Source organism: Natronoflexus pectinivorans (assembly GCF_004345615.1).
GTDB lineage: Bacteria > Bacteroidota > Bacteroidia > Bacteroidales > Marinilabiliaceae > Natronoflexus > Natronoflexus pectinivorans.
In genome coordinates, this window is sequence record NZ_SLWK01000007.1 from 173,015 (window position 1) to 230,264 (window position 57,250).

A 57,250-nucleotide genomic window follows, 5' to 3' on the forward strand; every position below is an offset into this window, starting at 1 on the left:
GACACGACTATTAACGGCAGAGGGTGCCAGATCAATAAATGGCACCAAAGCAACACCTGTTTTGCAAGCTGATTTGTTTGGTGACTGGCGTGAAGAGGTTGTTCTGCTTAGGGAAGACGGTCAGGCTTTGAGGGTTTACACAACAACAATGCCTACCACTCATAAGCTATACACCTTTATGCACGATCCCGTTTACCGTGTTGCAATATCATGGCAAAACTCATCTTATAATCAACCTCCACATCCTGGGTTTTATGTTGCTACGGATATGGACTTTCCACCACCGATGCCAAATGTTGTGATTGTTGATAATAAATAACTATTGTTAAGCTAACCATAAGAAGTCGTTTTACTCACTTGCGTTTGGCGGTTCCCACTATGGGGGTTAGGGGTGAGCGAGGGAGACAACACACTTAACTTAACACTATAATACATTAATCTCGTCTTAACCTTAGGTATCCCAAATATACAAAATAGATAAAGTGTTGTTGGTTTAATTCAAGTTTAAGAAAATGAAAAAGTACAAATCACTATTAGTTTTGATTTTTTTGGGGATGTTTCTTCTTTTACCCGGAAATATTCTGTCACAGAAACAGATGGAGCACCTCAACAGGGGATTGGTGGCCATTCGTGAGGGTGATGGATATTTTTTAAAATGGCGATTATTGGGAAACGAACCATATAATACTAAATTTAACATTTACAGAGCGGGTGAAAGAATAAATGAAGAGCCGGTAGGCGATGTTACTTCTTTTTTGGATGCAACTGCACCACTTAATTCTGTATATCGTGTACGTGCTGTTATTGACGAAAGAGAAATGGTAGGCAGCAGGTCTGCACGAATAATTAATAACAGGGAAGGCACTGCCGGATATTTTGATATCCCCTTGAATCGACCTCCTACCGGAGTAAGAGGTGGCAACTATACACCCAATGATGCCAGTGTTGCAGATTTAACGGGAGATGGAGAGTACGAGATTATTCTTAAGTGGGATCCGTCCAATTCAAAAGACAACTCACAAGATGGGCATACCGACAATGTACTTTTGGATGCATATACCATGGATGGAGCTTTTATGTGGAGGATTGATCTGGGACAAAACATCAGAGCCGGAGCTCATTATACGCAATTTCTAGTGTATGACTTTGATGGTAATGGTCGAGCCGAGATCATGGTTAAAACCGCTCCCGGAACGAAGGATGGTTTGGGCAATTATATCAGTAAAGGGCCTGCTATTAATGCACAGCACCAAATTGATTATAGTAATGACTGGGGCTGGATACTTAGCGGACCGGAATACATTACAGTTTTTGATGGTTTAACAGGAGAAGAGTTGGCAACTGACAACTATTGGCCTTTAAGGGGAAGTGTAGCAGCTTGGGGGGATAATTACGGTAATCGTGTCGATCGTTTCAATGCCGCAGTGGCTTATGTTGATGGAGAGCGACCTTCAGGAGTTTTTCAGCGCGGTTATTATTCCCGAATGACTTTTGCTGCATGGGATTGGCGAAATGGACGCCTAACCCGAAAATGGACATTTGACTCAAATACAACAGGCAATAGCGCATATTTCGGGCAGGGAAATCATTCAATTCATATCATCGATGCAAATGGTGATGGACGGCACGATATTGTTACAGGAGCTGCAACTATTGCTTCAGATGGAACAGGCATGCACACCACAGGACGTGGTCATGGCGATGCCACGCATGTTACATATATGATTAAAGATGATCCACGCCCGCTAATTTTTATGCCATATGAGAGTGGAGGGCATGGCGTGTCTTTGCGTTACGCTGATGATGGAGAGTTGGTTTTTAATCACCGACAGGCCGGCGATATTGGCCGGGGAGTAGGAGCAGAGATTGATCCACAACGTCCTGGTTTCCATTTTTGGGCCAGCGGCGGTTTGGGGCTTTATGACATCAGAGGGGTAAAAGTGGGCAATGTTCCTAATTCGATTAATCATGTCATCTGGTGGGACGGAGAGCTTAGTAGGGAACTTCTTAACTCGAATAGGATAGACCGTTGGAGCATTGCAAACAATACATCAACCCGGCTACTAACCGCCAATGGTGCAAGCTCAATAAATGGTACAAAAGCCAATCCGGTTTTACAAGCTGATTTGTTTGGCGACTGGCGAGAAGAGGTAATTTTCAGACGCGATGACAACGTTGCTTTAAGGGTTTACACCACAGCAATACCAACAACGCATAAATTATACACATTTATGCACGATCCCATTTATCGGGTAGCAATTTCATGGCAGAATTCCTCCTATAATCAACCTCCTCATCCAGGTTTTTATGTTGCAACAGATATGGACTTTCCTCCGCCAACACCGGATATTGCTCTTGTAAGTGGAGTTAATAGAGGAAGTGGACGGGTAATAAAAAACCTCATTGTACAAGATATTCCAAATGCTGAAATATGGGAGCTAATGGATGATTTGTCTGAGAATGATGCCATTTATGGCGATTTAAACTTCTACGTTAATCCTCTGCCAGAATTTCTTGCGGGTGCTGAGTGGATACGTACCGCCAATGCATCCCGAAGACTGTCAACAAGAGATGTGATTGCCAAATTTGAAGTAGAGCATGATGCGATTGTTCATGTTTTGCACACACAAAGAGTTTCCAATAAACCGAATTGGTTGTCAGAATATGATAAAGCTGGCGAAGTTGCTGTCGTAAATATTTCAGGTGCATCAACCTTAATGGATTTGTATAGTAAGGAGGTGCAAGCAGGAGAGTCTGTGTACCTTGGAATAAATTCTATCGATGGTGCTGCAAATGCATTTATGTATATGGTGGCGGTAGAGTCTGATGTAAGTTCCGATATTAGTTACATTGAATCTGAAAGAGCCTCATTGAGCATTTATCCTAATCCTTTTAATAATTCAGCTACAATTGAGTTCAAACAGGAGGTTCAGGCTCCGGTGCGGCTGGAACTGTATGATATTAATGGCCGTTTGGTTAGAGTCATGATGCGAGATTCTTATTTCAGCGGGTCTCACACCATTACGTTTGAGAGGGATGGACTTGCAGCAGGTGTTTATATACTCCAGTTAGTTTCCGGAAATCAAATGTTTCAGGAGAAGATTGTTATTGTTAATTAAGGCTTGTTGGATATTACATTGTTTAAAGGCTAAATTTAAATCAATAAATATATAAAGATGATAAGAAAAACTTTTTTTTTAGTGATGACTCTTATTCCGGTCATGCTTTTTTCCGGTGAGTATAATAAAGATAAAAATGTTGAGCTTTTCCCGGATGGAACTCCAATTCCAGAATGGTTCCGGATTATTGAACCAACAGATATCAACAAACTTGGAAAGCATTATAGAATTACTGATCATGGCGTGAAATATGATAGTACCATTCTGCAAACAAAGCAAATTCAGGCAGTTATTGATAAAGCTTATGAAGCAGGTGGTGGTGTTATTATAATTCCTCCGGGTACTTTTTTAAGTAGTTCTATATTCTTTAAGCAGGGAACTCACTTGCATCTGGAAGTAGGAGCCATGCTAAAAGGGAGTGATGATATCAGCGATTTTCCTATTATGATGACACGTATTGAAGGAGAATGGAGAAAATATTTCCCTGCATTGGTTAATGCTGATGGGCTTGATGGGTTTACCATTTCCGGCAAAGGAACCATTGATGGAAACGGAATGCGTTATTGGAAGGCTTTTTGGCTGCGTAGAGCGTTTAACCCGGATTGCACCAACCTGGATGAGATGCGCCCGCGTTTATTGTTTGTTTCAAATAGCAGAAATGTTCAAGTTTCCGGAATCACTCTGCAAAACTCTCCATTTTGGACAACCCATTTCTACAAATGTGAGTATGTTAAGTTGTTAGATTTACATATATATTCACCTTACGAGCCGGTAAAAGCTCCAAGTACCGACGCCATAGACCTGGATGTTGTGAGAAACGTACTGATTAAAAACTGCTATATGTCGGTTAATGATGATGCGGTGGCATTAAAAGGAGGTAAAGGACCCAATGCCGACCAGATGGAGGAAAACGGAGGCAATTACAACATCATCATCGAGGACTGCACATTTGGGTTTTGTCATGGTGCCTTAACTTTTGGAAGTGAATCTATCCATAATCGAAACATTATTATGCGCCGCATTCAGGTGAATCATGCTCAGCGCTTGCTGTGGTTAAAGATGCGTCCAGATACACCTCAAAATTACGAATATGTTTTGGTGGAAGATATTGAAGGCAGTCATGTTGGGAACTTTCTTTATGTGCGCCCCTGGACACAGTTTTATAACCTTCAGGGCGAACAGGAGATGAGAATGTCTTATGCCAGCAACATCACCATGCGAAACATCAACATGGATTGCGATGTTTTGTTTATGGTTGAGATAGAAGACCCTTGGGGTACAGTTGAAAGATTTGATTTTGAATTGAGCGATTTTACTTTTGAAAATCTGGATATTGAGGCTCGTAAAGATGCCCGAATAAATAGAGGTCTTGTAGATAATCTGCGATTAATAAATGTTGTTGTAAATGGGGAAATAGTTAAATAGTATGTCACTATGTTTTCTGGTTCGTTTTTACAACGAATAATTTTAGAATTCAATCATACAAAGAGGCTGCCCTGAGAGGCAGCCTTTTTTATGCTGCAAGAAGAATTCGATCCTAATGGATCTATCCGAAAACTTCACTATATTTATGGAGGCAACGGCCTATCTGCCATCATGGATTTCTCCGGTGGACAGGAAACCCTTTATTATACCTATACTGATTACCAGGGCAATTTATTGGCAGTAACAAATCAGGCCGGGCAAGTTGTTGAACGCTATGCTTACGACCCATGGGGAGCACGTCGCAACCCAGAGGACTGGTCACAGCCGGATACCCGCCCCAACCTGCTGTTCTCCCGTGGTTATACCATGCATGAGCATTTGGACGATTTTGGGCTTATCAACATGAATGGGCGCATGTATGATCCCCTCATGGCACAATTCCTAAGCCCCGACCCGCACATCCAAGCCCCCGGCAACTGGTTTAATTACAATAGGTATGCGTATTGTTATAATAACCCGCTGATTTATACGGATCCGGATGGGGAGTTTATTGTTGCAGCTGTGCTGCTTGGTGCGTTTATTAATACTGCAATTCAGGGCGCAACAGGGAATCTAAATGGTGGAGGTGATTTTTTTAAGGCGATGGCCATAGGAGGACTTTCTGGAGCTGCTGGAGGATTTGCAGGGCATGCTGTTGCGGGTGCGTTAGGCATTGCCACAAGTACCGGAGGGGCGGTTTTAAATGGAGCTTTAGTTGGGGCTTCTGGTGGTTTTACAGGGGGATTTGTTGGTGGTGCAGGAAATGCTTGGGCAATTGGTGGTGCTTCCTTTACTTCAGGTTTAGGAGCTGGATTTAGAGGAGGTGTGTCTGGGGCAATTGGTGGAGCTGTTATTGGAGGGGTTACCGGAGGTATACAACATACTCGAAGGTTTCGTTATTTTACTAGAATTGATGATGGAACTTTCCCCACAAATACTGATGGTTCAATCCATCCCAGTAGCGATAACCTAGAAAATTTTTCAGATAAGTATTTTCCAAAATATAAATTTAAGGATAAAGTTCGTGATATATATGATCATGATAAGGTTATGCTGGTCGATAAAAGAGCAAGTGCATTTACCACTAAGCAATTAATAGATGGGAAGTATAATATTTACTATGCAAATTCAGCATTTAAGTCTAAATATCAGTTGTTTTTAACAATGGGGCATGAGTATATACACGTTGCCCATTTTATATCACTTAATTCATTTAATGAAAATTTTTCTGAATATGCAGCTATTAAATGGGAATCAAATGTTACAAGTTACGACAGAAGTTTTAGTAATTTGAGGCTTGAAAAAGCATATGAAGTTCTTGGTACTAGAAATATAGGTCCCCAGCTTGAGAGGCAATTAAATCCATATATGAGGTACTCTATTTGGGGGATTCCTAGCATAATGCCCCGTTAGTTATAGTTTATTTCTAAGTAATGTTGAGAAAAATATCTTTTGATTGATTCAATAACTTTTTTTATTTTATTGATATGCGAGCATTTGTCATTATTGCATTGTTTTTATGTGTCTTGTTCCCAAGCTGTAACAATCAAGATGGAAAATACGTTGAAGTTTTTCTTATTCCTGATGGTTTGGATTCAATAAATAAAACTAGTGTAAAGTTAAGGATTGTAAATAACACATCTGAAGATGTTTATATACTTGGAATGAATCCATTTATTGATATGCGTTTTATTTCTGATAAGAATTTTGATATATCTAAAGACGTCTGGGATGATTTTTATTTTTCCCTTACAGTCCCTAAGCCTCCTGATTCAATAGCTTTTTCGCAACAAGAACAGAATTATCGTGATTTTTTAAGTTGTGCACAAATGGCAGAGATTGGAAGGGTTAAAAGTGTTGATTTAAGTGGTGATAGTTCTGAGTTTGTAAAAGATTTTATGAATGTAATTGGTGTTAAGTATGAATTGGCAATTCTTGTAAAAAGTAATGCTTTTTATGAAAGAGAATTTACTTTTAATATTAGACCTGATTCTTTAAAAGCCATTAAATTATCTTATGATTATTCATGTTTCTTTAACGAGATTGATGAGTATTTCTTGTATGAATCAAAACATGGTTCATACTACATTAATAATAAGCCCCTAAAGGAGGTTTGTGGTTATTCTCTTTTTCAAGGATCATTTGAGGCTGAGCTCCGATTCTAGAATCTGTTGTCAAGAGTTTCTTTGCTTCGGCAAGCGGCTGCTCGGTTTTGTCGTTTGGTTTAGCAAGAAAGCCGAGCGGTAACTCGTTCCTTAATAAAACGACCCTCTCTCGGCGTAGTCTTGGGTGTTAGATTATGCGTTGGCAGACTACGTCGAATACTATTCGGCAGTTTGTCGCTCGGCTCTGCCGCTTGGTTTATGAAGAAAGCCGAGCGGCAATCGGGGCAAAATCGAAGTTCGGTTTAGTAGAGAATCGTTGAAAGGCAGTACAAATGAAATTAAAATTTACAGCGTTGAATTTCGTTCTTTGGCAATGGTGAGAATTAATAGTTAAATTAGCACGAATTGCCGCTCGGTTTGCCAAGAATTGGAAATCGACGTAGTCAAATTCGCACCAACAGATGGTAGGGTGTTTTCAACATTTGGTCCCGAAATCATACCTGGAAGAATGGTCATTCCATCTAATGTTACCAATGTTAGCATAAGATATATTGTTCCTGAAGGTTTTATTAGTCCTGGCCTCCCCATAGAACCATGGCTTACAACTATTACAGGTTTTAAAAGATATTGACAAATGACAAAACAAACGATTACTTTACTATTATTATTAGGATGGGTTACATGTTATACTCAAAATCTGGTAAAAAATCCTCGCTTTGAGCTGTATTATCATTTACCAGATTTAAAATATGAATTTGGTGAACGTTACCAGGATTCTGCATTTATTTGTAAATATTGGCACAAGGTAAATGAAACAACCCCTGATTATTATCACGTTAATGCAATTAATGAAAGGTATTTAATTCCTAATAATCCCTTTGGTTTTCATCCGGTTATAACAGGCAGTGCATATGTTGGATTTGTTCCATTTGGATTAGTTGGAGGCACTGAACCGATTTCCGGAGAATTTAAAGAGCCATTAGAGAGAGGGAAGCTATATGAAGTTAGTTTTTCATATCGCTACGCAGGGGTGAATGCTTATTTTTATCTTGATAGGATTGAATGCATTATCGGGAAAGATCTTGATCAGTTTAAGTATATTCGAATGCGAGGAATGACTTCTTATGAGCGAATTATAACTCCAGGGATGAATGCGAATGTTAAGTTTGAAAAAACGCTTAACAATAATGGTGATTGGAACAGGATAACCGGGTTTTATAAAGCTGAAGGTGGTGAACGATATATTACTTTTGGATTCTTTTACCAGAACGAAAAGCTAAACAAAATAATAAGAGAGTATGTATCTCATAATTTTGTTTTGGGGCACAATTCTCATCTAGAGGATAGGTTCTTTAGAAAGCACCGAAAACATTTGACATTTATTCATCGTAACCCTGATTATGTTCCAAAAACAGAAAACAGGATGCTTGAATTGACTTTCGAAGAAGAAACAATAAAAACAAGTTCTATTTATCAAGAACGGATTTCTTATTATTTCATTGATGATGTTTCGGTTAAGGAAGTGAAATAGGATATCTGTTCTTAGTATTGGAGTAAGTGTTATGCGTATTGCTGGAATAACCCGCTGATTTATACGGATCCATCAGGGGAACTGATATGGATAATTCCAAATATCGGTTGGAGCAAATCAGGTGGTTTAAGCATTGGTGTTTCGGTCGTATTGTTCAAGCCTACAAAAGGCAAGGGTTGTTTTCAGTGCATAATATGCCATTTAATGGTGTAAGTTTTTATCAATCTCAGTTAAGTTTGTTTGGAGTGCCGCACCCAACTTACCCAAGTCGTTTTTCATGGATTTATAAAGTACCAAGAAGATGGTAAGATTTTATATGTTGACTATATTTTTCGCCTTAGCAGCTTTTGTTAATGCTCAAACTTTAGATACTGCAAAAGTTGAAATGATTGCCTTTATCGAGGAAGCACCTTTTTTTAATGGTAATTTGAAAGAGTTTATTCAAGGAGAATTAGTTTATCCGTTAAGTGCCAAAAAAGATACTATTGAAGGTACTGTTGTAATATCTTTTAAAATAGATACTTTGGGCTTAACTGTTAATCATAAAGTTGTCAAAGGCATCAGAGAAGATTTGAATAACGAGGCTCTTAGGGTTGCAAAACTAATTAAGTTTGACAGGCCTGCATTGCAAAAAGGCAGACCAATAGAAGTGGAATATACTGTTCCTGTTGTGTTTGACTTACGACATCTAAAAAAGAAATCAAAGTGTAAAAGATAATAGCAAAAAAGCCCGGCACTTTTTTTACTTTATAAGCCCAGCTTTTTTGAGCAGTTCAATAATCTGTTCTTTGGTAATGTTTTCGAGTTGGCCCTTGTCGTAGATGTACACGAGGTAAACCTCGTTATCTTCAGTTACAAGGTAAGTTATAACCCTTGCGCCACCAGACTTCCCTTTGCCTTTAGAGGTAATGGCCATACGAATTTTATGAATGCCATGGCCAAGGTTTATACCGGAATTCGGTTGTTCTTTCAGGATTTTGGTAAGTTCCTGTAAATCGGCTTTCAGGGAAGGATATTTCTTAGCAAGTTTCTTGAAGAACTTTTTAAAGTCGGGGGTTGGATATACGCTATAACTCATTTAAAAAATCTTCAGCCGATTGTTTTTCTATTTTGCCTTCCTGCATCAGTTTAACCTGATTAAGGCTATCCTGCAGTTCTTTCAATGCATTTTTATCCACTTCCGGTATTTCCACGTAATCCAGCGTTTTAATAAATTCTAAAAATGTACTGAATTTATTTTCTCGAATATTTATTGTCAATTGTTTCATAATTTAATGTTTATACGGCATAAGCCTGTTTTGCCTAAATGTCACAAATTACCGTTGGTGCGAGTGTCTTTGCGCTCCCGAAAACGGAATTTCGTAAACTCAAAAAACGGCCGCTCGGCTCTGCCGCTTGGTTTACCAAGAAAGCTGAGCGGTACCTCATTCCTTTTTAGTTTTCAAGTTTTAACCAAAAATGGTTTTAGTATTGAATATACTGATTCCACAAGATAAAGATAGCAAAAAAGGTTTGCTAAATCAATCCGTTGGAGCGAGTTTCTTTGCTTGCAAAGAATAGAATCCTGATTCCTCGGGAGACGTAGTCAAATTCGCGCCAACGAATATTTTTAGAATTCAATCATACAAGAGGCTGCCCTGAGAGGCAGCCTCTTTTTAATGTATCAAAAAGTTAAAGAGAATTCCCAGTTTGTGTATTGATGTTAATTTGATTGCGTAATATCTTTGATTTTGTAAATTGTGTTAACTGTCTGTTGTGTTGATTAAGCAGATGGATTTGCTTAATTTCGTATTTAACTAATTGATAAAAAATGGTTAAGAGGTTTGCTTTTAAGATGTTCCTTAAGCCTGGGTTCAAGGATGAATATAAAAAACGTCATGATGAGATATGGCCGGAACTGGAAGAACTCATTCGATCAACTGGCGTGTACGATTACTCTATTTTTTTGGATGAGGAGACCAACATCCTTTTTGCTGTTCAGAAACAAAAAGGAGAAGCATCGTCTCAGGACTTGGGCAGTAATCCAATAGTTCAAAAGTGGTGGGCTTATATGGCAGACATTATGGAAACAAATCCAGATAATTCGCCCATCACGATTCCTTTGGATGAGGTGTTTTATTTGGACTAATGTCAAGTCAATCATATATTGACGGGTTAATATAGCGCGTTTGGCTTTCCCCCTTGGCTTCGACGTGAGCGAGGAAGGCAATTCATATTTGACTTGACGCGAGCCTTTTATCGTGGAGTAATTCCGATTTCGATACAATGATATATAGATTTTTAATAAAAAAATATACTGTTATGAGTTTTTTTTCTGGTTTTAAAAAGCACAGCAATTCAAAAGGTTACTTATTGATATTTATGGCCTTTTGGCTTTTGTTTTCTTCTTGTGAGGAAGATTCTGCTCAAAAGGTAAAAGTTTGGCCGGAAGTAACAAACGAAATGAAACCATGGACTCGTTGGTGGTGGATGGGAAGCGCAGTGAACGAGTCAGATCTTACTTTTGTGCTTGAAGATTTTGCTGCCAGAGGTATTGGTGGTGTCGAGATTGCTCCCATTTATGGAGCAAAAGGATATGAAGACCAATACATCGACTTCCTTTCGCCGCGTTGGATGGAAATTCTTCAGTTTGTAGTGCAAAAATCCAACGAATTGGGAATGGAAGTTGATATGACCAATGGAACTGGTTGGCCATTTGGTGGCCCTCATATTACAAACGATGTTGCTGCACGCAGGTTAGTCATGCAGGAATATCAGGTAAGTTCAGGACAAACAGAACAGCCATTAATCATTCTTAACGATCAACGTCGTCGGGAATATGGTGCACCATTAATAGCAATAACAGCATATGGGCCAAATGGAGAAATCGAACTTGTGACGGAATATTTAGATGAAAATAACCGGCTTACATGGCAACCGGAATCAGGAACATGGGATGTTATTGCAGCTTTCAATGCTCACAACCGCATGTTGGTTAAAAGAGCAGCCCCTGGTGGAGAAGGTTATACGTTCGACCACCTGAATGCTCCCGCTTTAAGTCATTATTTATCGAGATTTGATGAGGTTTTTGAAGGTAAAAATCCTGGTGTACGTTGTTTTTTTAATGACAGTTATGAAGTATTTGGTGCCAGTTGGAGTTATGGATTTCTCGATGAATTCAATAGTCGGAGAGGTTATGATTTGAGACATTTTTTCAGAGAGTTAAATGGTCAGGGAGATTCTGAAATCATTGCACGAGTAAAGTCTGACTATCGTCAGACCATGTCTGAATTGTTAATCCAGAATTTCAGTTCTCAATGGACTGCGTGGGCCAACAACAAAGGCGCAAAAACCAGAAATCAATCCCATGGATCACCTGCCAACCTGATAGATGTTTATGCAACGGTTGATATACCGGAAATCGAAACTTTTGGTGGGGAGTATTTTCCTATTGATGGTTTCTTTTGGGATGAGGATTATGTCAGTCCTGCCGACCACAACCCATTGTTTTTAAAGTTAGCCGCTTCCGCGGCTAATATTACAGGTAAACGACTGGTGTCCTGCGAGACATTTACATGGGTAGGAGAGCACTTCAGAGTTCCACTATCTCAATGTAAGCCTGAAGCCGAACAGGTTTTTCTTTCAGGTGTTAACCATATTTTTTATCATGGATCAACCTACTCACCACAAGAGGCCATGTGGCCCGGGTGGTTGTTTTATGCGTCTGTTCACTTTGGCCCTACCAATAGTTTTTGGCCTCATGTAAGTGGACTTAATGAGTACATTACTCGTTGTCAGAGTATCTTACAGCAGGGTACTGCTGCTAACGATATTTTGGTATATTGGCCTCTTTTTGATACCTGGCAAAGTGAAGAAGGATTGGAGATGATGATGGCTGTTCATGGATCCAGAAGATGGTTGAATTTGCCAAAAATTCAATCATTGCTTGATCGCGGTTATGCCTTTGACTTTGTGTCTGATTCATTGTTGGGAACTCTTACGCCACAAAGTAATAAATTACTTACCATCGATGGTCAAAATGCATACAGTGCAATTGTAGTTCCCGAGTGTCATAACATGCCACTTGAAACATTGGAAAAGCTAATTCGCTTTGCTGAAAGTGGTGTTCCGGTAATATTTGAGAATCTTCCCAAAGATGTTCCCGGTTTAAGTAACCTTGAAGAGCGAAGAAACATGATGAGAGTTCTTTTAAATGAGTTCTCTGAAGAACTTCAATCAGAAGGCGTTACCCTTAAAAGAAGCTCCCGGGCTGAGTTTATTCTTTCAGATGATCCGGAGGCAGCTCTTGCCTATGCCGGTGTTGAAAGAGAGAAGTTTACTGATATGGGGCTGAAATATTTGCGTCGCCACTCCAGCGAAGGTCTTTATTACTATCTGGTAAATCATACCCCGGATAATATAGATGCCGTTATACCGGTTAACTTCACAGCCAAACATGTGGTCATGTTGGATCCTCAAACTGGGCATTACGGATTAGTTCCTGCTAGTACTTCCAATGGGAAATCCAATATTAAACTACAGGCCAGGTCAGGTGAAGCATACTTCCTTTTGTTTACAGAGAAAGATGTAAGCGAGGTGCCACAGTGGATTTATAGAAAATCCCTTACTAACGAGTTTATTGTAGATGGAGAGTGGGAAATTGAGTTCTTTGAAGGTGGTCCATCTCTTCCAAGCTCAGTAAAAATAAGTGGTTTAAAGCCATGGACTGAACTAGGAAATGCCCAGATGAACAAATTCTCAGGAACCGCACGATATACCATCAACTTTAATTATGAAGGTAAATCCCATCCTGAATATATGTTAGATCTTGGAAATGTGATGCATAGTGCAAGGGTAATCCTAAATGGAAACGATCTTGGGTTGGTTTGGAGTCCACCATACATCATTAATATAGGGGAATATCTTAAAGATGGCGACAATGTTTTGGAAATTGAAGTTGCCAATCTGATGGCTAACCGAATCAGAGACATGGACATCAATAACATCGAATGGCAACTTTTTCATGAGATTAATTTTGTAAACATCCGCTACAGACATTTTGATGCTTCCGATTGGGAGGTGATGCCTTCCGGGCTTGAAGGTCCGGTTAAAATCATCCCTCAAATAAATATCCCTGCAAATGTACCTGGTGATTTGGTTAAGGATGGAAAAGAGGAAGCAGAGTTGGTGTTTAATTTTGGATCGAAATTGGTGAATGATGAATACTTCCCTGTTCAGTCCTCCTCAGTATACAATCCGGTAATTGGCTATGGATTTGATTTTGGAACGAAACCGCTGTCGACAATGGACGACAGCTCCCGATTTTTTTTTTAGAAGGTTGCTGTTATTCCTCTGAATCATTCTATTTTTCGGTGGATTTGCCGGAGGGGAATTATCTGGTAACAATATATTCCGGACATCCTCTTATGGAGTCATCTCTTACGGTTAAAGCAGAATCACGAAGGTGGATGTTAGAGGATATTGTAACTCAACCCGGTGAAATTGCAGAAAATTCATTCGTGGTTAATGTCAGATCTCCATATATTTCAGATATGGATTCCATCATACGAAAACCGCGTGAATATGATTATCTCAATTGGGACAAAAAGTTAACATTAGAATTTACAGGGGTAAATCCTTCTGTATATGGGTTGAAAATAATACATCAGGATGATATAACAACCATATTTCTTGCAGGTAATTCAACTGTTGTTGATCAGGAATATGAGCCATATGCTTCTTGGGGACAAATGATAACGAGGTATTTCGACCAAAATGTTGTGATAGCCAATTATGCCGAATCGGGGGAGTCTTTGTCATCCTTTAAGAGTGCCGGCAGATTAAAGAAAATCCTAAGTGAAATGAGTTCTGGCGATTACCTTTTTATTGAATTCGGGCATAATGATCAAAAAGAATCAGGTGAAGGAATTGGCCCCTGGACATCATTTACTGATTTATTGAATGAGTTTATTGAAGAAACCCAAAATGTTGGAGGAAATCCGGTTTTGGTAACCCCAATGCATCGACGTGTTTTTGATGAGAGCGGCAGTGTTGTTGCTACCCACGATGAATATCCTGATGCAATGCGGGTTGTAGCCAAAACCACAAATGTACCTTTGATTGATCTTAATCTCAAGAGCAAAAGTGTTTATGAAGCCTGGGGGCCTCATGAATCAAAAAGAGCGTTTGTTCATTACCCGGCTGGAACTTTTCCCGGGCAAAATAATGATTTAAGGGACAATACCCATTTTAATAATTATGGAGCATGGATTATGGCGCTTTGCATTATAAAAGGGATGAGAGAGAGTACCCCGTTGTTGGCCGAATTTTTAGCTGCCGATGCACCTATGATTGACACGAGTGCACCTTTTCCTTTCTCGAATTGGACCATGCCACATAGTTTTAGGACAACCGCAGAAAAGCCTGATGGAAATTAATCTGTTTGCTTTACAATTACAATATAAGTTAATGAACTGGTGAGCTGATGAACTAATAACCTCTCAACCTAGAACCTCTCAACCTAAAACCTAGAACCTGGAACTTAAAACCTAGAACCTAGAACCTAAAACCTATTAATACGAATAACTTAAAGAACATTTTCAAATGAAACGATTTTTTTCACTCTTATTAGTAGCATTTATAGCATTTGGTGCAACCTCGCAGGAATGGCTGACGAAAGTAGGTGCACAGAGTTTTCCTGATGGAGAACGGATTTACAGAGTAAATGACTACAATGACGTATTTGAAGGGTACCCGCCCATTGCATCTACATCCGGAATTCAGGCAGCCATTGATGATTGTGCGGCTAGTGGAGGAGGTAAAGTAGTTTTTGATCCTGGTGTTTATCATACAGGAGCACTATTCCTTAAGGATAATGTTAACCTAGTAATTGGTGAAGGGGTAGAATTGCGTGCACTTATTGGTCTTGAATATTATCCGGAAATAAAAACACGTGTTGCAGGAATTGAAATGATGTGGCCTTCAGGAGTTATCAATATTCTTGACAAATCAAATGTGGCGATTACAGGCGGTGGATTAATTCATGCACAAGGCAAATTTCATTGGGAAAGGTATTGGAATCTAAGGCATGAATATACACCACAGGGATTACGTTGGGCTTCAGATTATGATTGTAAAAGAGTTCGTACCATTCAGGTTTCTAATTCTACCGATGTAACATTGGAGGGTTTCAGAGTTAAGCAGGCGGGTTTTTGGACAGTGCACATTCTATATTCCCGGCATGTAACTGTTAACGGGTTAACCATCAGAAACAACATTGAAGGTATGGGCCCAAGTACAGATGGTGTCAATGTGGATTCTTCTTCCTTTGTGCATATTTTTAATTGCGATGTAGATTGCAATGACGATAATTTCACAATTAAAGCTGGACGTGATGCTGACGGACTGCGCGTTAATATTCCTTCAGAATATATTTATATCCATGATAATATTGCCAGAAGAGGAGGAGGAGCTTTGGTTATTGGCAGTGAAACTTCAGGATGGATTCGGCATGTTAAAGTCGAAAACATGAAGGCCATCGGAACAAACCATGTAATGCACCTTAAATCTGCATTTACCCGCGGAGGTGGTATTGAATACATTGAACTGGATAACGTTCAGGCCGAAAACGTGCGAACATTCTGTACAGTTACTTTAAACTGGAACCCTGAATATAGCTATGCTACTTTGCCGGAAGGCATGGATGAAATGCCTGAACACTGGAAGGTGATGTTGCAGGAAGTTCCACGAGAGCAAGGCATTGCCACCATTAGAAATGTGAAATTATCCAACATCCATACCATCAATGCACAAACAGCTTTTCATGTAACTGGAGCCGAAGAGTCTCAAATAACAGGATTCAGTTTTAGCAATATTTTTGTGCAGGCTCAAAGAGCAGGTGTTTTATCGCATGTAAGAGATTGGACAATGGAGAGTGTAACCATTAAAACACCCGGTGCACAGGAGTTGGATTTGCGCAATACAAGAAGGGTTAGGATGAATAGGGTTGAATATAAATAAAGATCTGTATTTGGTTGTTTTTGATGTGTGTGAAATGAGAAACCGGAAAACGTTCCGGTTTCTTCACTTATTTATTCATCACTTCGCATTTCTGATGGAGGTTGGCCCATTTTATTTTTAAAAAGCCTGCTAAAATAGTGTATGGAATCAAACCCTGTTTCATATGCAACTTGTTTTATTGGCATGTCGGTAGCCAACAGTAGTTCCTTTGCCCGCATAAGTCTTAAGTGTAAATGATATTGCCCCGGTGACACACCCGTATGTTTCTTAAACATCTTTCGAAAGTAGGAATACCCAAGATTAAGAGATGATGCAAGTTCTTTAAAATCTAGATCCTGATGAAGGTTATCCCTCATGATGAACTTAGCATCCTCCATGGCGATTTCCAATGGTTTTCCCTTAAAGTCTCTGTTTTTTACATGTGAAACTACCGAGCCAAGTAAGCGAATGGCTATGCCTGATGATATCAGCTGAAATCCGGGCTTTTCTTTTTGTGCAAGTTCGAATATTCGGTGATAGCAATCAAGAACACTCTCTTTCAGGCCACATTTAATCACCGGACTTTTTGCATTTAAAATTGGATTAGTAAATAATCGGTCAATTATATCCCCTTCAATACCAATGTAATGCTCCACCCATCCGGTTTTTTTATTGGGCCTGTATCTATGCCACACTCCGGGTTTTATAAGCATTATGGTTCCAGCTTCGATCTTGTGTTTTTCCGATTTTGTTTCCAGTACCCCACTTCCTTCTGTAATGTAATTAATTTGGTATTCTGAAAGTGTTCTTCCGGAACTCCAATTAAAAAAGTAGCCATTAGGATGTTCTGGAGCAGGATATATAGCTCCTGGTTCAACGGTAGCTTTCCCTACTACATTAAAAGCTATTCCCCATTGTTTATCTTCTTGGTTAGAAGTGAGATATTTAAAAAAATCATCCATAAATTGGTGGTGGTTAGTTGGCGTGTAAAGTGATTTTGGAATCGTAATGTTATAATCAAAAATTGTACCGTTTTAAGGTAAGGGCGAGGGCTTATATAAAGCTATGGGCGAGGTTTTGATGGGGTATCGTATTTCTGTTTTCTTTGATTCCGATAGATGCTTTTTGAATATGATGTTATATAAACATTATGCTCTGTTACAAAAAAATCACAAACATTAATGATTAAACGTTAAAACGTTTAATCAAAATGCTTCATTGCATCATAGATTCAAATCTCAATTTCAACTAAAACTGCGTAAAAATAGCATTTTAAAGGATTTTTACTATTCTATTTAAACTTTATTTTCTCAAGGTTATTACTGTTATGCAAGTTTATGTAATGTTTTTTGTGTATAAATCGAGAGAATATTAGTTATTTAACTCACTAATTTGACCTAAGTGTCAAATTAGTTAAAACAAATGCCAGTTTGTGTATTGTTGACTGATCTATTATTAAATAATTTTGTAATAGTTTTACTTTTTTTGGAAGTTTAGCTTAAGAAGCCTGGCAAAATCGTTATTCGCCAGGCAGAACAACAACCGAGATGATTTTTTAAATAAAATATTAAACAGATGAAACGAGCCATGAGAAAGAGTTCTCACACAGGGGGATGATTATCTGGCGAGTTCCATCTGATTACTAAAAACAAATTATAAACAGATGAAACGAGCCATGAGAAAGCTTTTCTCACACAGGAGAATGACTGGATTGGCGAGTTCCATGTGACCTTAAAATACAAATTATAGACACATGAAAATTACTATTTTATCTTTTTTATTATTGGTTTCTACCGTTGGGTTTTCACAACGACATCTGGAACGCATTAATTTTGATTGGAAGTTTACCATTGGAGATTTTACTGATGGTTACAAAGTTGATTATGATGATTCAAGATGGGAAACGGTGCATTTGCCACATGATGCCAGCATAGCTGGACCTTTTGTTCGTGACAGCCTAAACTCAGATAGACAAAACGGGTTTCTTCCCAGGCAAAAGGGTTGGTATCGAAAATATCTGGAATTAAATAAGAACCTGGATGGTAAGCGCGTGTTTATTGAGTTTGAAGGGATTTATAGAGATGCACGTGTTTTTGTGAATGGTGATAAAGTAGCCCATCAATTGAATGGTTATATGGATTTTATCATTGATGTCACCGACCATGTAAGTCAAGGATCTAATCTCATCGCGGTTAGTTATGATAATACCGATATGGAGAGCTCAAGATGGTACAACGGCGAGGGGATTTATAGAGATGTTTGGTTGCTTATAACAGAGGATGTTCATGTCGACTATTACGGAACGTATATAACTACACCTTTTATTATAGAAGATTATGCAAGAGTCAATTTGCAAACTGAAGTAAAAAATCATCGAAATGATAGTTTGACAATTACTCTAAAGAGTGACATTGTCTGCCCTAACGGGGAGGTTCTTCAAACAATAATTAATACTGTGCCTTTTGGCCCGGGCGAATTGTTTGTTTTTCGTCAATATGGACAGGTGAATAATCCAAAATTATGGGATTTGAATACGCCTTATCTATATAAATTAAAATCGTCTGTTATAGTAGACGGAGAAGTTACTGATATCTATGAAACCAATTTTGGAATTAGAACTGTTGAGTTTTGTCGATATCAGGGATTATTGCTCAACGGACGCAAGGTTTTGGCTAAAGGAGTAAACATTCACCATGACTTAGGACCTTTGGGTGCTGCAGCTTTTGAAAGAGGTTTTGAACGTCGTTTGGAAGGTCTTAAAAGACTTGGCGTAAATGCCATCCGGCTGGCTCACAATCCCCACGCCAAGTTTATTCTTGATTGGTGCGACCGGAATGGAATGTTGGTTGTTGATGAGCCATTTGATAAATGGAGCGATCAGTTTTTTGGACAGGGTAATGATTTTGAAAAACACTGGAGACCTACATTAAAGGCATTTTTAAAAAGAGATCGTAACCATCCTTCCATCATTATTTGGAGCGCTGGGAATGAAGTCTCGCAACAGCGAAGTCCCAGATATGATTTTGGTGTTCCCATGATGAAAGAGATGTATGATTTTATAAGGACGCATGAACCATCACGTATGATTACGACAGGGCTTCATCCATCCAGAGCAAGAGGCGTGCATCGTACGGCAAATTATTACAGAGCAGGCCCTCCGGAGATGGTTTTTTATATGGATGTGGTAAGTACCAACTATCGGGAGGAATTTTGGCCGGTTGATAAAGCAAAGTATCCACAATTGATATTTATGCTTAGTGAAGCTCAGGTAGGAAACCTGGGAAATGAGTGGTTCAATTTTGATCATCGCAGTTCAGTAGGGTTATTCTATTGGGGCGGAACCGATTATATTGGAGAATCTTTTGGATGGCCAGCCAAAGGATGGGTAAACGGAATTATTGATTGGAATGATCACTGGAAACCCTTCAGTTATTATATACACAGTCTGTTTGCCGATGAACCCATGGTTCACATTACTTCCTTCGACAGAGGAAGTGTTGTCGAGAAATACTGGAATGAGGTAGAATTGCGATATCAGCCCATGTTCTCTCATTGGAATTGGGAAGGATTGGACTCTATTAGCGTTTATACTTTCTCCAACACGCATGAAGTTGAACTTATACTGAATGGGCGATCTTTGGGAGTCAAGCAAGTTCCGGAAGAATACTATACTAAGGACATTCGTGGTTATACTGCCGAGGAGTTTGATCCTGACAATCCCATCAACTTAGGACCTCCAATGCATGAAAACCTTGAATGGCGGATACCATATGAACCCGGTACAATTACAGCCATCAGCAGAATTGATGGTAGAGAAGTTGCACGTCATGAACTACAAACAGCAGGAGAACCATATCGCATTGTATTGGAACCCGATCGTGATGTTATTAATGCCGATGGTTTGGATTTATCCTATATCACCGTTAAAGTGGTTGATAGAAATGGCATATTGGTTCCGCATGCTGATCATAACATAACCTTTAGGGTTACAGGTGCGGGGTCAAATATTGCTGTTAGCAGTGCAGATATGGTGAGCGATGAGTCGTTTGTATCTGATCAGAGAAAAGTTTTTCAAGGTAAAGGATTACTGGTGGTCAGAGCAGATAGAAAACCAGGAACAATACGTGTGAGAGCGTCGGGTAGGGGTGTAAGAAACGCGAATTTAGAAATTGAAGTTAGATAATCATTCTCTCTATTGAAGTGGAAAGAGGTTTTGCTGCAATGCAAAACCTCTTTTTTGCTTAATGCATTATTCCTGATATCTAAATGCAGATTGAGCTTTTCTTGTATAAAGCAGACTCACGAAAATATTAGATCATAATCACACAACTAATGCATAACAGAAACCTCAAGAATAGTTTTTGTAGTGGATGTAATTTTATACCTGTTGTCGATTCTGTGGCCGATGACCCAGGCAATATCATCGTTGTTAATGAGCAACCATGTGTTCTCTTTCTCCACCAGAGACAGTTTCTGGTCAATAAAAAAATCACTGATTTTTTTAAAGTGCGTCATTCCCAGTGGCTGAAATCTATCTCCCGCATTAGGAGTTCGCACTATTAAAGGAAAATCGATTAAATCTGCATCAAGGTGCACTTTTTTGGGATTTACCGAAAATGAAAAATCATCTCTCTTTTTAAAAGTTTTGATGGAGAGTCTGATGGGCTGATCAATTTCTTCTGTTTCGCTGTTTATGTAGTATTGGTTTATATCGGTTTCCGATTTGGGAACCAAAACCAAATTGTAGCGGTCAACCACCAGCCGGTGCGTTTGCGAGAAAAACTGTTTTCCGGGAATGCCATTCATGCTGTCAGCGATGTTATGAATTACTGAGCCTGAAAATCCATAAGGTTGAAGAATTTCAAACAGCATGCTCTTTTTTTGCGAATGCTCATTGAGTTGCTTTATTGGAATTAACAGGGAGTCTCCTGTTCCTGCTATCATTTCTTCCTTCACCTTCACTGCCTCCGCCATGAAAATTTGCCAGGCTTCGGTCAGATATTCCATGTTGTTTTGCATGGTATTGAAAAAGGAAGGATTAATCTCTTTAAAAAGAGGTACTATCTGGTGTCTTATTTTGTTCCGTAAATAAGTCGTTTCGTGATTTGTGGAATCTGTTCTGAACGGAATGGATTGTTGATTGCAGTATTCAATGATTTCCTGAGATGTGGCAAACAATAATGGTCTTATGATAGAATCTCTTTGGTATGCTATTCCTGTCAGACCTTTTAAACCTGTGCCCCTGGCCAGGTTTAAAAAGAATGTTTCAATGGCATCGTCTCCATGATGGCCTGTGGCTATTAGTTTAATCTCTTTTTCTCTGCAAATCGTATTAAAAAGTTCGTATCGCAATTCCCGGGCGGCCATTTCTATAGAAATTCCATTTTCAGTAACATAAGCGGTGGTGTCAAAACGCTCTGTTATCAACTCAACATCCCATTCTTTGCAAATATTTTGCACAAAAATCTCGTCCTCATCAGACTCGCGCCCACGCAAAGAAAAATTACAATGCACAGCCAGACATTCCATCTCCGAATGCTTTAGCAGATGCAGTAATGCCATAGAGTCCGCGCCTCCGCTCAAAGCAACCAGAATGCGTGATGATCCAACGACCCCGCACTGATTTACCAAAGTGTCTCTGAATTTTTGTACGAATTTCTCAATATTCATCTTCATTTTATCTGTTGACATTCGTTGTGTTGTGAAAAGTTTGAGGTTCGATGTTTAAAGTTCAAAGTTTATAGTTCAAAGTCTAATGTTATCAACCATAAACCATAAACCCTCCAACCTGATTCCCTTGAACCTATCCCCCTAACACCATCCCCGCCTTCAACAAGCATTCATTGTATTCGTCTTCTGCATTTGCCAAAGCTGTAATGGCGCTTCCGGCCCAATAAGATGCCGTTTTTTTCTCTTTGTCGTAAAACAAAGTACGTATCAATACATTGAAATCAAAATCTTTTTCGGGTGTAATGTAACCAATTGAGCCGGAAAAAAGCCCTCGGTTTCGTGGTTCAAATTGATCTATGAGCTGCATGGCACTGATTTTTGGTGCACCCGTCATAGAGCCCATTGGGAAGGAATGGATAATGGGAGCCACCCACTCTTCCGGATTTTTTAATTCTGCCGATATGGTTGAAACCACTTGGTAAACATTTGGAAATGCGTAAGCATTGCAAAGTTCTTCAACCTTTACGGAGCCTTTAGCAGCAACGTGTGAGAGGTCGTTTCTTACCAAATCGGTGATCATGATGTTTTCGGATCGTTCTTTTGTTGAATTCTTAAGCTGTTCTAAAATTTTTGCATCCTCTTCCGGAGTTTTGCCCCGGGGGGCTGTCCCTTTCATGGGCATGCTGTATAGATTGTTGCCTTTTTTTGTCAGATATCTCTCCGGTGAAGCCGATATGGCGTATTTATCGCCATATTTCAGGAATGCTGAAAAGGGCATGGGGAAACGTTCTGTAAATTTGAAAAAGACCTGAGCCGGGTCAATTTTTATCTCTTCAGCAAAAAACTCCATGCAGTAATTTACTTCGTAAATATTACCCCGTTGTATATGCTCCTGAAGTTTTAAAACATGTTCCATATAAGATTCCTTGCTGATTGCAGGCTGCAATGCCAAACGGAAATCTTGAGTATGATTTGTGATGCTCTGACTTTTGATTTTGTCAATATGTTCCAAAGCTGTTATTTCTGAATCATACTCAGGATCGTAACCTATTTGCCATTGCTCATGATAATATCGAATCATCCATTTAGGCCTGAAGAAGAATAAATCAGGAAATTCAATTCTGGAACTTTTATTGGTTTTCAGATTCGGGAACAACTCATTTTTCAAATCGTATGATAAAAAGCCGAAGTACCAATCTGCTTTAGTCATCGTCTGTTTTAACTCATTAATCGGTTTCTGGACTTCTTCCAGTACATCCAGTGCAGCTAGTAGGCTCTCAGATTGTAAAGCATGGTAGCAACCATTTGAAATATTGCTCGCATCGTAAAGAATTGTGGCATATTTTACCTTGGCAGTTGATTGAATCAACTGCTTTAGGAATAGTTGATGGTTGTTTTCGTTGAATGTAATCCATTTTCGCATGGACGCAAATTTAATGTTTTCTGGTCAAGACTGAATAAGATGAGATCGACAGAGTTTTGTAATTATTGCAATTTTTGGGGAGGTTGTGAATTTCGATGGTTATGATGCTTATTTTTTTGAGGAAAGATTGGGGAGAAATGTGTTATTCTTATTTAATCCAGATGTGATTTTGGCTGTTTGGTATGTTAAATACTGTTTTGATGTGTTGATGTTTTTTAATGAATCGTTACTTTTAGTCAATTTTTTAACAAATCATCGTTTAACTTTTTTTATCCCTGATCCATGAAGCAGGTTTACAAGTCTATTTTATTAGTATTATTTTGTCTTTCGTTGTTTGCAACTATTCAGGCAAATATTCTTCACGTAAAGCCCGGAGCCGGCAGTTCTGCATGGCAGGGAAAGTCCAATGTGTATTCCGATTTACAAGCGGCTCTGGCCGATGCCGTTTCCGGTGACCAGATTTGGGTAGCAGGTGGAATCTATAAACCAACCACCGGAACCGATAGAACCATCTCCTTTCAGCTAAAAGATGGAGTGGAACTTTACGGTGGTTTTGCCGGAACTGAGACCGAGTTGAGTCAACGCAATTGGCGTTTAAATGAAACCATTTTGAGTGGAGATATTGGGGTGGTTGGGGTTGATAGTGATAATAGTTATAATGTACTAAGGGTAGTTGGAAGTGAGGGTAATCCTATAACAAATACTACAATAATTGATGGGGTAATAGTTGAAGGAGGGTATGCGGATTTGTCTTCTAATGAAAATATCCATTGTGGAGGATTATATTTAAATAATGCTTCACCTGTAGTTCGGAATGTTTGGTTCAGACACAATTTGGTGCGAAAAGATGGAGCTGCAATATATGTCGTAAATTCATCTTCAGTTGCATTAGGGAATATTATTTTTTCAAATAACAGATCTTTTGAGGGAAGTATTATATCTTCAAGAGATTCAGATATAAAATTACATAACTGCCTTTTCTATTCTAACAGATCTTGGAATTCGAATACATATGGATCTTCAACTAGTTTCACAGTTTCTAATTCAATTTCTTGGAACAATGACATTAGAGGGAGTAATACGCAATTTTGGTCTACTACTGTATCCTATTCTCTTGTACAAGGAGGACACTATGGCGTTGGAAATATTAATGCTGATCCGTTGCTGATTGATCCTGAAAATCGAGACTTTAGGTTGGCAATGAATTCTCCAGCTATTGGGGCAGGGAATTCAGAGATCGTTCCAGATTGGATTATGACAGACTTTGATGGTAAACCAAGGGTTGGGAATGGAACCGTAAATATGGGGCTATTCGAAAGTTTTGCCATTACTCCTGAGGTTATTGCACCTAACGATAAAGCTCAATTTGCTAGCAATATATCAGAAGTCCTGGCTTCCTGGCAATTGCAGGGAAATGATAACGAAGAATTTGTTAATTATTCAATTGAGTATATCAAAAATAGTGACATCCTTATACGAGTTGATGATATTGCCGGGTTAACTTATCTGTTTGATGGCTTAACTGCAACTGATGTTATTGAATGGCGTGTAGCGGGAGTTACCATTGAGGGATATAAAAATTGGACCCAATGGAGAGTATTTAATGTTAAAAGAGCCCATCCATTGCACGTTACTGTAGATGGAACAGGTTCCGGGACATCATGGGCTGATGCTATGAGCCTTCAGGAAGCGCTATCAATAGCCAAAAGCAGTGATCAAATATGGGTTGCAGCTGGCACATATAAGCCAACCGAAGGAACGAATCGCAGCATCTCTTTCAAATTAAAAGATGGGGTGGAGCTATATGGTGGTTTTGCAGGCACCGAAACGGCACTAATTCAACGCAACTTGCGCATGAATAAATCTATTTTGAGTGGCGATATAGGGGAGGAGGATGTTGCCACAGATAATAGCTACCATGTACTTGAGGCAATTGGAACTGAATTAAATCCCATAGGCAATTCTACTATTATTGATGGATTTATTGTTCAGGACGGTTATGCAAATATTCTTGGAAGTGCCAACGGTAATGGAGGTGGGATGTATTTAAGATTTGCGTCTCCAATTGTTCGCAATATCTGGTTTAGGGGCAATTATGCCCGGACAGGAGGCGCAGTTTACGGGAATCAATCAACAGCAGTTTTTGGTAATGTTGTTTTTACCAATAACATATCTGAATTGTTTGGTGCAGCAGCATACTCATATTATGCCTTTTTAAAGTTTTATAATTGCTTATTTTACGACAATGTTTGTAATCGTAATGCAGGTATTGTTAATGGTAGTGGCTCTGCGAGTAAAGCAGAAGTGATTAACTCCATTGCCTGGAATAAAGGATTAATGGATGCAACGACCCAGTTTAGTCATGTTTCGGTAAGCCATTCTCTGGTTTTGGGAGGATATACCGGAGTCGGAAATATTGATGCTAATCCGTTGTTGACAGATCCTGTAAATGGCGATTTTAGGCTATCTATGAATTCACCGGCATTAGGTGCAGGCAATATAGAATCTGCGCCAGATTGGCTTATAACAGATTTTGATGGTGCCCCCAGAATTACAGACGGAAGAATAAATATGGGCCCGGTTGAACGTTTTGCCTTGGTTCCTGAGCTTGTGTTTCCGGATAATAAAGCTCAATTAAATAGTGATTTAGAAGATGTATTAGTCACTTGGCAAGACCCTGGCGATGAGAGCGGAAAGTTTCTATCGTATTCAATTGAGTATGTTAAGAATGATGATGATCTTGTTCGTGTTGATGAGATCGTAAATCCTAGCTATTTATTTGAGCACGTATCTGCAACAGATATATTTCAGTGGCGGGTGGCTGGTATAACTCAAGAAGGGCATCGAAAATTGAGTGAATGGAGAACCTTTAGTATCAAAAGAGCACAACCTCTGCATGTAAAAGCAGATGGAACTGGAGATGGAACTTCCTGGCAGGACGCAATATCGCTTCAGGAAGCCTTGTCTGTGGCTATTTATGGTGATCAGATCTGGGTGGCAGCAGGGATTTATAAACCAACCCAAGGTGCCGATCGTACTTTATCATTTGTGATAAAAGAAGGTATTCAGCTTTACGGTGGCTTTGCAGGAAATGAAACAGAGTTGAATCAACGAAACTGGGTAGTGAATAAAACTATTTTGAGTGGAGATATTGGTGATTCTGATTTTTATGAGGATAATAGTTACCATGTTCTTAGGGCTGTTGGAACACAGTTGATCCCCATAACCAATAATACTATATTGGATGGCTTTATTGTGGAGAGAGGCTATGCTGATGGGGGTTCTGATTCAAACGATTATGGCGGTGGGATTTATTTGGATTTTGCTTCTCCTATAATTAAAAATGTTTGGTTCAGAGATAATTATGCTACAAATTCCGGAGGTGCAGTATATGGTATAAACTCATCTGTAGCAGAATTCGGAAATGTCATGTTTACGCATAATAAAGCTGAGCAAAATGGTGGAGCTGCAAGCTCCACGTCTTCGGCTATGAAGTTTTATAATTGTCTTTTTTATGGTAATTATGCTGGTGGTTGGGGTGGAGCTATACGTCCTCTTAATACAATTAATGAAATAGAAGTAATCAATTCGATTGCATGGAATAATGTTTCTATTCGGGGCGGTGGCCAATTCCTTTATGTATCTGTAAGACATACATTGCATCAGAGTTCTTTTAGTGGAAATGGGAATATTAGTGCAGACCCATTGTTTGTTGATCCGGAAAACGGAGATTTCAGATTGTCGAAGAACTCTCCTGCATTAAATATGGGAAACTCGACTCTTGTACCTCTTTGGTTAGAAACGGATTTTGTGAATTATCCAAGGATTTCAGATGGAGAAATCAACATGGGGCCATATCAGAGCTTTGCAAGCAAGCCGTTTCTTAATTCCCCGTATGATAACGCTTTGCTGGAAAGCGTTCAAAATAATGTAGAACTTTCATGGGAATTCCCTGATGATGCAACAGAAACAATCACCAGTTATTCTATTGAATACAGAAAGAATAATGAAATCATTTCAATTATTGAAGGGGTTGATAATTCTTTCTATAATCTTGATAATTTAGTTGGTTCGGACATAATTCAATGGCGGGTAGGAGCAATTACGAATTGTGGATATACGAACTGGAGCGAATGGCGATCTTTTAGAATACTAAGAACCCAACCTCTTTTTGTGACAACAGAGGGGAGTGGAAATGGTACGTCATGGCAAGATGCGATGAGTCTTCAGGAAGCACTGTCTATAGTTGCACCTGGTGAGAAAATTTGGGTAGCTGCCGGCATTTATAAACCAACAACAGATATTAATCGTACGATCTCCTTCGAGTTAAAGGATGGTATTGAACTATACGGAGGTTTTGCTGGAAATGAAACCTCTCTGGATGAACGTAACTGGCGTCTGAATAAAACCATTTTGAGTGGCAATATTGGTGATGTTGACGTTGATACTGATAACAGTTATCATGTACTAACCGCGATTGGAACCGAATTAAATCCTATATCAAATTCAACCATATTTGATGGATTTATTGTTGAGAGGGGGCATGCAAATTTGTCTTCTAATAATAATAACAATGGAGGTGGTCTCTACCTAAGTTATGCATCACCTACTATAAGAAATGTTTGGTTTAGAGATAACAATGCTTCATATCGTGGAGGTGCTGTGTACGGCATGGATTTATCCTCGGTCAGGTTTGGTAATGTCTTGTTTACTAATAACAGATCTATAGAAAATGGTGGCGCTGTTTATACCAGAAACTCTATTATGCAATTTATTAATTGCCTGTTCTATGGTAATCATTCTGAGAATCTCGGAGGTGCTGTATATAGTGATAGCTCAGATAACGGAGCTGAAATAATTAATTCTATTTCATGGGAAAACAGTGCAAGAGTTTTTTCTCAATTCAGATATGTCACGGTAAGTAATTCAATCGTTCAGGGAGGTTATACCGGAACAGATAATATTAATCAGGATCCCCTGTTTATTGCTGTTGATAGTTATGATTTTAGATTGTTAATGGATTCACCTGGTTTAAATGCTGGTAATTCAGAATTTGCTTCTGAATGGTTAACTCACGACTTTGCCGGTAATTTGAGAATTACTGATGGTCAAATAAATATTGGACTATTTGAAGGCTCTAATTATGTGCCTATACCTATTTCGCCTCTTGATAACACTTTATTAGATAGCGATGTCTCAGAAGTGGAATTATCCTGGCAAGTACCGGAAGAGAGTCCTGTTGAGTTTACAGAATTCATAATTGAGTATGTGAAGAATGATGAAGAAGCCATACTAACCCAAAATATGGATCAGCTAACTTATATCTTGGATGAAATAAACCCTTTTGATTATATAAAATGGCGGGTTGCTGGGATTGCTGCAAGTGGTGATCACAACTGGAGCGAATGGCGAAGCTTTAGGATTAAAAGATCGCATCCTCTCTATGTTCAAACTGATGGTGAGGGTGATGGTACTTCATGGCTAGATGCCATGAATCTTCATGAGGCACTGTTAACAGCAATTGAAGGTGATCAGATTTGGGTAGCTGCAGGTATCTACAAACCTACTAACGATGATGATCGTGCCATATCTTTCGAATTAAAAGAAGGGATAGAGCTTTATGGAGGTTTTAACGGAGACGAAACTCAATTGAGCCAACGCAACTGGCGAAAGAATAAAACCATTTTGAGTGGAAATATTGGTGAGCATGGCCTTGATATTGATAACAGCTATAATGTTTTAACAGCGATAGGCTCTTCTTCAAATCCATTTTCAAATTTTACTGTTTTTGATGGGTTTATTGTTGAAGGCGGTTATGCCAATGGGGAAGCATTAAGGAATCAACAAGGTGGCGGATTGTATTTGAGTCATGCTTCGGTCATTATCAGCAATGTCTGGTTCAGGCATAATTTTTCCGGCAGAGGAGGTGCAATATATGTAGGAAATGCACCAGCTGTTGCTTGTGGAAATGTTATTTTCTCCAATAATAGGGTTGAGAGAGATGACCATGGTTATGGGGGAGCAGTATATTCCATTAGTTCAGCAATGGAGTTTCATAATTGCCTGTTCTATTCCAATGTTGCTGATGGCATTGGAGGAGCTTTATTTAATGCAACTACCACCAGTGGAGTTAAGCTAATAAACTCTATTGTCTGGAACAACCAGGCAAGGATTGCTGGACAGATCTACAATTTGTCTGTAGCTAATACGATTGTACAGGGTGGATATGCAGGAGATGGTAATATTGATGCAAATCCTTTGATTATTAATCCTGAAGAAGGCGATTTTCGATTGCTAATGAATTCACCCGCATTAAATACAGGTAATCCAGAACTTGTTGCTGATTGGTTGATTATGGATTTTGGAGGTCATTCCCGATTTACAGATGAAGCTTTAAATATTGGACCATTTGAAGGCTTAGCTGTTGTTCCCACTATTATTTCACCTGATGATGGATTGTTATTAGATTCTGGTATAACCGAGGTTTTAGTATCATGGGAATTACCAGAAGGCATTTTAGATTATTTTGTTGATTATTCAATTGAGTATGTTGTCAATGATGCTGCTTCTATTCAGGTTAATAATATTGAAAGTCTCAATTATCTAATAGAAGGTATAAATGGAGCGGATTTGATCGAATGGCGTGTAGCGGGCGTTACGATTGATAATTATGTTAATTGGAGTGATTGGAGCAGATTCTTGGTTAAAAGGTCTCATCCTCTTTATGTTACTGTTGATGGACAGGGTGACGGTACATCATGGCAAGACCCCATGAATCTTCAGGAAGCACTTGCAACATCTATCACAGGAGATCAAATTTGGGTAGCAACAGGAGTTTATAAGCCAACTGAAGATGATGACCGTACTGTTTCATTTGTTTTAAAAGATGGGGTTAAACTTTATGGTGGATTTACAGGCGATGAAACTGAATTGGATCAACGCAACTGGCGATTGAATCCAACGATATTGAGTGGGGATATTGGAGAAGCAGGTAATGATACAGATAACAGCTACCATGTTCTTACCGCGATTGGTTCTTCTACGGATCCAATTTCAAACTCTACCGTTTTTGATGGTTTTATTGTTGAAGGAGGATATGCTGATTTGTCTTCAGGGAATAACAACCGTGGAGGAGGGTTATTTTTAGATCATGCTTTACCTGTAATTCGTAATGTCTGGTTCAGAGATAATTATGCTGCTGATAATGGTGGCGCTGTCTATGGGTTAAATTCATCTTCAGCTTTTTATGGAAATGTCTTGTTTACCAATAACCGGGCAGATAGAGGCGGGGGTGCAGTTTATTCCTGGGGCTCAGCTATGCAATTTCAGAATTGTCTCTTTTATGAAAATTATTCTGGTTTTTGGGGTGGTGCAATTGGTAGTGATTTCTCTGGTAGTGGAGTTGTTGTGATAAATTCAATTGCCTGGAACAATACTGCCAGTGGTGGCGGTTCTCAATTCAGTAATGTTTCTGTAACTCATTCATTAATCCAAAATGGTTATTCTGGCACAGGGAATATTAATAGAGATCCATTATTTAATGAACCAGGAAACTTTGATTTCAGACTAGATGAGAATTCTCCCGCAGTAAATGCAGGAAATCCGGAACTTTTGTCTGAATTTTTAACCAGGGATTTTGCCGGTAAAACAAGAGTTACGAGCGGTGAAATTAATATGGGTCTTTATGAAGGTGTTGTTTTTGTCCCGGTTCCGGTTACTCCAATTAATAATGCCTTAATAGATAGTGATATCTCTGAGGTGGAGTTATCATGGAAGGTCCCGGAAGATTCACCAGTTGAGTTTGTAGAGTTCTTAATAGAGTATATAAAGAATGATGAAGTAGGAGTCTTTACAGAAAATATTGAACAGTATACATATATACTAGATGAGTTAAATCCTTTCGATAACATACAATGGCGCGTCGCCGGAATAACTCCTGAAGGCCTTCTAAATTGGAGTGAATGGCGTACGTTTAGACTAAAGCGGGCACATCCATTGTACGTGACGCAGGATGCAACAGCCAACGGTACTTCATGGCAAAATGCCATGAATCTTCAGGAAGCACTATCTGTAGCCGTTTTTGGGGATCAGATCTGGGTCGCTTCCGGAATTTATAAACCAACAAACGACGATGACCGTACCATCTCCTTTGAACTTAAAGATGGGGTAGAACTCTACGGTGGTTTTGTTGGAATTGAAACTGAATTGAGCCAACGTAACTGGCGATTGAATGAAACCATTTTGAGCGGGGATATTGGCGAGGTTGGTGTATTTACCGATAATAGCTATCAAGTTATTTCTGCAAGACGTTCAGAAGACAACCCAATTACCAGTTTCACAATTGTTGATGGTTTTATCGTAGAAGGTGGCTATGCTGATGGAGAGTCATGGATCAATAACCGTGGAGGAGCCTTGAATTTGAACCATGCGTCACCTTTAATCAGAAATATTTGGTTCAGGTACAATTATTCAACGAGCATGGGTGGCGCAGTATATGCTGGGAATTCATCTCAAGCATTGTTTGGAAATGTAATTTTTACTGATAATAGTACTAACGGAGATGGAGGAGCAGTTTATACAATAAGTTCCCAAATGTATTTTTTCAACAGCATATTTTATCATAATAGTTCAAGAACCGGGGGGGGAGCAATAAGTAATTCAAGCTATGGTAATGGTGGTAAGGTATTTAACTCAATTCTTTGGAATAACTTTTCAAATGCTGAATTTAATCAGGCATGGAATGCTCAAATTAACCATTCCATCGTTCAGGGAGGGTATGCTGGTATAGGAAATATCGATTCAACTCCCGAGTTAATAGATGCCGTAAATAGTGATTTCCGATTATCAATGAATTCTCCGGCATTAAATGCCGGTAATATAGAACATATACCTGAATGGTTAGTATTAGACTATGCCGGAAATTCACGTATTACGGATGGACAATTAAACATTGGTCTCTATGAAGATTTTGTTTATACTCCCGTTCTTGTAGCCCCTGCTAATAATGCCTTGATCAACAGGGGGGCAACTGAGGTTGATCTTGTTTGGGAATTACCAGAAGGCTCTAATGATGAATTCATTGAATTCCTGATTGAGTATGTTAAAAGTGACGGCGAGTCTGTCGTTATTGAGAATGCATTGCAGCTGAGTTATTTATTTGATATTGGAGATATCTATGGCAATATCCAATGGCGCGTGGCGGGAAAAACAAGTGAGGGGATAAGCAACTGGAGTCAATGGAGTACTTTTACGCTTCATAGGCAACATCCTCTATATGTTACAGAGGAAGGAAATGGAGGCGGTTCCTCATGGCAAAATGCCATGAGTCTTCAAGATGCTCTTTCAACAGCCGTTTTTGGTGATCAAATTTGGGTAGCGGCAGGAGTTTACAAGCCAACCGATGGAACCGACCGAACCATCTCTTTTCAGCTAAAAGAGGGCGTTGAACTCTACGGTGGTTTTGCCGGAACTGAGACCGAGTTGAGTCAACGTAATTGGCGACTGAATAAATCCATTTTAAGCGGAGATATAGGGGAGGCGGGTGTTAATACAGATAACAGTTATCATGTTCTCACTGCAAGTGGATCATTTTTTAATTCAATAACAAATTCTACCATATTGGATGGTTTTATTGTTGAAGGTGGTTATGCAGATTTGTCTTCAAATAGTTATAATAACGGAGGGGGACTTTTATTGCGCTATGCATCACCCATTATTCGTAATGTTTGGTTCAGGCAGAATTTTGCAAGTAATCGTGGAGGAGCCATTTATGGCACGAACTCTTCTAATGCGCTTTTGGGTAACGCAATTTTATCACAAAACAAGTCAGATGATTATGGAGGTGCTGTTTTTACACTTAATTCAGAAATGCGTTTTCATAATTGCGTTTTTTATGATAACTACTCAAATGAGTGGGGTGGGGCAGTGTTTAGCATTAATTCCAATGCTGAAGTAATAAACTCAATTGCATGGGGTAATAAAGCAAGAGTTGCCCACGCCCAGTTTAGCCAAATAACTGTAAACTCCTCTTTGGTTCAGGGTGGGTACTCAGGATCTGGTAATATTAATTCAGATCCGCTATTTGCCAATCCGGACAACGGTGATTTTAGATTAATGAATATCTCTCCTGCAATAGGTGTTGGCAATTCGATACTTATTCCAGAATGGTTAATTTTAGATTATTCCGGAAATTCAAGAATTACAGATGGAAAAATAAATATGGGGATTTATGAAGGTTTTGCAATTGCTCCGGTTCTTATAGCTCCAATTGATAATGTTTTATTTGAAAGCAATGTCCATGAAGCAGAGTTATCATGGCAAATGCCGGAAGATAATTCAGAAGTCATTGTAGGATACCAGTTAGAGTATATAAAAAACAAAGGTAATTCTGTAATCATTGAGGATTTAGATGTCACTACCTACACCATTGATGGGTTGCTTAGCGCAGACTTAATTCAATGGCGAGTTGCAGCAATAACAATTGATGGTTTGTTTAACTGGAGTGCTTGGAACTCTTTTAGCATTAAAAGAGATCAACCTATTTATGTCACTACTGATGGAAATGGCTGGGGTGCTGGTTGGTATGATGCTATGAGCCTTCAGAATGCACTGACCATTGCCATTTCTGGTGATGAAATATGGGTGGCCGCAGGTATATATAAACCAACCGATGGAACCGATCGAACAATCTCTTTCCAGTTAAAAGATGGCGTTGAACTTTATGGTGGTTTTGCCGGAAATGAAACGGAATTGAGTCAACGCAACTGGCGCGTGAATGAAACCATTTTGAGTGGGGATATTGGGGAAGTTGATGTTGATAATGATAACAGTTACCATGTTATCACGGCAGTTGGAACAGAGGCAAATCCGATATCTGATGCTACTATTTTGGATGGAATAATTGTGGAAGGAGGATATGCCAATTTCAGAAGTAATAATAATGATAAGGGAGGAGGCTTGTTCTTATCTTATGCATCACCAATAGTTCGAAATGTCTGGTTTAGAAACAATTTTTCAGATGATGATGGAGGAGCTGTGTATGGTTTAAATTCCTCTTCAGCTGTTTTTGGAAATATTTTGTTTACTAATAACGAAGCAAATGATGATGGAGGAGCAGTTTATTCAATGAACTCCGCGATGAGATTTTATAACAGTCTCTTTTATAACAATTACTCTAATTACTGGGGTGGTGCTATTTGCAGTAATAATGTGAGTTCCGGAGTAGAGATAATTAACTCCATTGCATGGAATAATGACGCACGAGTAGGAAATTCACAATTCAGAAATGTATTTGTAAGTAATTCTATTGTTCAGGGTGGCTTCACGGGTACCGGAAATATTGATACTGATCCCTTGTTCATGGATTCGGATAACGGAAATTTCATGTTGAAACCTGGCTCTCCGGCCATTGATGCAGGAAACAGGGATTTACTTCCTGATTTTCTGACAACGGACTACCTGGGATTAGTCCGGGTTCAGGGCAATGATGTGGATATGGGACCATTTGAGAGCTTGATAGTCGTAAATACCATGCCGTCTAATCATGCCGGTGCCAGAGAGTCTGCATTTTTAGGTCTTGAATTTCGATGGGGATTAAAAGTTGGCCATGGAAATGATGAATCAATAATTCCCGGAATGCAGTATCGCATTAAAGTATGGGAAAGTAATGATGAAATCAACCCATTGTTTGATACGGTTATTACTCCTGGAGGATTTATGCCAGCACAAGTTAATAGAACCTCCTTATTTGGATTTAATACCGGTGCAACTTATCATTGGCAAATAGCCATGTTGCTGGATGGCATGGAGATTTGGTCAGAACCCACTGTGTTTTACGTTGGGCACGACCATGTAATTCACGTTAAAGAGGGCAACGAAGGAGTAAATGGTGCCAGTTGGAGTGATGCTTTTGGAACCATACATGAAGCTCTGGAGTTTGCATTGCCGGGCGATGAAATATGGGTGGCTTCCGGAACTTATTATCCTGTGGAGGTAAGCAACCCATCATCCATTTCGGCTGCTGAAAGAGAAACGGCTCTTCAGTTAAAAACCGGTATTTCTATTTATGGTGGTTTTGGCGGTACTGAAGTATCCAGAAATCATAGAAATTATTGGGCTAACCAAACCATTATAAGTGGAGATTTGTCTGGGAATGGCAGTTATGCCAATAGCAGTATTAACTTATTTAAAAATACCGGTACAGAAGAAAGACCAATAGAAGTTGGAGCTATATTGGATGGTTTCATATTTGAGCATGCTGCTCAATCAGCGATTGTAAATAAAAATGCATCGCCATCCATACGCAATTCTGTTTTCCGAAATAATCAAGGCATCAATGGAGGTGCTATTTCAAATCATGATGGTAGTTCACCGTTTTTCTATCATGTTCTTTTCCACAAAAACAGTGCTGACAATGGAGGGGCTGTCTGGTCAGATGAAACATCTCTGCCTGAGTTTATCCACGTGACAGTAGGAGATAATTCAGCCTCAGAAATTGGTGGTTTATATGGGCCTTCTTTGGTTAAAAACAGCATTGTTTATCATAACGAAGGTGGGCAGTTGTCCGATGTAGCTGAAGTTCTCTATTCTTGTATTGAGGGTGGTTTTGAAGGGGTAGGAAACAGAGCGCATGATCCCATGTGGGTGGATATGAACAACGGAAACTTTAATTTGCGGCCATTTTCATCAGCCATTGATGGAGGCAGTCAGATGTTAATGCCGGAAATGCCTGTTTATGATCTTGGCATGCAAGGACGTCTGATGCACAACACCGTTGACATGGGTGCCTACGAGGCGCAAGATAAAGGTCGTTTAGAAATGGAATCCAATTCTGTTGATCAGGGTGATCAATATTTTAAGGATTCAATTAAACTGATATTTAATCAAACGATTGAAATAGCAAATCCTGAAATCATTCAGCTCTCTTCAGATGAATTTGATGTTGCTCTTACTGTAACTTCAGAAGATAATATGGTGATTATTTCGCATGATGGTCTTCTATTCGACTCAGATTACAGGTTGAATATTCCTGCTGGTGCCATTGCTTTTATTGGTAATGAAACCATTCTGAATAGAAATTTAGAGATAGCATTTAAAACGTTGGTATGTAACCCTGTGGTTATAACTGATTTTGCAAATGAAATTGAAGTTTGTCCTTATGGTTCTATTGAAATAGAAGTTCAAACTACCGGGGATGTTCTCTCCTATAGATGGATTTTTAATGATGAAGAACTTTCTGATGCACAAGAGCAATTGTTTATTGAATCTGTAACCCCGGATCAATTTGGTGTTTACACTTTGGTAATTGAGGACTATTGCTCTATAGGAACTTCTCAACAATTTGAGTTGAAATCGGTTGAAATAACGCAATTGAATGTTTTGGATAAATGGGGAACCATCTTCTTTGTCGATAATTCACAAAATCAGCTTTCTGATTTTGAATGGTATTTAAACGGTAATTATTTGTCAGGTAGTCAGTTTGTGGATATGAGCCGGACTCATGGCAAACTGTTATTACATGCTTTTGATCAGATAAGCGGCTGTATATTGCGTTCAGAAGAAATAGATGTAATATCAGGGCACAGAACGGGATTGGTCTTTTGGCCCAACCCAGTGGTTGCCGGAAACAGTGTAACAGTGATGTTGCCGACAGAATTTGAGCCTGTTAGCGTAAGGTTGTATGATATTTCAGGACGTTTAATGGTTAACGAGAAAGCACCTTCGGGTGCCATGGTAAACTTTGATAAAACAGACTTTCTTCCGGGCGTTTATATTCTCCAATTTGAAGATGAAAGTGGAAGAATGGAATTTGACAGGATTACCATCGATTAAAACCATAATATGCGATTACAATTTCAGTATATAACCTATTCTGAGGTACCATTTATTTAATATTTTGTTTAAATGAGATATATAACAAATTTCTTAAATCAGTCGAAGTTTCGAATTGATTTTATCAAAATCGGCTCTTTCTTTATTTTTATGATTACATCTCTGACATTGGAAGCGGGATCCCCCGCTTCCAATGACACAATAGCCACACGGAATGATGCAGTGGATATTACATTTGAAAACACGAGAGGATGGTATTCCACCTCCTTATATGCCGAGTTTGGATTACCAACTATTGAGCATAGCGTGAATGAGATTATTTTTGACGACCAAATATCTTTTGGTGGTGGCTTGTCATTTAATTTCAGATTTGTAGACTGGCTTGGGATTCATTTGGGAGCCGGGCTATCCTATCACACCACGAACCTAAGTATTCCTGAATATAGCGATGAGATAGCCTCTATAGATAGCGAAGGCGACCAATACATCAAAAGACTGAACGCAAGAAATGTTCAGGAAGAACAAAAATGGCTTTGGCTCAATGCGCCAGTCTCCTTAAACTATTTTTATGCCTTTGGAAATTGGGAGTTGTATGGTTTTGGTGGAGTAGAGATGAGGTATGCCATACTATCTGATTATTCCCAAACCGGCACATTTACTCATCAGGGTTATTATGAGCAATGGAACGTGTTGTTTGATGATCTTCCTTCTTTGGGGTTTTATACTGATCGTAACATCCGATCAAAGGGAAAAATTGATCCTGAAATGCTGTTATTACCATATTTTGGAATAGGAGTAATTACACCAGGACAAAACAGTCGGTTTTTTATGGAGTTTAAGTATTATTTAAATAGCCAGGATCCACTGAAAGACAGTAAACAGGAGGGGTTATTCCCCGGTCCGATAAATAATCAGTCGGCAAATTTGTTTAGTAATAAATCAGTAATGCACTATGGTGATGTTGCATTTGGTGGCTTGAAGTTTATAATTGGAGTAAACTTTTAATTTGAAATTGAGTTTAGAAGTTCGTAAACTTTTTTATTTGCCTAATTATCAAATGTTTATGAGTTTGTTGTGATGTTGTGCAATCAGCTGATAATAAAAAACATACTTGTGTCTAATCCCGCTGAGCGGGACTTCGCTGTGCTCAGTATCTTACAACTAATAATCTAAAAGTCTAACGATCTATTGTGAGTTAACACATGCGTTAAAAAAACTTGACTTACTGCTTTGGCGAACTGGTGGCTTTGGCAAAGTGGAAGGCCATCATTATTTTGTCATAACCTGAGTTAAGTTTTTATTTTATCTTGATATTTATTTTCTGATGATTTTGAAATTGTAATTTCAAAATTACTTATAAATTATTGTATATTCGGTTGTAAAGTTTTAATTTCGTAACAAAGTATTAGTAATATTCATAACGTAGTAATAATTTGTTATAAAGCCACTTTATATTATGGAACCCGGATTACAAATTGATAATTTAGATAGAAAAATACTTTCACTGGTTACTAAAAATGCCAGAATTCCATTTCTGGAAGTCGCCAGAGAGTGTAAAGTTTCAGGGGCTGCTATTCATCAACGCATACAGCGTTTGATGAATATAGGCGTGATTAAGGGCTCCGAGTTTATCCTTAATCCGTCCAAAATAGGGTACCATACTTGTGCGTTTATGGGAATTTTTCTCAAGAAAGCCAGTTTGTTCGATAAAGTTGTTCAGATGTTGGAGCAGGTACCTGAGATTGTAGAGTGTCACTACACTACTGGCCAGTATGCAATTTTTATTAAAATTTACGCCAAAAGTAACGAACACCTGAAACGAATTCTCCACGATAAATTGCAATCCATCCCCGGTATTTCATCAACCGAAACCATTATTTCTCTTGATGAGTCATTTAAACGACAATTGCCAGTCGAATAAATATTGGATGAGAAATTCGGTATAGAGATTATGCCAGAACAATATTGACCAAATTAAAAAAGTTCACCTAAGTGAACTTTTTTAATTTAAACTCATTCGTGGATATTTTAGTCTAAGAATCTGAGTTAGTATTCTATCTTTCTAATCCCGAGGCCTCGGGATAAAGATATATAATCTATATAATTCTTTAGAAACTAAATATCAATAGTTGTATAGTGTCTAGACAACCAAGAGATTACAGGTTGGTCTGGTGCGTTTGGCGGTTCCCCTTTGGCTTCGAAGTGAGCGTTCGACTGAACTCACGCTGAAGTCCCAGCCGAACGGGGTTAGGGGTGAGCAAGGGAGACAATTCAGATTTGACACTAGTCTAACGATCTAAATCGTGTGAAATTCTCTGTTTATCTCACTTGAGCAATTATATTTATTTGATATTGCTATATTTATATCGATTTATTGCAACTTTGACTTCTCAAATTCGTAGAAAATTAAATTAGTTTAACATGCTAATCTTTTATTTAATCTGACGGAATTCTTATTCTGCTTGGATTTTACTCGTTAAATAAATACTAAATTAAGTCGCTGATTAAGCCATTAACCTTATCAAAACAGATCCGATGAGAATTTTACTACTTTGCTTTTTGTATTGCGCCTCATTCATCAGTATTGAAGCAACTAATGTTTTTCATGTAACCCCAAGTGCTGCGGGAGCAGGAACCTCCTGGTCTGATGCAATTCATTTACAAGGAGCCTTAAATTTGGCCACTGCCGGTGATGAAATATGGGTCGCAGGCGGTGTTTATAAACCAACCAATACCGCCGACAGAAGCATCTCATTTGTTATTCCTGATGGAGTAAAAGTTTATGGAGGTTTTAATGGTACTGAAACACAGTTAAGTCAGCGAAACTGGTATTTGAATAAAACCATCTTAAGTGGGGATATTGGTCAAGTAAGCAATCACAGCGATAACAGCTATCATGTTGTTAAAATTATTGGAACATCATCTAATCCCATTTCAGAATCAACAAAGTTTGACGGCTTTTATATTCAGCATGGAAATGCTAACGGTGTAGGTGATTTTAGCAATGGTGGTGGTATCTATATGGAATGGGCCTCACCAATTGTGATGAATGTATGGCTTAGGAATAACGTTTCCTCAGGAGTTGGAGGAGCTGTATACGGAGATGAAAACAGTTCTCCTAAAATTGCCAACTGTATTTTGGTCGAAAATCAATCCAACGGTGATGGTGGTGCTGTTTTTTCAAATGGAGGATTACGTCTAATAAATTCTTTATTTTATGGAAATACATCGTCTTCAGGTGCTGGAGCTGTCAGAGGATCAATGCAAACATTGCTGCTTAATTCCATTGTTTGGGGCAATTTTTCTCCTTTGGGCATTCAGTTATCAGGTGTAACTGCTTCAAATTCTATAGTTGAGGGAGGGTATTCCGGCGATGGAAATATCTCTTCTGATCCGCTTTTCTTTAATGCCCCCAATAAGGATTTCAGACTAAGAGGTAGCTCACCTGCCATCAACTCTGGAAATAATGCCTATGTGGAATCATGGCATACAGTGGATTATCTGGGTGGATCGCGAGTCATTGAGTCAATCGTTGATATTGGACCATTTGAAGGGGCTGTAATCACCCCATATTTAGTGTCTCCGTTTAATAACAGTTTTCTTAGCGCCGGAACCACAGATGTTTCTCTTGAGTGGAACTGGACAACTGGCAAACCCGCTGATGTGGTTGGTTTTGAACTGGAGTATATTGTAGATGGAGGTAGCAAAATTGTTGTATCGAACATTCCGGGAAATCAACTGATGCAAACAATTGGCGGACTAAGTTCTACCAATCGCGTAGAATGGCGCGTAGGTAGTGTGGATGTCTTCGGTAATAAAAATTGGGCCGGCTGGTTTGTTTTTACCATACAAAGGGATCGACCTGTCTATGTAAAACCTGATGGAACAGGTGACGGCAGTTCATGGTCAAATGCTTCCAGCTTGGTGGGAGCCATAAATAATTATATTCACGGTGACGAGATATGGGTTCAATCAGGAATATATAAGCCAACGAGTTCAACAAATCGAAATGCATCCTTTGAGTTAAAGAGAGGCATGAAACTTTATGGAGGGTTTGCCGGCAATGAAACCTCCTTAAATCAAAGAAACTGGGTTAAGAATAAAACCATACTTAGCGGTAACATTGGCGATCCGGATTCTGAAACTGATAATAGTTTCAGAGTGGTAACTGCCAGAGGAACTGCAGAACTGCCCATTACTTTCTCAGCAACAATGGATGGTTTTATTATAGAAGGTGGTTATGGCAACAGCGAAACCAATTTTAATGACAGGGGAGCTGCTATGCGATTTGAACATGCTTCTCCAATTATTGTTAATTGCTGGTTTAGAGATAACTATTCATTAAATTTTGGAGGAGCCGTTTTTACTGATGGAAATTCTTCACCGTCATTTTATAACACCATTTTTAGCAATAACAAATCGGGGCGATTTGGGGGTGCAATACTTGCCAACCGAGATCTCCTTTTGGTCAATTGTGTATTATTCGGGAATCAAGCTTTAACCCGTGGAGGAGCTATTAATGGAGAGCTGATTCCACAGGGAGGGGTTTCTGTGATCAATTCAATCGTATGGAACAACAGTGCTCCGTCATTTCCTCAGATGTTTCAGGTAACTGCATCGCATTCAATTGTAGATGGCGGATTTACCGGGGTTCAGATTAGAAGTGATAATCCACAGTTTCTTGATCCTGATGAGTCTGATTTTAGGATAAATTCATTGTCGCCGGCTATTAATATGGGAGATAATGCTAGAATTCCGGCTTGGTTGGATAAGGATTTTGCACAAAATCAACGTATTCAGGGAAGCCATGTTGATGCTGGTATTTTTGAAGGTGCCACTCCGGTTCCTTTTCCTACTGCCCCTCTGAATAATACATTGTTTACTCCTGAAATAGTTAATGTGACATTGGAGTGGGAGTGGGAGACTGAAAAACCATCCACCATAACTCACTATAGATTGCAATATCAGATAAACAATCAGCATGTTGAAACAGAAGAGGGAATCGATTCAGAGTTCTTTGAGCTAACAGGACTAAAACCTGCCGACAGAGTGACATGGAGAGTTGGTGCTCACGATCAGTCCGGTGATTTGCTGTGGTCACCATGGTACAATTTTGGAATCAGAAGAGATGAACCATTGTTTGTAAGGCCAAATGGAACTGGTGACGGATCATCCTGGAATGATGCAATTGATTTAAAAAATGCTTTATCCATCGCATCTTTTGGTGATAGCATTTGGGTTGCAAAGGGAATTTATACGCCAACCAATGATGGTAACAGAGAGATCTCTTTCCAGTTGTCTGATGGAGTTAAAGTATTTGGAGGATTCTTTGGCAATGAAACCGAGTTTAATCAAAGGGATGTTGTTAATAATCAATCCATCCTGAGCGGTTTGATAGGTGATGATATTAAGTCGTTTCATGTGGTAAAGATTCTTGGGACGACGAACCATCCTGTTTCCTCAGAAACAATTCTTGATGGTGTTATCATTCAGGATGGTAATGCATCATTTTCGTTCAATAACAACAATCTGGGAGGAGGAATATACCTTGAAAATGCCAACCCTGTTCTGGCTAATGTATGGTTCAGAAATAACTCGGCCACTGGTAATGGAGGAGCAGTTTATGCTGATGCAATGTCCAACCCTGTATTCGCAAATGTTATTTTCACAGAGAATTCTGCAAACGATCACGGTGGTGCTGTATTCTCAAATTCTTCAATGAGATTTTATAACTGTCTTTTCTATAACAACCACGCTGGAAGGATGGGTGGAGCCATGTCAGCATCTAACTCAAATCTCAACCATATTCATAACTCCATATTTTGGGGAAATAGAGCCGATCAAAGTTTCGATCATTTTAGAAACATTGTTGTACGCAGTTCTATTGTAGAGGATGGTACTGGTGTTAATAGTTTAACGGATGATCCTCTTTTTGTAGATGCGTTAAATTTTGAGTTTAATTTGCAAAATGAATCTCCTGCCATTGACTCTGGTAGCACTCAGCACATGCCCGATTGGATATCTTTTGATTTTAGAGGTGAACCGAGGGTTCAAGGGGATATGATTGATATTGGCCCGTTTGAATTTCCTGTAGATGACAATGGGGGAGATAACGGAGGAGATAATGGGACAAACATTGAAAACTCCCAATTATTAAATGCTTCTCTGCAAATCATTCCTAATCCTGTTTCAAGAAATCAGAACATCAACATTGTAGCAGAAAGAATAACAGATGGAACTCTGTATGTAAGTATTTATGATTTAGCAGGTCGTTTATTGCACTCTGAAAAACTAATGGTGACGAACAGGGTAGCATCCTTATCTTCAATGGATTTTAACCCCGGAAATTATATTGTGATTATTCAAACCAATGATACTGTAAGGCCTGTTACACGTCAGTTAATCATCCGCTAGATTATGCTTTTCATGGCACAGCAATAATAAGATTTCTAATCAATTCGTCCCGGGGTTTAACCTCGGGACGATTTATTCTATCTCTCTTGGATATATCTTATTAATCTAGCTTAATAGCAATTGCAGAGGAATTAACCAATTCGGTTTGTTTTCCCTTACGGAAAACAAAATCCAGTCTGCCCATTTGTACCCCATTTTGGCCTGACTGCCATATGATTACTTCTTTGCCGGACAGATTAGTGACGAAGAGTGGTTCCTCCATAAATCTGTGTGTATGACCACCCAGTATCACATCAATATGATGGGTTTGCGCTGCAACTTTTAAGTCATCAAAACGATCCTCCCCCATATCATAACCAAGATGCGATAACGCTATAACTATATCACAATGGTATTGTGTTTTTAGCAATTCAGCTACTTTATCACCTGTGGCAACAGGGTCAAGCCATTTAAGCCCGTCTACGTGGTGCGGAGCAACAAGTCCATCAGGATCAACCCCGAGTCCGATGATCCCAATCCGAACCCCACCGGTTTCAATTATGTGGTATGTTTTAATTTTTCCTTCAAGCAAAGTTCCTTCTACATCATAGTTTGTCGAAATAAAAGGGAAACTTGCATATTTGAGCTGATTACTCAAACTTTCTATTCCATTATCAAATTCATGGTTTCCCAATGTGGCTGCATCGTATCCCATTTTACTCATCAGCCTTAACTCCAGACTCCCTTCATAGAAATTGAAATAAGGAGTTCCCTGAAACATATCTCCCGAGTCAAACACTAAAACATGTTCAGTATTTTCACGGATTTGATTGATTATGGTGCTTATTCGTGCAAATCCTCCCATGCCCGGGAATCTGCCATGATTTTCCGGAAGTGGTTCAATGTGACTGTGTAAATCATTGGTATGCAGTATAGTTATTCTAGTTTCATTTGAATCCTTACATGAGTAAAATGCGGTAAATAAAAGCATCAATAAAAATACTGTATATATTCTATTGCTATATGGTCGATTGTTATACATGGTTAACTTCTTAAATGGTGAATTGTATTTCAATTTTAGCCGGTTTAATACCAACTATTGCTTCACAGTTATTCTAACTGTGTTATCAGGTTCAATAATCTCTCCATTTTTGTTTAGCATTTTGATGTGATCAATAATCAAATCCCGGATGGTTTTTCGTGAAGTTATTATTTGTTCTGATTGCTGAAAAATATTGTAATGATCCCCACCTGCTGCCAAATAATCTGAGGTTATAACCCAATAGAGTGAGTTTGGATTTGGCTTTTGATTGTGAATTTTGATTTTTTCTGCGCGATCTTCAATTAGTGTAAATGAAGCACCGGATATTCCATCTCCATCAATTGATGCGATATGATTAAATAGTGTTTCAATCTGCTTGCCATTCAATTTAACTGCTACCATTTGATTTTCAAATGGCATCACTTCAAATGCGTTTCTGATGGTAACATCTCCTGCCGGAAGTGGGGCTCTTAAGCCCCTTACATTTATAACACTGATAACAGGATGTTCGTCAGCATGCTGTCGTATAAGAAACTCCTTTCCTGCCTTCAATACCAAATCGGCAACAAAACTTGATAATGGGCTCTCCGGTTTAACCGATCGAATGGTCGATTTGTTTCTGCCAATCACCTCATTCATGATCAACTCCAGGGAATCACGATAAGGTTTAATCACTGAAACTATATTTTCATCTTGAGGTATTGAATCGTCGATTTTGATAATGTCAACATTCTCAAGTTGATAGGAGTGCTGCTGATTACATGAGAATATCAACAGTGGGAATAAAATGAATATTAATAGCGTGCGCATGTCTTTTTTTTGCTAAAATAGAAAATTTCAACTAATAGTTCTAAAGATGTTACGGTATCGTAACATCTTTATTCCAAATTCAATTTCTTAATAGGAGCGTTGTTTTGTAAATTATTATATTTGCTTCCTTATACCAGTTAAAACATGCGATGTATAAAAAGGTTTTCACTGTGGACTCAGATTTGCACATGTTTTAGTTTGAAAAGTATTTACCAATGAGGCCATGTATGAGCTTTTATATGTACAGATATTTGTTGTTGGCAATTTTCGTAGCTAATGCGATGGTTCTTAGCGCTCAGACTCCGGTAACATTTGAGCGATATTCAACTTTTCAGGGGTTGCCACAGAATTCTGTGTTTAGCATAGCTCAGGATGCCAGTGGTTTTATATGGCTTGCAACATATGATGGAATTTCCAGGTTTGATGGATTTCAGTTTGTTTCCTATAAACCCGAGCCTGGTAATATTGGCGGTTTAAGTTCAAATATTACTGTAGCTCTGGAGGCCGATGATGAAGGTAAGCTTTGGATTGGAACAACAGGAAGTGGATTGTCAATGTTCGATACACGAACATTGATGTTTAGAAATTATCCCTCTGATGATACCGAAGAGGGAGCGCTGTCTGATAACAACGTGAACGCAATTCTTCCCTTATCCAATAATGTTTTGGTTGGAACCAATCACGGTTTAAACAAACTAAATCGTGAATCGGGTCATTTTTCTGTATTTCTTACTGGTGATGGATTGGCAGGGAATAACATCCTGGCTCTTAATAAATGGTGTCATGATAAAACCTGGGTGGCAACCAATAATGGTTTGCAGTTGATTTCGCTGGGAGATGAAATTGTTCAGCATGCTTATTTGCCTCAATCCCAAACAGGAGGTCAGGTTCTCTCGCTTAAAACTGATCACAATCAACGTTTATGGACTGTCAGCTCTTCACAACTGAGTTGCTTTCGGGAGGAGGATGGGGAATTTATTCTTGAAATGCAACTTACAGACGCAGAGTTAAATGAACAATTTAGTTCCACAGGAGGCTTCAGTGTCATAGTGATGGGAAAGAACGATGAAATTTGGCTTGGTACCCATGGAGGGCTTTTTCGTTTAAAGGAATCGGCACAAAAACTTTTCGCTGAATCACATTTTATTAACGCTCTATACGATGAGCACAGTCTCCCTGGAAATCAGATTATTAGCCTTATGACGGATGAGGAAGGCATCCTATGGATTGGTACACGTTTTAATGGGTTGGCTAAATACGACCCTTATAAGCAGCCTGTTACACGTTTTGTTCACAATCCGGCCAACCCCAATTCGATTCATAGCAACGATGTTCGAGCCATTAGTCAGGATGTGGATGGAAATATTTGGATGGGTAGTCGCAACCAGGGAGTCGATTTTATCAATGTGCAAACTGGAGAAATTGAGCGTTTTGAAGCCAACTCTGGTGTGAATGGAGCCTTGTATAACAACAGCATAAGGGATTTGTATTTGGATACCCGGGATCGGTTGTGGGTGGGATATTATTCAGGATTTTCCCAAATTGAGCGTGATGGTTTAACGGGGAATGTCCTGTTTCATCCTGCAAAGGATTCTGTTGGAAATCGCATTCATTTTGGGGGGCATACCTATTTTTTTTATGAGGATAGCAAAAGTAGATTTTGGGTGGCAACTTCAGATGGGCTGATTCAATATGATCCTCGCAATAATAGGGTTGAGTGGTATAGAAATGAATTCACGCAATCTCCGAATCTTGGTAACTTCTTCAGATCTGTTTGTGAAGATGCAGATGGGTATCTGTGGCTAGCTACAGATGGTATTGGTGTGTTCAGATTGAATCCGGAAACCAGAGAATTTACTAATTTCAGACATTTCCTGGACGATCCCGCCACATTATCGCACAACAAGGTTTACGTTATTGCAAAAGATCTGAATCAGGATTTATGGTTTGGCACACACAGCGGCTTAAACCGCTTGTGCAAGGAAACAGGAAACTTTTATCATTTCACACAGGAAGATGGGTTAAGCAACAACATCGTTTATGGCATAATGCCAGACCAAAATGGATTTCTTTGGTTGACCACAGCAAATGGCTTGTCAAGATTTAACCCTCAAAACAATACTTTTAAAACTTACTTATCGGGTATAGAATTTTCAGATGATGCTTTTTCAATCAGCAGAGATGGGAAAATATTCGTTGGTGGACTCAGTGGTTTCTTTGCATTCCACCCCGATAGTTTAAGGGAGAACCAGTTTGCAGCGCCTTTGAGATTTACAGGTTTTCGTTTGCACAATGATCTTATTCAACCGGGAGAAACCTATAATGGGCGTATCATTCTTCCGGAAGCGTTATCTTTTTTGGAAGAAATTACCCTCAAACACAATGAGAATTTTTTTTCTGTGGAGTTTGCTATGCTATCTTATGCCTCTCCAACTCAGAACAGGTATCAGTTTCTTCTCGAGGGCTTGCATACACAATGGTTTGATGCTTCATCAGGAGAGAGGATTGCTGTCTTTACCGGGCTGAAGCCCGGACGATACATTTTGCGTGTTCGGGGTGCTAACCCCGATGGTATTTGGAGTGAATCTTCTTTAACCATCAATATTTTGCCTGCATTTTATCAAACAACTTGGTTCAGAGGTTTGTTGATGTTGATTTTTGCTGCAATCATTGTTTTGTTCTATCGCTTAAGGTTGCGGTCACTAACACGACAAAAAATCACATTGGAAAACCAGGTTGTAGAGAAAACCCGTGAACTGCAGAATCAAAACGATATTTTAAAAAATCAGCACGACGAGATTGTTCGTCAACGGGATCAGGTGGTCGAAATGACTCGTATGGTTCATGATGCGGATGAACGCAAATTGAGATTCTTTACAGGTGTCTCCCATGAAATCCGTACTCCTTTGACTTTGATTTTGGGGCCCGTAGAACAAATGCTGAACAACAGTGATGTTCCCCAATCTGTCAGAGATAGATTGGACAGGGTTTATCGCAATGCCCGAAATCTGCATAAATTAATCAATCAACTACTTGATTTTAGAAAAATTGATTCTGGTTTAATGCCTGTGGAGCTTTCTGCAGGTGATATTAATTCCTTCTTGCACAATCAGGTTGAGTTGTGTCATAATTTGATAGCAGAAAAAAAGCTACAAATTGAGTTTAAATTGAATGAACATATCCCCACTTCTTACTTTGATATTGATATTGTGGAGAAAATTATTCAGAACCTGCTTACCAATGCCATAAAGTATTCTCCAACTGGGGGGAAGATTACGCTCGAAACGGAAATTGTTTTTACAAATGAAGACAAAGTGATTGGAATACGAGTTGCTGATCATGGAGCAGGCATTCCTGCTGAAGAACAATCCCGTATTTTCGATCGATTCTACAGAGCCAGTCATTCACGCCAAAACATAAACGATGGATTGGGTATCGGACTCTCTTTCTCAAGGGATTTGGCTCGATTGCATGGAGGGGACATTCTGCTTGAGCAATCTACTGGAAATGGAAGTACATTTTTGTTTCGATTTCCTCTCAATGTCAGTCACACTGCAAAAAATAAGGGCGTTGAGACCCGGGAAATCTTACCATCAGGTTTGTTGGAAAACCAGAAATCTGATGAAGACCCTGGCAAAACTACTGTTCTGATAATTGAGGATAATGATGACCTGCGAGCATTTATCAAAGATGGATTTGAAGGTTTTAAAATATTGGAGGCTTCTGATGGCAACAGGGGGCTGCAATTGGCTGTAGAGCATATTCCCGATATCATTGTTTCTGATATTTTGATGCCTGGATTAAATGGCTTTGAAGTTTGCAGAAGGTTAAAAGAAGAGGTTTCAACGGCACATATTCCTGTACTGCTTTTAACGGCTTTGGGGGCAGCCGAACACCAAAAGGCAGGTGTTGATTGTGGAGCTGATGATTATATTGTCAAGCCGTTTAATGTTCAGTTGCTTGCAGGTAAGGTGCGTAATATCTTATCTGCCCGAAAGCACTATCGGGAAAGATTGCTATCCCACTATCAAATTCCTGCTTCTGACAAAGAGTCAAAAGGAGATCCATTGCTTGATTCTGTGACTGAATTGGTGTTGTCAAATCTGACTGAAACTGGTTTTGGTGTCGAAGAAATAAGTCGTAAACTAAACATGAGCCGGTCAACGTTTTACAGGAAGATTTCCTCACTCACCGGAGTTTCACCCGTTGAATTCATCCGAAGAATCCGGTTACGCGAGAGTTGCATTTTATTAAAAAGCGAATCCGGTATCACCATCAATGAAGTAGCATTCAGGGTGGGTTTTGAAGATGTTGATTACTTCAGGAACTGTTTTAAAAAGGTTTATGGGAAAACCCCATCAGAATACTGATTACTAGATGTGTATGAGATGATTGCTTGGGGTTTGAAACAAATATCGGGTGAAATTGAATCAATTAGCATGTGCTTTATGATCACCTGTTGCGTAAATTGCAATCTCTTATTTTAGAATTGTACTATTAAAAACAGGATGAATTATGGAGAATAGCAGACGAAACTTTATTAAGAAATCCGCATTGGGAGCGGCGGGTTTTACCATGGCGGGAATGGGTATGAGTTCCAGTAGTTATGCCCGCATTATGGGTGCAAACGATAGAATCAATGTTGCAATTGTAGGACTGGGAAGACGTTTGTACGCTTTTAATGATCCCATTTCTATGAAATCGAGCAATGTACGTTTGGCCTATTTATGTGATGTTATGAAAGGTCAGCGTGATCGTGCAGCTAATTCATTCAAACATCTGGATTATAAATTTAAGCTTGAAAATGACGTTCGTAAAATCATAAGCGACAAGAGCGTTGATGCCGTAATCAATGCCACTCCTGATCACTGGCATACGCCAGGTGCAATTATGGCTGTTCAGGCCGGCAAGCATGTATATGTTGAAAAACCCGGGAGTCATAATGCACGCGAGGGTGAATTACTGGCTCAAGCATACAGGAAATATGGCAAAGTGATTCAGTTAGGGAACCAACAACGATCATCACGCGAAAGCATTGAGATTGTTAAACAAATTCATAATGGAATAATTGGTGTTCCTTACAAAGCAGTTACTTTCTACTCAAACAACAGGGGTGAGACTCCGATAGCTACTAAAGCGCCAGTTCCTGAAGGACTTGATTGGGAGTTGTGGCAGGGGCCTGCACCTCGTCAGGAATATAAGCACAATACATGGGATTATCATTGGCACTGGTACGGATGGACTTATGGAACCGCAGAGACGGGTAACAATGCCATACACGAAATGGATATCGCACGGTGGGCGCTTCAGGTTGACCATCCTGAAAGGGTTAGTGTTGAGGCCGACAAGCGTCATTTTATGAATGATGGTTGGACGATGTACGACACCATGATGGCCTCATTTTATTATCCTGGTAACAAAGTTATTGAATGGGATGGTAAAAGTAGAAATGCCTATAATACTTATGGGTCTGATAGAGGTACCGTAATCTTTGGAAGCGAGGGAACAGTATTTGTCAACAGAGGAGGATATAAACTGTATAATCGCGATGGGAAATTACTGAGAGACAGCGAGTCTGCCGATGATGAAGGTGGAACCGCTCTTGGTGGCGGTGGCGGAATGTCTACCAACCACGTACTAAACTTTTTTAATACCATTCGAGGAAAAGAAGAATTAAAATCGCCAGTAGATGAAATGATGAAAAGCACACACATGTGTCATTTAGCAAATCTTTCATACCGCTTAGGAAAAGATCTTACCATCGATCCGGTTACCGGAAGAGCAAAAGACAATGATGCGCTCAAACTCTGGGGACGTGAATATGAGCCCGGATGGGAGCCAATTATATAATTGACCAAACTTTAAATATTCAGAAAATGAGATTAATTATAGGACTAAGTACAGTGTTGATGATGCATTTAAGTTCATGTCAGCAGCCTTCTGAAGAAGGGTTTACAGGAGCAGACAATGAAGTGAAGTTAATTACTTTGAATCCCGGACATTTTCATGCAGCTCTAATTCAAAAGGAGATGTATAGTCAGGTGGATCCTACGGTGCATGTTTATGCACCGGGAGGTCCCGATCTGGATCTTCACATGCAAAGAATCAACGGCTTTAATAATCGAAGCGAAGATCCAACTTCCTGGGAAAGTCTGATCTATACCGGACCGGATTATCTTGAGAAAATGCTTTCCGAGAGAAAGGGAAATGTGGTGGTTTTAGCAGGGAATAATAAATTGAAAACCTCTTACATTAAAACAGCAGTTGAAAACGGATTTAATGTTCTCTCCGATAAACCAATGGTTATTGATGGTGCCAGTTTTGAAATGCTTGAAGAAGCATTTCAAATTGCCAAACAAAATGATGTTTTACTTTACGATATCATGACTGAGCGCTATGAAATAACTGGCCAACTGCAAAGAGCCATAGGTTTGGTGCCCGAAATTTTTGGAACCATGGAAAAGGGTAGCCCGGAGAATCCTGCGGTAGTTAAGGAAAGTGTTCATCACTTTTTTAAATATGTTGCTGGTTCTGTGTTACGCAGACCACCTTGGTATTTCGATGTCTCTCAGCAGGGAGAAGGGATCATTGACGTTACCACACACTTGGTGGATCTGATCCAATGGATCTGTTTTCCTGATGTTATCCTCAATTACAAATCGGATGTCAACGTGTATGATGCTCGCAGGTGGCCAACGAATGTTTCCCGTCAGCAATTTTTGGATGTTACCGGACTTCAGGAGGTTCCGGATTATATGAAGAGTGATTTTAATGACAATGATGTTCTTGAGGTTTTTGCCAATGGTGAGATGAGCTATGAACTAAAAGACGTTCATGCAAGGGTTTCTGTGATATGGGATTACGAAGCTCCGGAAGGAGGAGGCGATACTCACGTATCGCTCATGCGCGGGAGCAAATCAAATTTAATCATCAGACAGGGTGCTGAACAGAACTTTATACCCATGCTGTATATTGAACCTGCACCAGGACAAAGTTTCACCAGTTGGAAGCCCGAAGTCCGTAATGGCTTTGAGAAAATAACAAATCAATTCCCCGGAGTTGAACTTGTTTTCGAAGGTTCTGAATTCCGTGTGGAAATACCAAATCACTATAGAATTGGGCATGAAGCTCACTTCGGTCGTGTAGCAGAAAAATATCTTGGCTTTTTGGTGGATGGAAAACTTCCCGATTGGGAGGTGCCAAACATGCTAACCAAGTACTACACCACCACACGTGCATTGGAAATGGCACGTGAACGAGATTAATTACACGGTTATTATCAAATGAAAAAACAATGAATAAAGTCTTATGCCGTATTATTTGTCTGGCAATTATTTCAGCAATTGCTTTTGGTTGTAATTCACAACCAAAAGCATATGTTCCCGATCCCGGTGTTGTCTCATTTTCATTTCGAAATCAGTTCTCTGAGGATGTTCCCGCCACGCTAGATTTAATTAAAGAGATGGGAATAACCAACATTGAATTCTCCAATTTGTTTGGATTAACTGCTGTTGAACTTCGGCAATTGTTGGATGAACGTGGTATGATCTGCACATCCTACGGGGTAGGTTATCATACTTTGGTGAATGATACCGAACAGGTTATTTCTGATGCAAAAACACTTGGAGCAAAATATGTTCGTGTGGCATGGATCCCTCACGAGGGAGAGTTCTCCTTAGATGATGCCCGTCGTGCTGTTAATGATTTTAACGAAGCAGGCAGAAAAATTGCTAAGGAAGGATTATATTTTTGCTATCATAACCATGGATATGAATTCCGTTCTCATGGTGATGGAACACTTTTTGATTACATAGTGCAAAATACCAATCCGGAGTATGTTAGTTTTGAGCTGGATCTTTTATGGACTGTTCATCCGGGAGCCGATCCGGTAGAGTTGCTTCAAACCTATCCTGACCGATTCCGGTTGATGCATCTTAAAGATTTAAGAAGAGGAGTTGTTGGAGATTTCTCAGGCGGAACGCCAAGGGAAAATGATGTAATTCTTGGTACTGGTCAGGTCGATTTTCCTGCAGTGTTGAAAGCTGCCCGCAAAACCAATATTGAATATTATTATATTGAAGATGAAAGCCCCGATGTTATTGAACGGGTTCCAGTTAGCAGAGAATATATTATGAGTATTACCAAGTAGATGGAGGTTTTTCATCATACATTTTTTGCCATGGGTACAAGGTTAAACGTGGTAATACCACGTTTAACCAATGCCAATGGACTGTTGCTTGCTGATGAAATCGAGAAAGTAGTAAAATCGGAAGAGAACCGTTTGAGTTGTTTTATGGTTGATTCCGATGTCTCATTTATCAACTCAAACGCGATAATAAAGCCGGTAAGTGTAACTGATGAGATGTCTGAAGTTTTGAACCTTTCTCAAAAGTTTAATACAGAAACATCCGGCGCTTTTGATCCGGCACTTTATTTTTATACTCAAGCGACTCGTGATGAGTCGTATATAGATGAACAAGGATCATTGGGATGGAAGGATGTTTTATGGAATCCCTTAGAAAAGCAACTTTTTATAAAAAATCCTCGTACAGGACTAGACTATGGGGGTTTTGGAAAAGGATGGGCTCTTGAGAAAATCCTAAAACTCCTAAAAAAGCATAAGGTAGATTCTGCTTTCATTAGTTTTGGAGAAAGCTCAATATCAGTTATTGGAGAACATCCTTTAGGAAAATCCTGGCCATTATCCATCACACATCCTCAGAGCGGAGCCTTACTTGAGTTGGAATTAAACGGCCAGTCCGTATCTGTTTCAGGGCTGAAAAGGTCTGAAAATAACGATAACTTGAAATCTCATGTGATACGGAGTGTAGATTTTACATCGATCAAAGATCACAATATAGTTGTTGTGAGTACTGATTCTCCAATGATTTCGGAGGTTTTATCCACCGCAATTACTTCTGCTAATGAATTGCAGATTAAAACCATTAAAATGAATTTCCCTAAAGCCAAAATATATCAATGCAGGCAAGATATGCTTGAATTTGAACGAATTAATTAGAACGGGTAAATAGATATGAGCGAATTAAGTAGAAGGAATTTCCTGAAAAACGGACTTTTGGCAGGAACTGTTATGCTGTCTCCGGCCGCTTTGTTAAATACAAAATTATCTGCACAAACCGGAGGGAAAAAGGAAAAAGTTCGACTGGCTGTGGTAGGAGCTGGTTCACGCGGACAATATTTAATGCAATGTGTGCTTGCCTTGCAGGAACATGAGAACATGGAGCTTGTGGCTATTTGTGATGTCTATGAGCCAAGTATTCAGAGTGCTTTGTTATTGGCTCCCGGTGTTAAAGTCTTTAGGGATTACAGAGCTTTGCTGGAAATGAAAGATTTGGACGGTATCATTGTTGCAACGCCATTGCATGAACATGCAGCACCAACCATTGATGCCCTCAATAATGGCATTCATGTGTTTTGTGAAAAAGCTATGGCCTTAACTTTGGAGGATACATACGCTATGGCTGAAGCGCATCTTAGAACAGGTAACGTTCTTCAGATTGGACACCAACGTCTATTTGACCCACGATTTCTCAAAGGAATGAATTACGTGCATTCCGGAGAAATTGGGAAGGTGACTCAAATGAGAGCATTCTGGCATCGTCACAATAATTGGCGTCGACCTGTTCCTTCTGATCAACCGGAGTTGGAGAGATTCATCAATTGGAGGTTGTATCGCGATTATTCTTTAGGCTTAATGACCGAGTTGGCCTCTCATCATATTCAGGTTGCTAACTGGGTCAAAAAAGCTCTTCCTAAAGTTGTTCGTGGTGCCGGTAGCATCAGTTATTGGAAAGATGGACGTGAAGTGGAAGATAATGTGGCTCTTATCTACTCATATGAAGATGGCACTCAGTTTATATACGACTCTATGATCCAGAACAGAAAGTATGGACTTGAAATTCAGGTATTGGGAGATAAGGGAACATTGGAACTTGAAAATAATCGTAAGTTTTATGAGGAGCCCCCGGTTCCGCCTAAACCTCCAGGTATTGTGCAGTTGATACAGGATTTGGAATCTAATGTTTTTGGAAAAATTCCGTTGGGTAGTTCATCCTGGGAGCCGGAACTGGCCATTCAGGAACGAGGATATCCCATTTTAGCGAATAACCCTCGACCCGATTGGTGGCCTGCTTGGGAATGGCGTGACGGTTCATTGGAACAGGTTATAGGTTTTGCTGATGCCATTCGGGAAGGAAAAGCTATTCCGGGGATGTTCGAGCAATGTTATTATGGCTCAATCTGGACCATTCTTGGACAAATGGCTATAGATTCTGGCCAGGCGGTTACAATGCCGGATAAATATTTGATTTAATAGATATCTGGTTATTTGATCTGTGTTTGTTTATTGATGAAGGGTTTTTCTGCCTTAATTGGAACTGTAAAACAAAATTTTTATGAGAGATATTATAATTTCCGGTAAAAGAATAAAAACCGAGCTATATTTTTTATTGATTGTGTGGGGAGTGGCAAATTTGATAAATGCCTTTGCCATATGGAAATATGAGACCAGTTGGGTTGAAATGATAACATTTCAACCATTAATTCTGATGTTAACATTTTTCTTTTATCTGCTAACAGTTGTTATAAGAGTTTTTATTTCTCTCGTTAGCTTTTTGGTAAGCAGAGTAAAACCTAAAAATACCTGAAAGATCTGACACCGCCATCTTCAGCAGCTTTTCGGAATTCTCTGTCACGGTTTCTCTGTACAAATCTGAAACTATCAAAGGTGATTGATATTTCCTGGCTGCTGATGTTGTGTAGGGTGTTGGAATATAGAGGAAAATCGTATGAGTAATTAACTCCCCAATTTTCATTTATCTGTATACCTACAATAAGTGCGGCAGCATTATTTATGCGGAAAGCACCACCTAGTTTCAAGAAATTATTATAGGTGAAATGCATATGGAAATCGTAAGTATTGATGTCATCTTCAACTATTCTGGCTAAACTTGAAATCCTGGCGTTTAATTCAGGATTAAAATGAAAGCGATAACCTGTAGTTAAGTAATAATGCCTGCGCGTATCAAATGTGTGGTTTTCTCTTTCAGTGTAACTAATATGGGAGTTTAAAACCTGGGGTACAGATACGCTCAAATAAAAATCCGGAGTAAAAAGAACAGCGCCGGTTCCAAAGGTTGGTCTGAATTCATTCTCCATTCTGCCGGTAAAATGTGGGTCGTTTTGGTTTACAACTCGGAGTCCACTTAAATTGGCCCAGTAATTATTGACTCCGCCGCTAATCCCAAATGAAATAAATGACTGAAGTCCGGTTCTTACAAGATAGGAGTATACAAAAGAAAGCTGATTGGTCATTACCGGTCCTACATGATCGGATAGAATATTTCCTCCTATCGACATTTTGGTGTCATTGATTGGCGTATGAACGCCATAATAATAGGTCGCTGGAGCATCTTGCATTCCCACCCATTGCAAACGAACAAACATATCCATGGCCAATGAATTTCTTGTGCCGGCAAATGCCGGATTCATCAAAAGTGGATTATTCATATACTGAGTGAAAAGCGGTTCCTGTTGGCCATATGAATTTGATGACCAGCAGAAAAGCCATCCGGCAATTATGCATATATAAATCTCTATATTTTTTCTAATTCTCAATTTATGCTTATGTTATAAAATGAAATGTTTTGGTACTCTTTTAAACTGTGTTGGTTATCAAAACACGAGCTGCTTCAAGACTAACATTAATTTATTATATTTTTACCTCAAAATTATCCCCGATTTGCATCAATTAATTACGCTGCCACCCCCAAACTGTCTTTTCATAATAGAGGTTGACAAGATTTTACAAGATCCAACTACCTGTTGAAAACTTTAATTATCTACCTTAATTTTTATTTCAATATT

General features: G+C 39.2%; 31 protein-coding genes (1 of these 31 only partly in view). 23 read left to right on the forward strand and 8 right to left on the reverse strand.

Annotated features, from left to right (window positions below; translation table 11 throughout):
- The 8 genes from EV194_RS10875 to EV194_RS10910 form a co-directional block, all read left to right on the forward strand.
- Positions 1–319: the 3' end of a rhamnogalacturonan lyase gene (locus EV194_RS10875; protein WP_207916009.1), read on the forward strand. 1,526 nt of this gene lie to the left of the window's left edge; only the last 319 of its 1,845 coding nucleotides appear in the window; its start codon lies off the left edge, out of view; it ends in the stop codon at positions 317–319.
- A gap of 193 nt (positions 320–512) precedes the next feature.
- Entirely contained in the window at positions 513–3,119 is a 2,607-nt protein-coding gene (locus tag EV194_RS10880; protein ID WP_165921866.1) for a rhamnogalacturonan lyase family protein, read from the forward strand.
- 57 nt (positions 3,120–3,176) lie between these two features.
- Entirely contained in the window at positions 3,177–4,544 is a 1,368-nt protein-coding gene (locus EV194_RS10885) for a rhamnogalacturonidase (RefSeq protein ID WP_132434064.1), read from the forward strand.
- 90 nt (positions 4,545–4,634) lie between these two features.
- Positions 4,635–5,996, forward strand: a complete 1,362-nt coding sequence (locus EV194_RS10890; protein WP_132434065.1) for an RHS repeat domain-containing protein — start codon at positions 4,635–4,637, stop codon at positions 5,994–5,996.
- Positions 5,997–6,070: 74 nt separating this feature from the next.
- Complete coding sequence (locus EV194_RS10895) at positions 6,071–6,748, forward strand: hypothetical protein (protein WP_132434066.1); 678 nt, start codon at positions 6,071–6,073, stop codon at positions 6,746–6,748.
- A gap of 574 nt (positions 6,749–7,322) precedes the next feature.
- Positions 7,323–8,219, forward strand: a complete 897-nt coding sequence (locus EV194_RS10900; RefSeq protein ID WP_132434067.1) for a hypothetical protein — start codon at positions 7,323–7,325, stop codon at positions 8,217–8,219.
- Between the two features lie 86 nt (positions 8,220–8,305).
- Complete coding sequence (locus EV194_RS10905) at positions 8,306–8,527, forward strand: hypothetical protein (RefSeq protein WP_132434068.1); 222 nt, start codon at positions 8,306–8,308, stop codon at positions 8,525–8,527.
- Positions 8,521–8,937: an energy transducer TonB gene (locus tag EV194_RS10910; protein ID WP_132434069.1), complete on the forward strand. Its 417-nt coding sequence runs from the start codon at positions 8,521–8,523 to the stop codon at positions 8,935–8,937. Before EV194_RS10905 ends, EV194_RS10910 begins: the two co-directional genes overlap by 7 nt.
- Positions 8,938–8,961: 24 nt before the next feature.
- Here EV194_RS10910 and EV194_RS10915 read toward each other — a convergent pair whose 3' ends face one another.
- Entirely contained in the window at positions 8,962–9,297 is a 336-nt protein-coding gene (locus EV194_RS10915; protein ID WP_132434070.1) for a type II toxin-antitoxin system RelE/ParE family toxin, read from the reverse strand.
- Positions 9,287–9,487, reverse strand: a complete 201-nt coding sequence (locus EV194_RS10920) for a hypothetical protein (protein WP_132434071.1) — start codon at positions 9,485–9,487, stop codon at positions 9,287–9,289. Before EV194_RS10920 ends, EV194_RS10915 begins: the two co-directional genes overlap by 11 nt.
- Before the next feature lie 542 nt (positions 9,488–10,029).
- Here EV194_RS10920 and rhaM point away from each other — a divergent pair.
- The 4 genes from rhaM to EV194_RS10940 all read left to right on the forward strand — a co-directional run bounded on the left by rhaM (position 10,030) and on the right by EV194_RS10940 (position 16,217).
- Positions 10,030–10,347: an L-rhamnose mutarotase gene (gene rhaM / locus EV194_RS10925; RefSeq protein ID WP_132434072.1), complete on the forward strand. Its 318-nt coding sequence runs from the start codon at positions 10,030–10,032 to the stop codon at positions 10,345–10,347.
- Between the two features lie 173 nt (positions 10,348–10,520).
- Positions 10,521–13,532, forward strand: a complete 3,012-nt coding sequence (locus tag EV194_RS10930) for a glycosyl hydrolase (protein WP_165921868.1) — start codon at positions 10,521–10,523, stop codon at positions 13,530–13,532.
- A gap of 38 nt (positions 13,533–13,570) precedes the next feature.
- Positions 13,571–14,635 carry a rhamnogalacturonan acetylesterase gene (locus tag EV194_RS10935; protein ID WP_165921869.1) on the forward strand — a complete coding sequence of 355 codons (1,065 nt, stop codon included), beginning with the start codon at positions 13,571–13,573 and terminating at the stop codon, positions 14,633–14,635.
- Between the two features lie 166 nt (positions 14,636–14,801).
- Positions 14,802–16,217, forward strand: coding sequence for a glycoside hydrolase family 28 protein (locus tag EV194_RS10940; protein ID WP_132434075.1), 1,416 nt, complete (start codon positions 14,802–14,804; stop codon positions 16,215–16,217).
- A 71-nt stretch (positions 16,218–16,288) separates the two neighbouring features.
- Here EV194_RS10940 and EV194_RS10945 read toward each other — a convergent pair whose 3' ends face one another.
- Complete coding sequence (locus EV194_RS10945; protein ID WP_132434076.1) at positions 16,289–17,158, reverse strand: AraC family transcriptional regulator; 870 nt, start codon at positions 17,156–17,158, stop codon at positions 16,289–16,291.
- 791 nt (positions 17,159–17,949) lie between these two features.
- On the opposite strand from EV194_RS10945, the gene EV194_RS10950 reads away from it, so the two are divergent.
- A complete protein-coding gene (locus tag EV194_RS10950; protein WP_132434077.1) occupies positions 17,950–20,379 on the forward strand; it encodes a glycoside hydrolase family 2 TIM barrel-domain containing protein in 2,430 nt (809 codons plus the stop codon).
- Positions 20,380–20,525: 146 nt separating this feature from the next.
- Here the strand turns inward: EV194_RS10950 and tilS are convergent, their stop codons facing one another.
- Positions 20,526–21,887 (reverse strand): tRNA lysidine(34) synthetase TilS, encoded by a 1,362-nt coding sequence (tilS, locus tag EV194_RS10955; protein ID WP_243699395.1) that lies wholly within the window; start codon positions 21,885–21,887, stop codon positions 20,526–20,528.
- A 112-nt stretch (positions 21,888–21,999) separates the two neighbouring features.
- Positions 22,000–23,289, reverse strand: coding sequence for an anthranilate synthase component I family protein (locus tag EV194_RS10960; RefSeq protein ID WP_132434078.1), 1,290 nt, complete (start codon positions 23,287–23,289; stop codon positions 22,000–22,002).
- A gap of 282 nt (positions 23,290–23,571) precedes the next feature.
- On the opposite strand from EV194_RS10960, the gene EV194_RS17020 reads away from it, so the two are divergent.
- The 4 genes from EV194_RS17020 (at position 23,572) to EV194_RS10980 (ending at position 43,533) form a co-directional block, all read left to right on the forward strand.
- Positions 23,572–37,119 carry a choice-of-anchor Q domain-containing protein gene (locus EV194_RS17020; RefSeq protein ID WP_132434079.1) on the forward strand — a complete coding sequence of 4,516 codons (13,548 nt, stop codon included), beginning with the start codon at positions 23,572–23,574 and terminating at the stop codon, positions 37,117–37,119.
- A 72-nt stretch (positions 37,120–37,191) separates the two neighbouring features.
- Positions 37,192–38,124 carry a hypothetical protein gene (locus EV194_RS10970; RefSeq protein ID WP_132434080.1) on the forward strand — a complete coding sequence of 311 codons (933 nt, stop codon included), beginning with the start codon at positions 37,192–37,194 and terminating at the stop codon, positions 38,122–38,124.
- Between the two features lie 451 nt (positions 38,125–38,575).
- Complete coding sequence (locus EV194_RS10975) at positions 38,576–39,040, forward strand: Lrp/AsnC ligand binding domain-containing protein (RefSeq protein WP_132434081.1); 465 nt, start codon at positions 38,576–38,578, stop codon at positions 39,038–39,040.
- A gap of 614 nt (positions 39,041–39,654) precedes the next feature.
- Positions 39,655–43,533 carry a choice-of-anchor Q domain-containing protein gene (locus EV194_RS10980; protein ID WP_132434082.1) on the forward strand — a complete coding sequence of 1,293 codons (3,879 nt, stop codon included), beginning with the start codon at positions 39,655–39,657 and terminating at the stop codon, positions 43,531–43,533.
- A gap of 100 nt (positions 43,534–43,633) precedes the next feature.
- Here the strand turns inward: EV194_RS10980 and EV194_RS10985 are convergent, their stop codons facing one another.
- Entirely contained in the window at positions 43,634–44,587 is a 954-nt protein-coding gene (locus EV194_RS10985; RefSeq protein WP_132434083.1) for a bifunctional metallophosphatase/5'-nucleotidase, read from the reverse strand.
- A 21-nt stretch (positions 44,588–44,608) separates the two neighbouring features.
- Positions 44,609–45,364, reverse strand: a complete 756-nt coding sequence (locus EV194_RS10990) for a 5'-nucleotidase C-terminal domain-containing protein (protein WP_132434084.1) — start codon at positions 45,362–45,364, stop codon at positions 44,609–44,611.
- A 227-nt stretch (positions 45,365–45,591) separates the two neighbouring features.
- On the opposite strand from EV194_RS10990, the gene EV194_RS10995 reads away from it, so the two are divergent.
- The 6 genes from EV194_RS10995 (at position 45,592) to EV194_RS11020 (ending at position 55,697) form a co-directional block, all read left to right on the forward strand.
- Positions 45,592–49,734: a hybrid sensor histidine kinase/response regulator transcription factor gene (locus tag EV194_RS10995; protein ID WP_165921870.1), complete on the forward strand. Its 4,143-nt coding sequence runs from the start codon at positions 45,592–45,594 to the stop codon at positions 49,732–49,734.
- A 145-nt stretch (positions 49,735–49,879) separates the two neighbouring features.
- On the forward strand, positions 49,880–51,214 hold the full coding sequence (locus tag EV194_RS11000; RefSeq protein WP_132434086.1) for a Gfo/Idh/MocA family protein: 1,335 nt from the start codon (positions 49,880–49,882) through the stop codon (positions 51,212–51,214).
- A gap of 26 nt (positions 51,215–51,240) precedes the next feature.
- Positions 51,241–52,629: a putative oxidoreductase C-terminal domain-containing protein gene (locus EV194_RS11005; RefSeq protein ID WP_132434087.1), complete on the forward strand. Its 1,389-nt coding sequence runs from the start codon at positions 51,241–51,243 to the stop codon at positions 52,627–52,629.
- Positions 52,630–52,658: 29 nt separating this feature from the next.
- Positions 52,659–53,513, forward strand: coding sequence for a sugar phosphate isomerase/epimerase family protein (locus EV194_RS11010; protein ID WP_132434088.1), 855 nt, complete (start codon positions 52,659–52,661; stop codon positions 53,511–53,513).
- A gap of 30 nt (positions 53,514–53,543) precedes the next feature.
- The gene (locus EV194_RS11015) at positions 53,544–54,383 is read left to right on the forward strand and encodes an FAD:protein FMN transferase (protein ID WP_165921871.1); all 840 of its coding nucleotides are present in this window, start codon (positions 53,544–53,546) and stop codon (positions 54,381–54,383) included.
- A gap of 15 nt (positions 54,384–54,398) precedes the next feature.
- On the forward strand, positions 54,399–55,697 hold the full coding sequence (locus EV194_RS11020) for a Gfo/Idh/MocA family protein (RefSeq protein WP_132434090.1): 1,299 nt from the start codon (positions 54,399–54,401) through the stop codon (positions 55,695–55,697).
- A 320-nt stretch (positions 55,698–56,017) separates the two neighbouring features.
- Here EV194_RS11020 and EV194_RS11025 read toward each other — a convergent pair whose 3' ends face one another.
- Entirely contained in the window at positions 56,018–57,001 is a 984-nt protein-coding gene (locus tag EV194_RS11025) for a PorP/SprF family type IX secretion system membrane protein (protein WP_132434091.1), read from the reverse strand.
- Positions 57,002–57,250: the final 249 nt, after the last annotated feature.

Excerpts from the sequence above, each read along its gene's own strand:
- EV194_RS10880 (WP_165921866.1), top strand. The coding sequence starts at position 513 with ATGAAAAAGTACAAATCACTATTAGTTTTGATTTTTTTGGGGATGTTT.
- EV194_RS10885 (WP_132434064.1), top strand. The coding sequence starts at position 3,177 with ATGATAAGAAAAACTTTTTTTTTAGTGATGACTCTTATTCCGGTCATG.
- EV194_RS10890 (WP_132434065.1), top strand. The coding sequence starts at position 4,635 with ATGCTGCAAGAAGAATTCGATCCTAATGGATCTATCCGAAAACTTCAC.
- EV194_RS10895 (WP_132434066.1), top strand. The coding sequence starts at position 6,071 with ATGCGAGCATTTGTCATTATTGCATTGTTTTTATGTGTCTTGTTCCCA.
- EV194_RS10900 (WP_132434067.1), top strand. The coding sequence starts at position 7,323 with ATGACAAAACAAACGATTACTTTACTATTATTATTAGGATGGGTTACA.
- EV194_RS10905 (WP_132434068.1), top strand. The coding sequence starts at position 8,306 with ATGGATAATTCCAAATATCGGTTGGAGCAAATCAGGTGGTTTAAGCAT.
- EV194_RS10910 (WP_132434069.1), top strand. The coding sequence starts at position 8,521 with ATGGTAAGATTTTATATGTTGACTATATTTTTCGCCTTAGCAGCTTTT.
- EV194_RS10915 (WP_132434070.1), bottom strand. The coding sequence starts at position 9,297 with ATGAGTTATAGCGTATATCCAACCCCCGACTTTAAAAAGTTCTTCAAG.
- EV194_RS10920 (WP_132434071.1), bottom strand. The coding sequence starts at position 9,487 with ATGAAACAATTGACAATAAATATTCGAGAAAATAAATTCAGTACATTT.
- rhaM (WP_132434072.1), top strand. The coding sequence starts at position 10,030 with ATGGTTAAGAGGTTTGCTTTTAAGATGTTCCTTAAGCCTGGGTTCAAG.
- EV194_RS10930 (WP_165921868.1), top strand. The coding sequence starts at position 10,521 with ATGAGTTTTTTTTCTGGTTTTAAAAAGCACAGCAATTCAAAAGGTTAC.
- EV194_RS10940 (WP_132434075.1), top strand. The coding sequence starts at position 14,802 with ATGAAACGATTTTTTTCACTCTTATTAGTAGCATTTATAGCATTTGGT.
- EV194_RS10945 (WP_132434076.1), bottom strand. The coding sequence starts at position 17,158 with ATGGATGATTTTTTTAAATATCTCACTTCTAACCAAGAAGATAAACAA.
- EV194_RS10950 (WP_132434077.1), top strand. The coding sequence starts at position 17,950 with ATGAAAATTACTATTTTATCTTTTTTATTATTGGTTTCTACCGTTGGG.
- tilS (WP_243699395.1), bottom strand. The coding sequence starts at position 21,887 with ATGTCAACAGATAAAATGAAGATGAATATTGAGAAATTCGTACAAAAA.
- EV194_RS10960 (WP_132434078.1), bottom strand. The coding sequence starts at position 23,289 with ATGCGAAAATGGATTACATTCAACGAAAACAACCATCAACTATTCCTA.
- EV194_RS17020 (WP_132434079.1), top strand. The coding sequence starts at position 23,572 with ATGAAGCAGGTTTACAAGTCTATTTTATTAGTATTATTTTGTCTTTCG.
- EV194_RS10970 (WP_132434080.1), top strand. The coding sequence starts at position 37,192 with ATGAGATATATAACAAATTTCTTAAATCAGTCGAAGTTTCGAATTGAT.
- EV194_RS10975 (WP_132434081.1), top strand. The coding sequence starts at position 38,576 with ATGGAACCCGGATTACAAATTGATAATTTAGATAGAAAAATACTTTCA.
- EV194_RS10980 (WP_132434082.1), top strand. The coding sequence starts at position 39,655 with ATGAGAATTTTACTACTTTGCTTTTTGTATTGCGCCTCATTCATCAGT.
- EV194_RS10990 (WP_132434084.1), bottom strand. The coding sequence starts at position 45,364 with ATGCGCACGCTATTAATATTCATTTTATTCCCACTGTTGATATTCTCA.
- EV194_RS10995 (WP_165921870.1), top strand. The coding sequence starts at position 45,592 with ATGAGCTTTTATATGTACAGATATTTGTTGTTGGCAATTTTCGTAGCT.
- EV194_RS11000 (WP_132434086.1), top strand. The coding sequence starts at position 49,880 with ATGGAGAATAGCAGACGAAACTTTATTAAGAAATCCGCATTGGGAGCG.
- EV194_RS11005 (WP_132434087.1), top strand. The coding sequence starts at position 51,241 with ATGAGATTAATTATAGGACTAAGTACAGTGTTGATGATGCATTTAAGT.
- EV194_RS11010 (WP_132434088.1), top strand. The coding sequence starts at position 52,659 with ATGAATAAAGTCTTATGCCGTATTATTTGTCTGGCAATTATTTCAGCA.
- EV194_RS11015 (WP_165921871.1), top strand. The coding sequence starts at position 53,544 with ATGGGTACAAGGTTAAACGTGGTAATACCACGTTTAACCAATGCCAAT.
- EV194_RS11020 (WP_132434090.1), top strand. The coding sequence starts at position 54,399 with ATGAGCGAATTAAGTAGAAGGAATTTCCTGAAAAACGGACTTTTGGCA.